Source organism: Hymenobacter profundi (assembly GCF_019334315.1).
GTDB lineage: Bacteria > Bacteroidota > Bacteroidia > Cytophagales > Hymenobacteraceae > Hymenobacter > Hymenobacter profundi.
On sequence record NZ_JAHWGL010000036.1, the window covers coordinates 1 to 42,662 of the forward strand.

General features: G+C 54.0%; 38 protein-coding genes. 16 read left to right on the plus strand and 22 right to left on the minus strand.

Annotation, left to right across the window (positions count from 1 at the left end):
* Nucleotides 1-218: 218 nt before the first annotated feature.
* Nucleotides 219-566 (minus strand): aspartate 1-decarboxylase, encoded by a 348-nt coding sequence (gene panD, locus KYK14_RS10330; RefSeq protein ID WP_219158777.1) that lies wholly within the window; start codon nucleotides 564-566, stop codon nucleotides 219-221.
* A 238-nt stretch (nucleotides 567-804) separates the two neighbouring features.
* Nucleotides 805-1,656, minus strand: a complete 852-nt coding sequence (panC, locus tag KYK14_RS10335; protein ID WP_219158778.1) for a pantoate--beta-alanine ligase — start codon at nucleotides 1,654-1,656, stop codon at nucleotides 805-807.
* 118 nt (nucleotides 1,657-1,774) lie between these two features.
* Between panC and KYK14_RS10340 the strand changes: the two genes are divergently transcribed.
* The 9 genes from KYK14_RS10340 (at nucleotide 1,775) to KYK14_RS10380 (ending at nucleotide 11,863) form a co-directional block, all read left to right on the plus strand.
* Nucleotides 1,775-2,587: a glycogen/starch synthase gene (locus tag KYK14_RS10340; RefSeq protein ID WP_185281882.1), complete on the plus strand. Its 813-nt coding sequence runs from the start codon at nucleotides 1,775-1,777 to the stop codon at nucleotides 2,585-2,587.
* Nucleotides 2,571-4,094: a DUF4270 family protein gene (locus KYK14_RS10345; RefSeq protein WP_219158779.1), complete on the plus strand. Its 1,524-nt coding sequence runs from the start codon at nucleotides 2,571-2,573 to the stop codon at nucleotides 4,092-4,094. The genes KYK14_RS10340 and KYK14_RS10345 overlap by 17 nt, the downstream gene beginning before the upstream one ends.
* An 84-nt stretch (nucleotides 4,095-4,178) precedes the next feature.
* The gene (gene glmS, locus KYK14_RS10350) at nucleotides 4,179-6,014 is read left to right on the plus strand and encodes a glutamine--fructose-6-phosphate transaminase (isomerizing) (RefSeq protein ID WP_185281880.1); all 1,836 of its coding nucleotides are present in this window, start codon (nucleotides 4,179-4,181) and stop codon (nucleotides 6,012-6,014) included.
* A gap of 101 nt (nucleotides 6,015-6,115) precedes the next feature.
* Complete coding sequence (locus tag KYK14_RS10355) at nucleotides 6,116-6,499, plus strand: RidA family protein (RefSeq protein ID WP_185281879.1); 384 nt, start codon at nucleotides 6,116-6,118, stop codon at nucleotides 6,497-6,499.
* 476 nt (nucleotides 6,500-6,975) lie between these two features.
* Nucleotides 6,976-8,538 (plus strand): hypothetical protein, encoded by a 1,563-nt coding sequence (locus KYK14_RS10360; RefSeq protein ID WP_219158780.1) that lies wholly within the window; start codon nucleotides 6,976-6,978, stop codon nucleotides 8,536-8,538.
* A 101-nt stretch (nucleotides 8,539-8,639) separates the two neighbouring features.
* On the plus strand, nucleotides 8,640-8,825 hold the full coding sequence (locus KYK14_RS10365) for a hypothetical protein (protein WP_185281877.1): 186 nt from the start codon (nucleotides 8,640-8,642) through the stop codon (nucleotides 8,823-8,825).
* A 160-nt stretch (nucleotides 8,826-8,985) separates the two neighbouring features.
* Entirely contained in the window at nucleotides 8,986-10,539 is a 1,554-nt protein-coding gene (gene gltX, locus KYK14_RS10370) for a glutamate--tRNA ligase (protein ID WP_219158781.1), read from the plus strand.
* Between the two features lie 106 nt (nucleotides 10,540-10,645).
* Nucleotides 10,646-11,023 (plus strand): hypothetical protein, encoded by a 378-nt coding sequence (locus tag KYK14_RS10375; protein WP_219158782.1) that lies wholly within the window; start codon nucleotides 10,646-10,648, stop codon nucleotides 11,021-11,023.
* A gap of 69 nt (nucleotides 11,024-11,092) precedes the next feature.
* The gene (locus KYK14_RS10380; RefSeq protein WP_219158783.1) at nucleotides 11,093-11,863 is read left to right on the plus strand and encodes a TIGR00266 family protein; all 771 of its coding nucleotides are present in this window, start codon (nucleotides 11,093-11,095) and stop codon (nucleotides 11,861-11,863) included.
* 371 nt (nucleotides 11,864-12,234) lie between these two features.
* Here KYK14_RS10380 and KYK14_RS10385 read toward each other — a convergent pair whose 3' ends face one another.
* The 4 genes from KYK14_RS10385 to KYK14_RS10400 are packed head-to-tail and all read right to left on the minus strand — an operon-like array spanning nucleotide 12,235 to nucleotide 16,960.
* The gene (locus KYK14_RS10385; RefSeq protein ID WP_219158784.1) at nucleotides 12,235-12,708 is read right to left on the minus strand and encodes a toxin-antitoxin system YwqK family antitoxin; all 474 of its coding nucleotides are present in this window, start codon (nucleotides 12,706-12,708) and stop codon (nucleotides 12,235-12,237) included.
* 59 nt (nucleotides 12,709-12,767) lie between these two features.
* Nucleotides 12,768-14,309 (minus strand): GH3 auxin-responsive promoter family protein, encoded by a 1,542-nt coding sequence (locus KYK14_RS10390; protein WP_246601781.1) that lies wholly within the window; start codon nucleotides 14,307-14,309, stop codon nucleotides 12,768-12,770.
* A gap of 54 nt (nucleotides 14,310-14,363) precedes the next feature.
* A complete protein-coding gene (gene lptB / locus KYK14_RS10395; RefSeq protein ID WP_185281871.1) occupies nucleotides 14,364-15,095 on the minus strand; it encodes an LPS export ABC transporter ATP-binding protein in 732 nt (243 codons plus the stop codon).
* A gap of 17 nt (nucleotides 15,096-15,112) precedes the next feature.
* Nucleotides 15,113-16,960: a M61 family metallopeptidase gene (locus KYK14_RS10400; protein ID WP_219158786.1), complete on the minus strand. Its 1,848-nt coding sequence runs from the start codon at nucleotides 16,958-16,960 to the stop codon at nucleotides 15,113-15,115.
* A gap of 38 nt (nucleotides 16,961-16,998) precedes the next feature.
* On the opposite strand from KYK14_RS10400, the gene KYK14_RS10405 reads away from it, so the two are divergent.
* The 3 genes from KYK14_RS10405 (at nucleotide 16,999) to KYK14_RS10415 (ending at nucleotide 18,527) form a co-directional block, all read left to right on the plus strand.
* Nucleotides 16,999-17,478 (plus strand): DoxX family protein, encoded by a 480-nt coding sequence (locus tag KYK14_RS10405; protein ID WP_343217083.1) that lies wholly within the window; start codon nucleotides 16,999-17,001, stop codon nucleotides 17,476-17,478.
* 33 nt (nucleotides 17,479-17,511) lie between these two features.
* Nucleotides 17,512-17,922 carry a DoxX family protein gene (locus tag KYK14_RS10410; protein ID WP_246601782.1) on the plus strand — a complete coding sequence of 137 codons (411 nt, stop codon included), beginning with the start codon at nucleotides 17,512-17,514 and terminating at the stop codon, nucleotides 17,920-17,922.
* Nucleotides 17,923-17,999: 77 nt separating this feature from the next.
* On the plus strand, nucleotides 18,000-18,527 hold the full coding sequence (locus KYK14_RS10415; protein ID WP_219158787.1) for a hypothetical protein: 528 nt from the start codon (nucleotides 18,000-18,002) through the stop codon (nucleotides 18,525-18,527).
* A gap of 8 nt (nucleotides 18,528-18,535) precedes the next feature.
* Here the strand turns inward: KYK14_RS10415 and recJ are convergent, their stop codons facing one another.
* The 12 genes from recJ to pdhA form a co-directional block, all read right to left on the minus strand.
* Nucleotides 18,536-20,254 carry a single-stranded-DNA-specific exonuclease RecJ gene (gene recJ / locus KYK14_RS10420; RefSeq protein WP_219158788.1) on the minus strand — a complete coding sequence of 573 codons (1,719 nt, stop codon included), beginning with the start codon at nucleotides 20,252-20,254 and terminating at the stop codon, nucleotides 18,536-18,538.
* Between the two features lie 263 nt (nucleotides 20,255-20,517).
* On the minus strand, nucleotides 20,518-22,335 hold the full coding sequence (locus KYK14_RS10425) for a tetratricopeptide repeat protein (RefSeq protein WP_246601783.1): 1,818 nt from the start codon (nucleotides 22,333-22,335) through the stop codon (nucleotides 20,518-20,520).
* 215 nt (nucleotides 22,336-22,550) lie between these two features.
* Nucleotides 22,551-24,680, minus strand: a complete 2,130-nt coding sequence (locus KYK14_RS10430; RefSeq protein WP_219158789.1) for a peptidylprolyl isomerase — start codon at nucleotides 24,678-24,680, stop codon at nucleotides 22,551-22,553.
* A gap of 161 nt (nucleotides 24,681-24,841) precedes the next feature.
* Entirely contained in the window at nucleotides 24,842-25,120 is a 279-nt protein-coding gene (locus tag KYK14_RS10435; protein WP_219158790.1) for a hypothetical protein, read from the minus strand.
* A gap of 3 nt (nucleotides 25,121-25,123) precedes the next feature.
* Entirely contained in the window at nucleotides 25,124-25,675 is a 552-nt protein-coding gene (lptC, locus tag KYK14_RS10440; protein WP_219158791.1) for an LPS export ABC transporter periplasmic protein LptC, read from the minus strand.
* 18 nt (nucleotides 25,676-25,693) lie between these two features.
* Nucleotides 25,694-27,037 carry a BamG family beta-barrel-assembly machinery protein gene (gene bamG / locus KYK14_RS10445; protein WP_219158792.1) on the minus strand — a complete coding sequence of 448 codons (1,344 nt, stop codon included), beginning with the start codon at nucleotides 27,035-27,037 and terminating at the stop codon, nucleotides 25,694-25,696.
* A complete protein-coding gene (locus KYK14_RS10450) occupies nucleotides 27,024-27,767 on the minus strand; it encodes a type III pantothenate kinase (RefSeq protein WP_219158793.1) in 744 nt (247 codons plus the stop codon). Before KYK14_RS10450 ends, bamG begins: the two co-directional genes overlap by 14 nt.
* 165 nt (nucleotides 27,768-27,932) lie before the next feature.
* Nucleotides 27,933-29,732: a pseudouridine synthase gene (locus KYK14_RS10455; RefSeq protein WP_219158794.1), complete on the minus strand. Its 1,800-nt coding sequence runs from the start codon at nucleotides 29,730-29,732 to the stop codon at nucleotides 27,933-27,935.
* Nucleotides 29,733-29,901: 169 nt separating this feature from the next.
* On the minus strand, nucleotides 29,902-30,285 hold the full coding sequence (locus KYK14_RS10460; protein WP_185281860.1) for a TraR/DksA family transcriptional regulator: 384 nt from the start codon (nucleotides 30,283-30,285) through the stop codon (nucleotides 29,902-29,904).
* A 241-nt stretch (nucleotides 30,286-30,526) separates the two neighbouring features.
* On the minus strand, nucleotides 30,527-31,003 hold the full coding sequence (gene ribH, locus KYK14_RS10465; RefSeq protein WP_185281859.1) for a 6,7-dimethyl-8-ribityllumazine synthase: 477 nt from the start codon (nucleotides 31,001-31,003) through the stop codon (nucleotides 30,527-30,529).
* Nucleotides 31,004-31,148: 145 nt separating this feature from the next.
* On the minus strand, nucleotides 31,149-31,928 hold the full coding sequence (locus KYK14_RS10470; protein ID WP_246601785.1) for a tetratricopeptide repeat protein: 780 nt from the start codon (nucleotides 31,926-31,928) through the stop codon (nucleotides 31,149-31,151).
* Between the two features lie 51 nt (nucleotides 31,929-31,979).
* A complete protein-coding gene (gene pdhA / locus KYK14_RS10475; protein ID WP_246601786.1) occupies nucleotides 31,980-33,185 on the minus strand; it encodes a pyruvate dehydrogenase (acetyl-transferring) E1 component subunit alpha in 1,206 nt (401 codons plus the stop codon).
* Nucleotides 33,186-33,250: 65 nt separating this feature from the next.
* Between pdhA and recF the strand changes: the two genes are divergently transcribed.
* Nucleotides 33,251-34,360 (plus strand): DNA replication/repair protein RecF, encoded by a 1,110-nt coding sequence (gene recF, locus KYK14_RS10480; protein WP_219158795.1) that lies wholly within the window; start codon nucleotides 33,251-33,253, stop codon nucleotides 34,358-34,360.
* A 69-nt stretch (nucleotides 34,361-34,429) separates the two neighbouring features.
* Complete coding sequence (locus KYK14_RS10485) at nucleotides 34,430-34,747, plus strand: DciA family protein (RefSeq protein ID WP_258048950.1); 318 nt, start codon at nucleotides 34,430-34,432, stop codon at nucleotides 34,745-34,747.
* 792 nt (nucleotides 34,748-35,539) lie between these two features.
* Here the strand turns inward: KYK14_RS10485 and KYK14_RS10490 are convergent.
* Nucleotides 35,540-35,983 (minus strand): helix-turn-helix domain-containing protein, encoded by a 444-nt coding sequence (locus KYK14_RS10490; protein WP_219158796.1) that lies wholly within the window; start codon nucleotides 35,981-35,983, stop codon nucleotides 35,540-35,542.
* 600 nt (nucleotides 35,984-36,583) lie between these two features.
* On the opposite strand from KYK14_RS10490, the gene KYK14_RS22340 reads away from it, so the two are divergent.
* A complete protein-coding gene (locus KYK14_RS22340; RefSeq protein WP_281421328.1) occupies nucleotides 36,584-36,706 on the plus strand; it encodes a hypothetical protein in 123 nt (40 codons plus the stop codon).
* 344 nt (nucleotides 36,707-37,050) lie between these two features.
* Nucleotides 37,051-37,674 (plus strand): hypothetical protein, encoded by a 624-nt coding sequence (locus KYK14_RS10495; RefSeq protein ID WP_208309036.1) that lies wholly within the window; start codon nucleotides 37,051-37,053, stop codon nucleotides 37,672-37,674.
* 142 nt (nucleotides 37,675-37,816) lie between these two features.
* Here the strand turns inward: KYK14_RS10495 and KYK14_RS10500 are convergent, their stop codons facing one another.
* The 3 genes from KYK14_RS10500 to rnr all read right to left on the minus strand — a co-directional run bounded on the left by KYK14_RS10500 (nucleotide 37,817) and on the right by rnr (nucleotide 42,255).
* Nucleotides 37,817-38,440, minus strand: coding sequence for a rhomboid family intramembrane serine protease (locus KYK14_RS10500; RefSeq protein ID WP_219158797.1), 624 nt, complete (start codon nucleotides 38,438-38,440; stop codon nucleotides 37,817-37,819).
* Nucleotides 38,441-38,472: 32 nt separating this feature from the next.
* Nucleotides 38,473-39,444, minus strand: a complete 972-nt coding sequence (locus KYK14_RS10505) for a polyprenyl synthetase family protein (RefSeq protein ID WP_343217084.1) — start codon at nucleotides 39,442-39,444, stop codon at nucleotides 38,473-38,475.
* A 186-nt stretch (nucleotides 39,445-39,630) separates the two neighbouring features.
* Nucleotides 39,631-42,255 carry a ribonuclease R gene (gene rnr / locus KYK14_RS10510; RefSeq protein WP_219158799.1) on the minus strand — a complete coding sequence of 875 codons (2,625 nt, stop codon included), beginning with the start codon at nucleotides 42,253-42,255 and terminating at the stop codon, nucleotides 39,631-39,633.
* Nucleotides 42,256-42,662: the final 407 nt, after the last annotated feature.

Consider the following 42,662-nt stretch of genomic DNA (forward strand, 5'->3'; position numbering starts at 1 on the left):
AGTTGGGTCCGTTTAGAAGTTGCGAGTTACTAATTATCAGAAAAAGAATGTCATCCTGAGCATGTGGCGCATCAAGCTCGTGTCGAAGGACCTTGCTAGACCAGAACGATTGCTATAGTATAGTAATGACTCGTTCTCACGTAGAAAGGTCCTTCGACACTGGCTTGATGTGCCACATGCTCAGGATGACAAGCGTATAGCATCGAGTTAGCAACCACTCAGCTCAACCGGTTGTGCTGGTCGGGGAAAATGAGGGTAGGCTTGTGAGCGCGTGCCTCTGCAAAATCGATGAGAGCGTAAGAGAAGATAATCACGATGTCGCCCACGGCTACGCGGCGGGCGGCCGGACCATTCAGGCATATCATGCCCGAGCCCCGCTCTCCACGAATTGTATAGGTTTCAAACCGCTCCCCGTTGTTCACGTTCACGATAGTCACCTTCTCGTTTTCTACCATATTAGCCGCGTCCAGCAGGTCCTCGTCAATAGTGATGCTACCTACATAATGTAGCTCCGCCTGCGTGACTTTGGCGCGGTGAATTTTCGACTTTAGAACCTCGATATGCATGGGTGAAAAAGCGGGTGGAATATATCTTGCAAAGATACAGAAGGGAAAAATGGTAGGTAGCGGTGAGAGGTTGTGAGATAGGGAATAGCAATCGTCTGTCATCCTGAGTGCAGCGAAGGATTTTCTCACGTGTGAGCAAGTCGTTGTTACGTCAATCGTTCAACTGGTATAAGGTCATTCGCAAGCGGACGCCAGATAAAGGATGACAGGCGCTTTCTACCCATCATCACATCAACAATCAGCTCATCACCATTACATTATCAATCAGGCGCACGCTACCGAGGTGCGCTGCTAGGCACAGAGCCACGGCGGCCTGTTGTTGCCAGGGCCCTGGTAAGGGTTGCAGGGTTTGCGCGTCTGCTACCTCCATATACTCTAAGGTAATAGCAGGGGTAGCCGCCAGATACTCAGCTACCGCGGTTTGCACGGCAGTAGGTTCAGCACCGGCCTGCACCAGATCGGCAGCTTGGCGCAACGCTTCGTACAAGCGCGGCGCTACGGCCCGCTCGTCCGGCGTGAGCCGCCGGTTGCGCGATGACATCGCCAGCCCATCCGCTTCTCGCACGGTAGGGAATACCACCAATTCCAACGCAAACGACAAGTCGGCCACCAGCTGCTGGATGATGGCTACCTGCTGCAAGTCCTTCTGCCCGAAGTAGGCGCGGTGCGGCTGGCACAAGTGAAACAGCTTGCTTACCACCGTGGCTACCCCATTGAAGTGGCCCGGCCGGTGGGCACCTTCCATCACCCGCTCCAGAGCACCAAAATCAAACCGCAATACGGCGGGCGTTGGGTACATCTCCTCCACGGAGGGTAAGAACAACGCCGTGCAGCCCGCTGGGCTCAATAGCGCAGCGTCGGCCTCGGGCAGACGGGGGTAGAGCCGGAAGTCGTCGGGGTTGTTGAACTGGGTGGGGTTGACGAAGATGCTAACCACTACCACATCGTTGGCCGCCGCCGCGGCGCGCACCAGTTGCAGGTGACCTTCGTGCAGGGCACCCATGGTAGGCACCAGCCCAATGCGCTTGCCCGCCTGCCGCCACTGCTCCACTTGGGTGAGTAGGGAGGCAGCCGTGTAAAGTATGTTCATGAAACAAAAAGCCCGCTATTTACGATGCCCAGGCCGGATTAGTTGAAATTTTGCTTAAAAATGTTTAATTTTGTGCATCCCAAAGTGTTGCCCTTTCCCAATCACCAACATAACCACTATGTCTAAGTTGAGAATACTCTATGCTGCCACGGAAATCAACCCGTTTCTGCAAACGACCAAGGTAGCGGAGTTTCTGCGCATGTTGCCGCAGGGAATGCAAGAGATGGGGATGGAAATCCGCATTTTCGTACCCCGATTTGGTATTATTAACGAGCGTAAAAACCGCTTGCATGAGGTGGTTCGGTTGTCCGGCATCAACATCGCCGTGGGTGAAGAGGAAAAGCCGCTGGTAATTAAGGTAGCGTCGATTCCGAACGCGAAGTTGCAGGTATATTTCATCGATAACGAGGATTATTTTCACCGCAAATCGGTACTAGTCGATAAGAACGATAAGTTTCACGCCGACAATGACGAGCGGGCTATCTTCTTCTGCAAAGGCGTGCTGGAAACGGTAAAAAAATTAGGCTGGGCACCAGACATCGTGCACTGCAACGACTGGATGACGGGCCTGATTCCGATGTACTTGAAAACGACTTACAAGAAGGACCCGATTTTCAAGGATGCCAAATCGGTTTTCACCATCTACAACAATGAGTTCAAGCACAAGTTTGGGCAGGACATCATTGAGAAGGCCAAGATGCTGGACATCGACGACGAAATGCTGGCCGCGCTGAAATCTGCTGATTTCGGAGGTTTTATCAAGGTAGGCATGGAGTACGCCGATTCGGTCGTGAAGTCGGACGAGGATTTCAGCGACAATCTAAACGCGCTGTTCACCGAGTACTCGCAGAAATGCCGTATTGGCCAAATGGGTGCCGATCAGGATTTGCTGACTTCTTACTACGATTTATATAATGAACTGGCCAACTAAGGCCCTGCGCCGCTGGTCGGCATGCCTGCTTTCCGCACCGGCTCTGTTGATGGCAACTGGCTGCGAAGATCCCAACAACATCAGCGTAGAGCTGCCCGGCAGCGCTAGCACTACTACCGAGTACCGCGACCTGCCCGTGATGGCGTACACCGTACGCCGGGACTCCCTGCCTACCCTCAACGCAAGCCAAATGCTGTTGGGCAGGGTGCGCGACAATAATACCGGCATCGTAACAGCGGCGCGGGTGTATACCAACCTGCAAGTCAGTCCCGATCCGCTGCCTGCCACGTTTGCGGGGGCACAGCTCGACTCGGTTACGCTTATCATGGCGTATACCCGCGCCTATGGTACCACTACTCAGCCTGGCCAATTCAATGTGTTCGGTTTGCAGCAGAAGCTGGATGAGCGAGTGGCCTATAACTCCAGCACCAGCGCGAGTGTGGGCACACCCCTACTGAGCAACGTGACTATTCCCTACAGCCCGGAGCGGCGGGAACGCCAGCCATCGTCTCCGGCCAGCACCACCGACACCGTTACGACGGTGGCCAACGTTCCGCAGGCGCTGAACTTCCGAATTGCTAAGTCTTCTTCTTTCAGCACGGGCTTGTTTGCCCTGCTGCAAAAAACGGATTTCACGCAGGCTCAACTCGACGCGTATGTAGCCGGCTTGGCCGTGGCGCCAGCAGATGACTATGTAGGTGCCGTTGCCAGTATTGATCCTTCGTATACAAGACTGGTAGTCTATTACCACGACCCGGCTCGTCCTTCTATCCGGCGTGTGTACCGTATGGCCAGCAACGTGAACAACGACTCTCGCTACTTCACGCAAATCACACCCGATTTCAGCGCGGCTGGCCCCCTGGCAGCGGTAGCAGACAAAAAGCAATCGGTACCTGCTGCCGTTACCAATGAGGTAACCTATATCCAGGATGGTGTTGGACTGGCTACGAAGCTGGTTATTCCTGGTTTGGAGGAACTGCGCAAGCAGTCTGGTATAGCAATCAACCGCGCCGAGCTATTAGTGCCTGTTAAGCCGTTCAGCAACAGTGTATTTCCCTACCCTGGTTACCAGTCATTGAACGACCCAACAAAGAATGCGGCTGTCACTAAAACGTATCTCTACGAGGCTAACAGCGAAAACAACCGGATACTGCAGCGCACGGTTTTGTCGAATCCCATCAATCGTTTGGTACAGGCAGATCAGGCCAATCAACAGAGCCAGTCGTACCAGGCAGCTTCTAATGCCTCTCCAGCAGCAGGCTCACAGGCGGAAGGTACACTATACAGTGTAGATGCCTCTACGCTTTATTATAGCATCCTGATGACCAGCTACACGCAAGCTTATCTCCTGAATCAGTTGGGTGGAGAGTTACCTTCCGCTTTCCTGTTTTCACCTACCTTGGCCTTGCCGAAAGCCTATCAGCCCACCGTCAACGTATCGCTAAACCGGGCAGTGCTGAATGCTAATAATATAAAGCTCCGGGTTTACTTCTCCAACCGGCAATAGGCGGGCTCCGCGCCCACTATCGGTTTCGGCACGCGCTTTGCCAACCGACTCTCCTTTCCATTTATTGGCTTTTTCCTGAACGCTATGTGCGGAATCGTTGCGTATATCGGGCACCGTGAGGCTTGCCCCATTATTCTAAAAGGGTTGCACCGCCTCGAATACCGGGGATATGATTCGGCAGGCGTAGCCTTGCTCAACGGAACGTTGAGCGTGTACAAGAAGAAAGGTAAGGTAAACGACCTCGAAAACTTTATTGCTGGCAAAGATCTGCACGCACAAGTGGGCATGGGCCACACCCGCTGGGCTACTCATGGTGAGCCTAATGATGTAAATGCCCACCCGCACTATTCTACCTCCGAGCGGATTGCTATCATCCACAATGGCATTATTGAAAACTACGCATCGCTGAAAACACACTTGCAGCAGCAAGGGCACGTGTTTCACTCCGATACCGACACGGAAGTTTTCGTTAACCTCATTGAAGAAATTCAGAGCAAAAACGACTGTACGCTGGAAGAAGCAGTGCGTTTGGCATTGCACGAGGTAGTAGGTGCCTACGCTATTGTAGTGCTAAGCAAGGATGCTCCTAACCAGCTGATTGCTGCTCGCAAAGGCTCGCCATTGGTTATCGGCGTAGGTCAAAACGAGTTCTTCCTAGCTTCGGATGCTACTCCAATTATCGAGTACACCAACGAAGTAGTGTACGTGAACGATTACGAAATCGTAGTTATTCGCGACGGTAAGATGGATATACAATCCAAAGAAGCCGTGCAGCAGACGCCCTATATTCAGAAGCTGGAACTGGCGCTGGATAGCATTGAAAAGGGTGGCTACGAGCACTTCATGCTAAAGGAAATCTTCGAGCAGCCTCGCTCTATTCTGGACTCTATGCGCGGGCGCCTAGAGTTAAAGTCGGGCCACCTGAACATGGCGGGCGCACGGGCGTACGAGCAGAAGTTTATCCACGCACAGCGTATCATTATCGTAGCCTGCGGTACCTCTTGGCACGCTGGCTTGGTAGCTGAGTATCTACTGGAAGACTTGGCGCGTATCCCCGTGGAGGTTGAGTACGCCTCGGAGTTCCGCTACCGTAACCCGGTACTCACGGAACGCGATATTGTAATTGCCATTTCGCAATCTGGCGAGACGGCTGACACGCTGGCAGCTATTGAGTTGGCCAAGTCAAAGGGCGCTACCATTTTCGGTATTTGCAATGTGGTAGGCAGCAGCATTGCTCGCGCCACAGATGCTGGCGCCTACACCCACGCCGGTCCTGAGATTGGCGTAGCTTCCACCAAGGCTTTCACCGCCCAGGTAACAGTACTCACGCTGCTAGCTATGATTGTGGGTAGCAAGCGCGGCACCCTCACCGACACCAAACTGCGCGAGTTGATGGTGGAGCTGGACACCATTCCGGCGAAGGTAGAGAAGGCGCTTCAGTTGGATACGGAAATCCAGCAGATTTCTGAAATCTTCAAAGATGCCAGCAATTTCCTTTATCTGGGCCGGGGCTACAACTTCCCGGTAGCGTTGGAAGGTGCTCTTAAGCTAAAGGAGATCAGCTACATTCATGCTGAGGGCTACCCCGCAGCGGAGATGAAACACGGCCCTATCGCCCTGATCGACGAGAACATGCCGGTGGTAGTTATTGCTACCAAAGACCAGTCGTATGAGAAGGTAGTTTCCAATATTCAGGAGGTGAAGGCGCGTAAAGGCCGCATCATTGCTGTGGTGACCGAAGGCGACGAGGTGATTCCGCAGATGGCGGAGTTCGTGATTGAAGTGCCCGCCACGTCCGATGTGTTGATGCCGTTGGTATCGGTAGTACCGCTTCAATTACTCTCGTATCATATTGCCGTTATGCGTGGCTGCAACGTGGATCAGCCCCGCAACCTGGCAAAATCTGTGACGGTAGAATAATTTTCCCTACTCTGCTAAGAAGCCGCTCCGGTACCCGGAGCGGCTTTTCTGTTTTACATTTAGGCTGTTGAAACTCATTTTTCTAAAAAATTCATTTCACTATGGCTCATTCCGTCATTTTTTCGCCCGATGCTCCCGCGCCCATTGGGCCTTATAGCCAGGCTGTACAGGCCGGCAATACGGTGTATGTTTCGGGACAAATTCCGCTGGATGCAACGGGGCAGATGGTAGGCGACGGTGACGTAGCAGCCGAAACACACCAAGTTATGCGCAACCTGCAAGCTGTATTAAGCGCTGCGGGTCTTACCCTGACCAACGTAGTGAAGTGCAGCATCTTCGTGAAGGACCTGCACAACTTTGGCCGCATCAATGATGTGTATGGTAGCTACTTCGAGGCAGGCTATGCTCCTGCCCGCGAAACGGTGGAGGTGTCGCGGCTGCCTAAAGATGTACAGGTAGAGATTTCCTGTATTGCCGTTCACTAAAAGAATCCGGCACTAGAAGTATTCAGCTACTACTTCGTTAACAGCCGGATTCATACTGAGCAAACAAGAGAGCCCCTGGTCTTACAAGACCAGGGGCTCTCTTGTTTTAATACTATAATTATTTCATTTCTACATAATGGCTTTTACACACTTTGTACAAATCTCACATCAATTAAGACAGTATTAATAAAGTACAATTATGGCATCAATATTGAAATAAAAAGTACAAATAACTGATATTAAGGTACTTTAATCTATAAGATATAACATAAACAATAAGCTTATTGAGAATCTTGATTATTGATACAATACAAAATATAGGCTATAAATCTAAGCAGTACTTAAATCGCCCTTCTCAATTCAGGACCATTTAATAGCATTGTATGAGATTTTTCTACTGCCTTTTGCTTTGCCTGGTGACTACTTTCATCACACGTGCGCAAACCGTACCTGCAGTTACGTATACAGAGCCAATCGTGATAACACGTGGCGGTACGTACACGGGCAATTACCGCAGTCTGGACTCCAAGGTGCCGTGCGTGATTGTATCTACCTCCGAGCCTGTAACGCTCATAGATTGCACGCTGGTAGGCGCCGGCGACCTGATCAAAACTGGGGGCGGCGTGAATCTGACGGTACGCAACTGTCGTGGCTATGGCCTGACGCCTACCGTTGATAATCGCACGCGTGGACGGTTTCTGGATGCTTACCAAGCTAAACAGCTGATCGTTGAGCATAATTATATGGAGCATACGGCCGGCATGGTTGTGAATCGCTGGAGCGGCAATGGCTCGGCTCAACAGACCCTGACGGTGCGCTATAACCAAGGCCTGAACTGCGACGGGCGCTACCGCAACGGTGGTAAGGAAACCCGCAGCTTCGTGCAGCTCAATACCGTGCAACAGCTCGCAGGCATTGATATCAGCTACAACGAGTTCCGCAACGAACCCAACGAGAGTGCCGTGGAGGACAACATCAACTTCTACAACTCGTCGGGCACGGCACAAAGCCCTATCAAAGTGCACGACAATTACGTGGAGGGAGCTTACCCCTACCCTGCTACTGAGCCGTCCTTTCACGGTACAGGCCTCACCACCGATGGCGATGGCAGCACTCCCACCACCACGGCTGCTTACATAGAAGCCTATCAGAACCAATTTGTGAGTACTTGCAACGCGGCTATGAATATTGCCGCCGGTCACCACATTCGTTTCTACAACAATCGTATGGTGACGGACGGCTTGCTCCCGGACGGCACGAAACTGAAGGCGACGTATGCTGCCACCGCCGTTTTCAATTATTATAAAAAAGACGCCGCGACGTTCAATAATAATACTATCAGCAATAACACCATTGGGTACGTAAAATGGGGCTACAATAGCCCATACAAAGACCGGCAGGATCTAAGCACCGGCTCTTGCGCTACCTGTACCGGAACTACGCACCTGCCCAACCCCGTTACGCCAGCTATGGAGCAGGATGAATGGTCGCTGTGGCAGCAGAAGTTGCTACAGCAGCAGGTGTCCGTAGGCGTGCTGCGTGCTACTGGTAGTGGTGGGGGCACAGTACTTCCTGTTACGCTGGCCCGGTTTGAATCGAAGTATATAGGTGCCCGGCTGCTGGCTACCTGGACTACTGCTCAGGAACTCAATAGCAGCTATTTTGAGGTGCAGCAAAGCACTACAGGCCTAGAGTTTTCCTCGGTGGGCCATGTGCAGGCAGCCGGCAATAGCACCAGCGCACGCACGTACTCGCTGGCACTACCCCCCTCGGTAGAACGGGTGTATTTGCGGCTGAAAATGGTAGACACCGATAGTAGCGTTCGATACAGCGAAGTAATTAGCTGCCAGTCTTTTGCCGGAGCCACAGCAGTTCGGGCCTCCGAGCACACGTTGTACAGCTTGGCGGGCGAACAATTGTGGCACCGACCAGCATCGGAGGACGGCCCCGACTTACACAACTTGCGCCCTGGCATCTACGTGCTTCGAACTCGCCAAACCGATGGTAGTCAGGTAAGTGAAAAAATACTTATTCAATAGGACAACCAATTTGTCAATGCGTGTTGAGAATCATAATAAAGTCGTATAATTATCTATTAATAAGATACATATATCCTTTTACTCCTTTCTCTTTTACAGTTATGAAAGAACTTGGTCTGGGCTTGTTTCTGATTGGACTGGTATCGTTAGTGCTGCCATTGCTGGGTTTGAAATTCATTTTCCTAACCTGGATTGAGCAATGGGGACCTACCGTATCCTGGCTTATTCGGGGCGGTGTTACGCTGCTGGGGCTCATCCTCTACCTCAGCACCCGCAATCGGGATTAGGCGGTGAAATGGTGAGATGGTGAAATAGTGAGTTTGAAGTTCTTCTTGCGCAAACCGCGTAGATCAAACGTCAAACTCACTATTTCACCATCTCACCATTTCACCGTTCGTATCTTTGCGTAGTGCTGCTGTCTGGCGGCACTACGAACTGTTGTTTCTTATGGAAAGAGAAGTACGGGTACGCTTTGCCCCTAGTCCTACTGGTCCGCTACACATTGGCGGCGTGCGCACTGCGCTTTATAATTATTTGCTGGCCCGCAAGCTAGGCGGCAAGATGTTGCTCCGCATCGAGGATACGGACCAAAACCGCTTCGTGCCCGGTGCCGAGCAGTATATTCAGGATTCGCTGGCGTGGTGTGGTATCGAGCTAGATGAAAGCCCTTGGAAAGGTGGCCCACACGCGCCCTACCGCCAGAGCGAGCGGAAGCCCATGTACATGCAATACGCCTTGCAACTCATCGACTCGGGCCACGCCTATTACGCTTTTGATACGCCCGAGGAACTGGATGCCATGCGCGCCCGCCTAACGGCCGCTAAGGTGCCCAATCCGCAGTACAATGCCATCACGCGCAGTCAAATGCGCAACTCCACTACTCTACCCGAGGATGAGGTGAAGCAGTTGTTGGACGCGGGTACTCCCTACGTGATTCGCCTGAAGGTACCGCGCAAGGAGGAAATTCGCTTTAACGACCTGATTAGGGGTTGGGTAGTGGTACACTCTTCGGCGGTGGATGATAAAGTACTGATGAAGTCGGATGGGATGCCTACCTACCATCTGGCCAATATCGTAGACGACCACTTGATGGAAATCACGCACGTGATTCGGGGGGAAGAGTGGCTGCCTTCGGCGCCGCTGCACGTACTCTTGTATCGCTACCTGGGCTGGGAAAGCACCATGCCGCAGTTTGCCCACTTGCCGCTACTGCTCAAGCCCGACGGCACCGGCAAGCTCAGCAAGCGCGACGGCGACCGGCTGGGTTTCCCAGTGTTTCCATTGGAGTGGCATGGCACGGACGCCGAAACCGGCGCGCCTACCGTGAGCAGCGGCTACCGCGAAAGTGGCTACCTGCCCGATGCGTTCATCAACTTCCTAGCCTTCCTGGGTTGGAACCCCGGCACGCAGCAGGAGCTGTTTTCGATGGATGAGCTGATTGAGGCATTTTCTATTGACCGCGTGAGCAAGTCGCCGGCCCGTTTCGACCAGCACAAGGTGCGCTGGTACAACGAGCAGTACCTGCGCGCGAAGCCCAACGCTGAGCTGGCGCAGTATCTCCTCGATGCTCTGCACGAGCACGGCGTGGATTGCACTCGTGAAAAGGCCGAGCAGATTGCTGGCGTGATGAAGGAGCGCGTGACGTTCCCACAGGATTTCTGGCAGGAAGCACAATACTTCTTCCAGGCCCCAGAAAGCTACGACGAGCAGGTGATCAGCAAGAAGTGGAATGCTGCTACTGCCAATGCGCTGGCCGCTTTTGCGCGCGAGCTACCCACCGCTGCCCCCTCTACCCCCGATGCCATCAAAGCCCTACTCACGCAGGTGCTGGAGCGCGAGGGTGTGAAGCTGGGCCAAGTGATGCAGGCGTTGCGCGTGGCCGTTACGGGCGCCGCCGCCGGCCCCGACCTGATGGAAACCATGCATATTTTGGGCAATGAGGAAATCAGCCAACGCATTCTGACGGCCGTAGAGCGCCTGAGCACTCGCGCTACTGCGTAGTCTTGCCGCTGTAGGGCATCCTGAACAAGGGCCGCTTCGTACTAGCTACGGGCGGCCTTTTGCATTGATGTAGCTTGCCCCGACCTCTTTACGAAGCAATACGACGATGGCCAAGAAACCTGTCAATAAGAAAAAAGCAGATCCCGATAAGAAAGCACGGGTGCACAAAGAGCTGGAAGGCTTTGAAATCAAGGTGAACCCACTGGGCGAAATCACTTCCAATTATTCCATCGAGGACATCAACAAGTTCCTGAACCGCCACGTGCGCGACAAGAAGCTGGTGAATCGCGACGGCCAGTTTGGCGGCAACGACGAGGATGACCTCTACCCGGTGGAAGAAGGTAGCCCCGAGGTAGAAGAATCGGAGGAAGATTTTATGGCGCGCACTAGCAAGCCTACGCCCAAGAAGCCTACCCGCAAGGGCAAGCCTGCCGCCGAGGAGGACGAGGAGGAGTTCGAAACCGGACGCGAGGACGACGAATAGCAGCAACGAAACCGGTTGATTTAACCGGTCGATGTACTATACTTGCGCTCGTTCCTTGCCCCTACCACTATGCACTCACACGACGTCGACTACCGCATTCTTGGCCATGATATTCAGGTTCTAGAAATAGAACTGGACCCGAACGAAACCGTTATTGCCGAGGCGGGCGCCATGGTGTACATGGAGGAAAGCATTGCTTTCGAAACCAAAATGGGCGACGGCTCGGCCCCCGACCAGAGCGTGCTGGGCAAGCTGTTTTCGGCAGGCACGCGCTTGCTCACGGGCGAGTCGTTGTTCATGACGCACTTCACCCACCGGGGAGGCTACGGCAAAAGCAAAGTAGCCTTTTCGGCACCCTACCCTGGCACCATTATTCCCGTTGATCTTGGCACCCTGCCGCAGGGATTGATTGTACAGAAAGACGGCTTTCTAGCAGCAGCGCGGGGCACCAAGATTAGCATTCATTTCAATCAGAAACTGGGGACCGGTTTCTTTGGCGGGGAGGGCTTTATTCTGCAAAAGCTAACCGGCGACGGCAAAGCCTTTGTGCACGCCGGTGGCACTATCATTGAAAAGCACCTCACCAATGAACTGCTACGCGTAGATACAGGCTGTGTGGTAGCTTTTGAGCCAGGTATTGATTTCAGTATTACGCGGGCCGGCGGCCTGCGCTCCATGATCTTTGGAGGCGAAGGACTGTTGCTGGCCACACTACGTGGCACAGGCCGCGTGTGGTTGCAATCGATGCCCGTGAAGAAGCTGATTCAGGCGTTGGCGCCGGCTGGCAGCAATACTACAAAGGAAAGCGGTGGCCTGTTTGGCAGCTTGCTGGATGAGTAATACTACTTTGGCCGCCTACCCCAGCAAGTTAACCACAATAATCACCACACTCACGACAAACGCCGCTCCTAGGGCACCTAGTACCCCTACTACCGCTTTGTTGCCCAGTCGTGGCAGAAAAGAGAAAGCTCGACGGCGTTTGCGGCGGGTATACACCCCCCGTTGACGGGAGCGGGACGATGAGGACGCAGAATCAGCGGAACTGAGGGTAGCGGACATGGGCGGGGGAGGTTAGCGCGTGGTATTCCTAATGTAGGTTTTGTTCTAAAAAGTTTCTTCGTAAAATCGACTAACATACGCTCCTTACCGACGAGTTGGATTGCGTACACGATATTCACTGTTAAGTAATTATGCAAAAGCGGGGCCATACCCTATTTTCCCGCTACAGAGTCGCTACTAATTCGAGTACCGCCTTCATACGTTTCTATTTTTACCATTTTGCCTTGCGCATCAAAATAGCGCCACGGACCAAACCAATAGAAATGCGGCCCGTCGGGCTCGTTGACGTAACGGGCCTGTCCCTGCCGTTGGATCTTGCCCGTTAAATCGTAGTGGCGGATAGAAATTAAGCCGCCGGGCTGTCGGTGATACAGTTCCCATTTTTCCCGCTGCCCGTTGAAGCTATAGTAGCGCCAGCGCCCCCGCTCGTAGTTGCGCCGAAAGCGCCCTTTGGCAGCTAGATGCCGCTCGGTTTCATCGTAGTAGATGCGCCACGGCCCTTGTCGCTCCAGTTTCGCGTTGTAACGATTGCGCGACCAAAATCCAACAGGTTTGTGCACAGCCGTGCAAGCCGATAAGCTTAGGCCTACTAACAGAGGTAGGCCGAAAGAAGAAGTATAACGCATAGTATGTAAGTAATAGAGTGACTGGTAATGACTCCGTTAACTTACAACTAAATTATTAGTTATACTATCTCCTCTGGTAGCAGTCGTAGTATTTCTTCCAACAGTTCGCGGGAGTTGCTGAGGCGCGGTACTTTGTGCTGGCCACCTAGTTTACCCTTACTAGCCAGCCACTGCTCGAACGTGCCGAGTGGTGCTACTGTTAGCATGGGGCGCTCCAATGCCAAGTTGCGGTGGCGCTTGGCGTCATAATCAGAGTTGAGCTGACGGAGTGTATCATCCAGTACGGCCACAAACTGTTCTAGACTTGTGGGCTGTACGTTGAACTCCACTAGCCACTGATGACCGCCCCGCGAGGTATCGGTGTTACTGAAATAAATGGGCGCAGCCGTGAAATCGCGCACCGTAGCGCCAGTGACTTGGCAGGCGGCTGCAATGGCCGCGTCGGCGTTTTCTATTACTACCTCTTCGCCAAAGGCATTGAGGAAGTGCTTGGTGCGGCCCGTAATGCGAATACGGTAGGGCGCCAAGCTGGTAAAGCGCACCGTATCGCCGATGTTGTAGCGCCACAAGCCCGCATTGGTACTGATAATGAGAGCGTAGCGCGGTCCTATTTCCACCTTCTCCAATGTGCAGGCCTGCGGATGCTCCTGCCCTAGCTGATCGAGGGGTAGGAACTCATAATAGATGCCGTGGTCGAGCAGGAGCAGTAGGTCTTCTGAGTTGGGCTCGTCCTGCAACGCCAAGTAGCCTTCGGAGGCATTGTAGATTTCGAGGTAGTGCATTTGCTCCCGCGGAATCAACTGTCGAAACAGCTCACGGTAGGGTCCAAAGGCCACCGCGCCATGCAGAAATAAGCTCAGGTTGGGCCATACTTCCGTGATGTTGGCGACACCCGCCAGTTCTACTACCCGGCGCAGCAGCACAATCATCCAGGTAGGCACGCCGGCCAGTACGGTTACATCCTGAGTGAGCACATGGCGGGCAATACGCTCTATTTTTTCCTCCCACTCGTCTAACAGGGCCAGCTCCAGCGGTGGCGTGCGGATGTATTCGGCCCAGGCGGGTAAGTTCTGCATAATCACCGCCGACACGTCGCCAACACGCGAGTCGGGCTCAGCGGAGCGAAACGGATTGGGTGCATGCGTCCCCCCCAACGACAGCGTTTTGCCGCCTAGCACCTTGCACTCAGGGTAGTGGTAGGTAGCTAATGCGGTCATGTCGCGGCCGGCGCGGTAGTGGCCCTCCTGCAACGACTCGCGGGTGACAGGAATGTACTTGCTGCGGGCGTTGGTGGTGCCACTGCTCTTGGCAAACCACTGCACCCGGCCGGGCCACAGCACATCGGCCTCGCCGCGTAGCACGCGCTCCAGCTCCGGATAAAGCTCCTCGTAGGTATTGATAGGTACTCGTTGGGCAAAGTCAGCGGCGGTTATCGCGTCACCGAAACCATATTTCCTACCCCATTCTGTATCGCGGGCCGTGCGCAAGAGCGTGCGATACACTTGCGCCTGCGCCTCGTGCGGGTGGTCCCGAAACTGCACGATATCGCCCAAACGCCGCTGTACAGCCCAAGAGAGGATAGAATTTAACACGGCGGGCAAATTAATAAACGTGCGTTAACCTGAGGCCTACCTCACCCACTACGGTAAACCTACTTATATCTTTCTTTTCAACTCGAAATGCTTGCCCAGGTACACCCGGCGCACCATTTCGTCAGCGGCTAGCTCCTCGGCGGTGCCGGCTTTTAAGAGCTTGCCCTCGAAGAGTAGGTAGGCGCGGTCTACAATGCTGAGCGTCTCGTTTACGTTGTGGTCGGTGATGAGGATGCCGATGTTCTTATGCTTGAGCTTGGCCACAATGCCTTGGATTTCCTCTACGGCAATGGGGTCGACACCGGCAAAGGGCTCATCCAGCAACACAAATTTAGGGTCGACGGCCAGGGCGCGGGCAATTTCGGTGCGACGCCGCTCGCCGCCGCTAAGCACGCGGCCCAGGTTTTTGCGCACATGTGTGAGGCTGAACTCATTCAGCAACTCTTCCACCTTGTCGCGCTGGGCTTGTTTGGGCTGACCAGTCATTTCCAGCACCGACAGGATGTTTTCCTCTACCGTTAAGTCCCGGAACACGGAGGCTTCCTGCGCCAAATAGCCAATACCCCGGCGGGCGCGCTGGTAGATGGGCAGCTTCGTGATTTCCTCATCATCCAGAAACACCTTGCCGGCGTTGGGCTTCACCATGCCTACCGTCATGTAGAACGAGGTGGTTTTGCCGGCGCCGTTTGGTCCCAGCAAGCCCACAATCTCGCCCTGCTCCACGTGCAACGACATGTCGTTGACCACGGTGCGGGCTTTGTATTTCTTGAATAAGTGCTCGGCGCGAAGAATCATACGGCAAAAATGGTGATTTACTGGCTCAATGGCTTCAGCACTTGCGTGCGCAACGCCACTTGGGCGGGTGTGGCAGCGGGGTCTACCCGCAGCACGTTGTGCAGCTTTACGTCGAAGGTGCGAGGCGTGGCCGTCCGCTCCTTGAGTTTGGCAGCGGCCGATGCTTGAAAACGAACGGTAACGGGCTCATCGGAGGTAGGCTCTACCAACGGCCGGAGCAGCTGCTCGGCGTTGGCCATCGTCACCGGTTGGTTGTTTACGGCCACAATGATGTCGCCTCCCTCCAAGCCAAAAGCGTTTTCGGCGGCTTTGGTTTGAGCGGCTTTGAACTGCTCGCGGGCGCTGTCGTAGCTGAAGCCGATATTGCCGAAGGCAAGCGTTTTGCCTTCCTCTGTGGCGGCATAGTGCCAGCCTATCTTCTGGAAATACTCGGCATAGGGTAGCGGCTCGTTACCGATAACGTAACGGTCAAAGAAATCCTGCATCTGCGGATTAGTAAGAGCCACGAACTCCGGAATCAGGTCTTTGTCCTCGAAGGAACGGGTAGGGCCGTATTTCTGGCGCAGCGTCAGGAGCACGTCGCGCAAGCTCTGACGGCCCTGGCTCAGCTCCTGCAACCGAATATCGAGCAGGAAGCCGATGAGCGCGCCCTTTTCGTACACGTTCTGGTACATGTCTTTGTAGGGCGCGTCCAGAATCTGCCGGCTCATAGTAGTAAACGACACGTTGGGGTACTTCTCCGCGTTGTCGATTTTCTGCTTGATGTGCTGACGAAACTCGTCGGGCGTATTCAGACCGCCGCGCACCTGCACTAGTTGGGCAATGTACTCGGTCACGCCCTCGTAGAGCCACAAGTGCTGCGACATCTGGGGGTCACGGAAATCAAACTCTCCTATTTCGCGGCTGTGAATGTTCAGCGGAGCCAGCATGTGCAGAAACTCGTGCGAGGCCACCTCCTGCACCATGCTTTTTACGCGGTCTGGGTCAGGAATTTCGGGTAGAAAATAGACCGAGGAGTAGGAATGCTCCATGGCGCCGTAGCCACCGTTTTTGCTGTTCAAAGGCGAATTCAACCCAGGGAAATACAGCAGAAACTCGTAGTGCTCTACCGGCATCTCCCCGCCAAAATACTGCGCCAATGCTTCGGCCATCGGCCGCATTATTTCCTGGATTTGCGCGGCTTTCACCACCCCGCTCTCCGATACTACCGACACGCCTATGCGCGCGCCGCCTGCCGCAAAGCTGGCCGTATCGGGCCGGCTGTAGAGGATGGGACCATCGGAAAGCGTGACGTAGCTGGGAGCCGTGTACACATCCTCGGTGGCCGAGGGGCTTTGCTTGGGTAGGGCGGTGGCGCCGTAGAGGTCGGCGGGTTTGCGAACGGTGAGCTGGTAGGGCATCATCTTTTGCCCATCGAAGTAGCCGTAAAGGCCATAGTGATTGAGCACGAAGTCGCGGCCGGCCTCGAAGTTGGTCCCGCCGGGCTGGAAGATAAAGTTGTCGTCCTGGCGGGCGTCCCAGGTATCGTCTACGTAGTATTCGAGGCGGGCCAGCGTGCGAGCGTTGTCGATGACGAACAGGTTGGGCGAAGGATGCTTCACTTTCAGCTTACGCCCCTTGGCATCCAGCGCCGTGAAGCCGGACACGAAGCGGCCGTAGTCCTTGCGCGAGTACGACCCTGGTATCACAGAGGGCATGATGTACGTGGCCTGGTTCTCGGTGAGGGTAGGCGGCTGCACCACCACTTTTATCCGGTCGTTGGCAACCTGTTGCAAATCGAGCGTGATCTGGTAACCGGCAGGCTGTTGGGCAAAAGCAACACCCGTGGTCAGCCCCATCAACAGAGCCAGGGAAGCAAATTTCATAAAGGAGGAGGAAGATAGAACACCCGCACAGGCAACGAATGAGCCAAGGTACACATTGCCCTACCCAAAACCTGGCTGGGGCGGCCTGCGTTCCTACCCTACCCTCCTACCTGTTTTGTATGTCGCGCCGTAGCCGTACTCTTAGCCTTTCCCTGATGGCCCTGCTCTACGCGGGGGCCGGCATTATGCACTTCGTGAAGCCGAAGGTCTACGCGAAGATTGTTCCGCCTTATCTACCTGTGCCCCTCACGCTGGTGTACGTGAGTGGCGTGGCCGAGCTGGCGGGCGGCCTGGGCCTGCTGCTATCAGCCACGCGTCGCCCAGCCGCCTGGGGACTGATTCTGCTACTGCTAGCTGTATTTCCGGCCAACGTGTATATGGCCCGCCACAACGACGAGCTGTTTCGGCTGCCTGCCTGGATGGTATGGGCACGCCTACCCTTGCAACTGGTGCTCATTGGGTGGGCGTGGCAGTTTGCGAGTCCGCAGCCGCGCCTTACTGGCAACGTTGCGCGCTAACGTGCGTTACTTCTTTCATTCACTCCTTTTCATATGGCAACTACTACTCCTACTTACTCCGTTACATGGATGCCCCGTTTGCTGAGCATTCTGCGCATCGTAGCGGGCTTTATGTTCATGCTGCACGGTACGCAGAAGCTGTTCAACTTTCCGGCCGGTGAGCACGGCGCGGCTGAAATTTTCTCGCTTATGGGCTTAGCTGGTGTGCTAGAGGCGCTGGGCGGCCTGCTGCTTATTCTAGGTTTGTTCACACGACCCGTGGCATTCATTTCGTCGGGCCTGATGGCTGTAGCCTATTTCATGGCTCACGCGCCGCAAGCGCCCCTACCCATCCAAAACCAGGGCGAGTTGGCGGTATTGTATTGCTTCGTATTTCTATTCTTGGCGTTTGCCGGTGCTGGCGAGTGGAGCCTTGATGCTTGGCGGCAACGAGTGACCCGATAACCACCGCAAAACTGCCGTAGGATAAATGAAAAGGTGCCCTTACTTTCGGGCACCTTTTCATTTATAGCCTGTATTCTATGCCTTTTACCCGTTATTGCCTTGGGGCCGCAGTTGGTTTATTCTTTTCGGCTGGTACTGCCCAAGCGCAACTAATCACCGATTCTATCCAAGCCACCGCCGCCCGCGACACGCTATTTCAACAGGCTACCCAACTGCAACAGCAGGCAACCCTCAATTCAGCCACCTTTAAACCTACTATCAAACGAGCTGGGCGGCGTCATGTACTGAAAGGCGCAAGCCCAAAGGTTAAACGTGCCATGTCGAGTGATATTTCGGAAGCAGAGAGCCTTTGGAGCTGGAGACATACCACAATTCGTCGGCGCACAGGCGTTGTAGAAGAACGTTATCAAGTTCGACAAGCAAATCAAATACTGCTCAACGAGCGTCGCCTTAATGGCACTGTTACGTGGTTAAAGGTTTCTATTCCGAAGAGCCCTACTACGAAAACCAATATTTACAAACCCAGACACAAGGGCTTGTATATGCGCGAGGGATACCTTGTTTTCGACGGAAAAAATTACGTATTACCCGCTGCGACAAACTAGCTACCCTCTTATTCCCACCGAATATCCTTCAGGCGCAATTGCAGTGTGCGGGTGCCCCGGTACTCGTTCATTTCCACGTTATAGCACACACTGAACGGTTCACCTTGACGCATTTGCTCGTAGTATTCGCCTAGGCCAAAACCGATGGCGTCTACTACGTGGTAGCCATCCTGGGTGAGGGCTACCTTAAGGTGAGAATTGCCAACAATACGGGCAGAGTCTGGGGCGGCATACACGCCCCGCGACTCGAATACGGGGTTGGGATTGCCGGGACCAAACGGCTCCATCTGGCTCAGCAACCGGTAGAAGCCGTTGGTAATATCCGTCAGTTGCAGCTCGCTGTCGATTTCAACGGGCGGAATCAGCTGCTCCGGCAGGATGCGGCGGGCTACTACCTGCTCAAACCGCTCCTGAAATTCAGGTACTTTGTCGACGGCCAGCGTGAGGCCGGCGGCGTACATGTGGCCGCCAAACTGCTCCAGCAAATCGGCACATTCCTCAATGGCCTGGTGCACATCAAACCCCGCTACGGAGCGGGCCGAACCGGTGGCCTTGCCGTTGCTTTGGGTGAGAATAATGGTAGGGCGGTAGTACTTATCGAGGCAGCGCGAGGCCACAATCCCTACTACCCCTTTATGCCAATCTTCTTTGTACAGCACCGTAGAGCGGGCGTTCAGCAGGCGGCTATCGTTCTCAATCATCTCCAGCGCCTCTTTCGTGATGCTGGTATCGAAGCCACGGCGCTCTTGATTTGTTTTGTCGACCACGCCGGCGCGGGCAATGGCATCTTCCTTGGTTTCGGCTAGCAGCATGGCCACCGAGCGCTTGGCATCGCCCATACGACCGGCCGCATTGATGCGCGGCGCAAAGCCAAACACTAGACTACTGATATTCAACCCAAAGCGTAGGCCCGCCAGCTCCCGCAGGGCATCGAGGCCGGGGCGCTGGGGCCGCTCGGGGTCGTTGAGCAGGCGCAGGCCGTGGTAGGCCAACATCCGGTTTTCACCATAAATGGGCACAATGTCGGCCGCAATACTCACGGCCACCAAGTCCAGCAGCTCGTGCAAGGGCGCCTCATCCAGCCCCTGGTCTTGAGCAAAGGCCTGCATCAACTTGAACCCTACCCCACAGCCCGACAACTCCTTGAAAGGGTAGGGACAATCGGCGCGCTTGGGGTCCAGCACGGCCACAGCCTGCGGCAGCGACTCGCCAGGCAAGTGGTGGTCACAAATAATAAAATCGACGCCCTTAGCCGTTGCGTCACCTACCTTCTCTACGGCCTTTACCCCACAGTCGAGGGCAATGATGAGGGCATAGCCGTGTTCGGCAGCATAGTCAATACCCGCATCGGATACGCCGTAGCCTTCCTTATAGCGGTCGGGGATATAGTAGTCGATGCGCTCGGGGCCGAAGAACTGCCGCAGGTAGGAATATACCACGGCCACGGAAGTGGTGCCGTCTACGTCGTAATCGCCAAACACCAATACTTTCTCCCCCGCGTGCAGTGCTTGCGTGAGACGCCGCACAGCGCGGTCCATATCGCGCATGAGCAGCGGATCAGGCAGATCGGCGAGTGAAGGGCGAAAGTATGCTTTGGCTTCCTCAAACGTGCACACGCCCCGCTGGCACAGCAGGCTGATAATGGCTTCGTTAACGCGCAAAGCATCCGCCAACTGCCGAACGTTGGCGGGGTCTGGCGAAGACTTACGAATCCATCTTTTTTCCATACGGGGCGGGGTTGACAGCAGGGGGCAGTATCTTCAAAAGTAAGAAGAAAACCGCTGTGGAAATGTTGAATGTTGCGTTTTGGAGGATGAATAGTTCCGCTAACCTTCCATCTTTCCTACCCTACCGCACTATTCTTATTTCTTTTAACTCCTTTTTCAACGCCTCTAACTCCGTGCAGAAAAACCACTTGGCACCAACGACGACTTCACACAGAGTTAGATGAGTTGAAAAGGAGTTAAGCGAGAGCTGATCTTGTAATTTCCTAAACGCCATCGCCACGCAACGCTCGAAAACGCTTGCGGGCCTCCGCCACGTAAATACTACCCGGATATTTCACCAGCAACTGATTATACAGTTCTTTGGCTTTGTCTTGTTCTTTGAGGTTTTCCTCATAGATACTAGCCATCAGAAACATAGCGTCATCACTCAGCACATCATATTTGGGATTCGATGTAATTTTGGCGAGCGTAGCCACGGCAGCCGGGTAGTCGCCCATGCGGCGCTGAAGCTGACCTTGCAGGTACCACGCCTCATCTGTGAGGGCGTGACCAGGGTACTTGGACACCAGCACCGAAAGGCCGCGGCTGGCCTCTGCCAACTTATTCTGAAACACCAGTAACTCAATGGCCGCATAGTCGCGCAGGGCTATGCCGGCGGTATCCATGGCGGTATTATCAGAGATGAGCAGGCTGAGCTGCATGGCATCGTTGGCTATTTCGCGGCTGGTGGCCTGCTTGAGAATATCTAAGTGACTCTGGGCTAACTTGAAGTCGGCGGCGTAGTAACTAAGACGGGCGTTGCGGAGCTTGGCCTCGTAGCCGATGGGCGAGTCCTTGTGGTCCTTCTCTACCTGGGAGTAGAGCAAGGTGGCCTCCCACGGCTCGCCGCGCAGCAAGTAGATATCAGCCAGATTAATCTTGGCATCGGCCACTGTGGTCGGGTTGGCGCGGGGCATGGCAATTACTTCCTGCAACAGCTGGATGGCTCGTGGCTTATCATCAAGCTGAAAAGCATACAGCTCGGCCATATTCGTTAGAATGGAAGCCGTTTCGGGTGTGCGGCCCAGCTCTTGTAACACCTGCTCGTACTCGCCTATTAGCCCCTGAATCTTGGCTGGTTCCACGGGGTAGGTGGTGCGCACCTGCTCCTCCCGGGCTTCTACCAGCCGCTGTCGCGAAATAGCGTAGAGCGGGCCACCTTTGTACTCACGCAGCACGTACTGGTAGCCGGCAATGGCACTTTCGTAATCGTGGTTGTGCTGGGCAATAGCAGCCACCTCCAGCACACGGCTGCCGTTGGTCCGCTCCCGACGGTCGAGGGCCTTGGCCTGTACCAGCGCCCCCACAAAATCGTGGCGCTGTACCTGTAGCCACAGCAGCAGCTCACTGTATACGGGCTGGTCTGGGTACTTCTGCACGTTACTGAGTAGCTGCTTTTCGAGGGCCTCGAAGTCTTTTTCTTCCCGTAGCGAATTTTGCAGCATGTTGCGCACAAAGGGCAACTGGCGTCCGTCCTGTTGCACCAAGCGCAACGTTTCGGCCATTAGCTGCTCTGTTTGCCCACCTTGGGTGTAAAGCTGAATAAGCTGGGGCGCAAATTCCGCGTCGTTCTTTGTTAGTTCTCTGCCTCGCAGGTAGGTCTTCTCGGCCCATTCTGGCTGTTGACGGCGCATAAACTCCGTTGCAACCGGTATGATTTGCTCGCTGGTTAGGCGCGTCAGGGTCTGTTCGTATTGTTTGGTGGCGGCGGTTTGGTCGCCTGCGGCAGTGTATACTTCTCCCAGCAGCACTGTGTATACCGGTTCGGCGGCATGCTGTTTGGCGGCTTTGCGGGCTACTTTCTCTGCCTCTTTGTAATTGTGCAGCGCCTGGAGTGTATTTAAGTAATCGGGCAGCACATCGGGGCGCTGCTGCTCGGCCGTGGGTAGGCGACCAAATAGAAAAGCGGCCTTCTCGTTTTCGCCTTTGCGTGCGTATTCCTTCGCCAGTGCTACGTCGCCCCCTAACATGGTTTGGGCCGTTAGCGGAGCCACGGGCAGCAACGAAATCAGAACGGGCAGCAAACGACGAGAGAAGCGCATACGGTCGTAATTAGTAGGTGCGAGTTGCGAGTTGCTGGTTATCAGTATAAATGCTAATAGTCCCCTACCCACCACTCAACTTTCTGAACGGCTCATCGCCCAGAATCATTTCAAGATAGCCACAAAAACCCGTTGGCTGCCACCTGCCTACAAATGAAAAGGCCACTCTTGCGGAGTGGCCTTTTCTAAGATAGATGCCTGTACGGAGGTAGGGCTTACAGGCTCGGGAATTTCACCCGATCATCTTTCACGTTGGCGTTGGCTTTCACAGCCTCGTAAAGCAAGCCGTCGGCGCGGGCGGTACGCTGCTCGGTGATCTGCTTGCGGGTAGCGGCTACATCGCCGGCAGCGGCAGGCGCGTTGATGGCAGTAGGCTCCACGATGAGCACACCCTGCTCGCCTTGGATGGGCGCCGATTTCTGACCAGTTTTCAGGCCGAAAATCTTGCCAACAGCAGCTGGCTCGGCACCCAGGCCGGGCAGCACACCCGAACCTAATACCACGTTATCGGCGGTTTTCACCTGGGCCGAAGGACCATAGGCAGCCGCCAGTTGCTCTAGCGTGCCGGTTTTGCCTTTCAGCTTGTTGATGATCTGCTCCGCTTTCATATCGTTGCGTACCTGCGCCGTCAGCTCGGGGCGGATGCTGGCAATATCGGCGGTGCCTTTGCTACGGGTGCCGGTGAGCACAGCAATAACGTACTGGTCACCTATGTCGAACACTTCCGATACGTCGCCTACCTTGGTTTCTTTACCGTTGTTGCCATAGTAAGCCCAACGCACCAGCTCGCGGGCGTTTTGCAAGTTGTTCACGCTGCGGTCGGCAGTGCCCAAGCCTTGCGCCTCTTGCTTCTGCAACGACTTATCGGCGGCCACGGCCTTGCGGAACGACTCTACATCCGTAATCTGACCTTTCAGGTCCTGGGCGCGCTGGTAGGCAGCGTCGCGGGTAGCATCGGTGGGCACAATGGCTTTTTGCACCGCCGCCACCTGGTAGGTCTGATAGGTTTTGGGCTGAGTGATTTTGATGATGTGGTAGCCAAACGACGTTTCTACCGGAGCCGGCAGCAACCCTTTCGAGGTAGTACCAAACACAGCTTTCTCGAACTCGGGTACCATACGGCCCTGCGAGAACCAGCCTAGGTCGCCGCCAGTGGCCGTGGTACCATCGGTGCCGTATTGGCGGGCCATAGCGGCGAAATCAGCACCGCCTTTGATTTTGTTCAGGATGTCCTGCGCCTTGGCTTTCGCGGCGGCTTTTGCTTCTGGGGTAGTGCCTTCGGGCTTGATGAGGATGTGGCTGGCGCGGGCCGCAGCCTGCTCGCCTTTTTTCTCACCGGTTACTTTAAACAGCGAATACACGCCATTCTCAGCGTAGGGGCCATATACTTGACCCACGGTCAGGGGTAGGTTTTCGCGCAGTTTCTCGGGCAGATCGGCTGGCGAGAGGTAGGCCCCGTTGTAGGGCTGATCGGAATTTAGCTTTACGAACAGCGAGTCGTTGGGCGCACTCTGGAACTGGGTAGCCAACTGGTCGATAGTGCTGCGCACGGCGCTGCTGTCCTCTACCGAAGCCGCCACCGGAATGGTCACGTACTCGATGCTACGGCCTTGCTCCACTTTGTAGCGGCTCTTGTGCTTGTCGAGGTAGGCCTGCAACTCAGCATCCGTCACCTTCACCGACGAATCCGATACTGTGTAGTACGGCACTAGCAGGTAGCGGGCGTTGGCAGTAGTGCCTTGGTTAGTGAGGTAGTTCTTGGCTTCCGCGCTGGTCACGTAAGTCGAGAGCTTCATCAGGTTGTTGTACTTGTTGGCCATGCGCTCAATGGGCAGGTTGGCTTCGAAATTTTCGAAGGCAGCACGGGCCTGTGGGGGCAGCTTGTCGAGGTTGCGCAGGTAGTCGAGCAGCTTGGCTCGGTCGAACTGGCCGGTTTGCGGATTGGTGAAGGCTTGGCGGATGCTGGGGCTGATGTTTTTGCCCTGCACCATATCTACCACCTCATCATCAGACACTTTCAGGCCCAGCTTTTCAAACTCCTTTTGGAAAGCAATGCGGTAGATGGTCAGGTTCCAGGCCTGGTCGCGCAGGTAGCCCATCACTTGCTCGTCGGGCTGACGACCTTGCTGGGCGGCAAAGGCTTCTTTCTGCTGCTCTAGGGTATTCTGAAAATCGGCCAATTCTACTTTCTCGCCGGCTACCTCGCCCACGGTCGTATTGTTGCCACCGAACAAACGGTTGTTTCCACCTACCAGGTCACCGCCCACGATGAAGAGCAGCATACCGATGGCTACCGTGCCAACGGCCCAGCCGGATTTTTCCCGAATCGTGTTAATTAAAGCCATTTACTTGAAAAAAAGCACCGTATAAAAAGGAGAAAGAGGCGCAAAATAACCAGAATCCGCCCGACATTCAAAGCTACCTGCCAGTGGTGGGGTAGGAAAGGCGCATTTCTGTGACATTCAGCACCATAAATGCCACATTTGCTAACAGAAAAGAAGCTACCCTATTTGCGTCGTTTGCCTTTCGGCCGGTTTGCGGCTGGTTTCGCACCGGCTTTAGTCGCAGTACCAGAACGGGGCACCGGCGTATCCTTGGCAGCTGTTTTAGTATCCAGCCCCAGGTAGCGAAACCACATCACGCACACAAACGACACCATATACAGGGTGTAGTTTTTTCCAATGCTGTTTTGCAGAATAGTTTGGTAGACTGCAATGATGAACGATACCACGGCCACCGAAAACAACACCGTCCGCCCCAGCGACTTATCAAATCGAAAAGCCATAAATTAGGGGGTAGTCGTTTCGGTGACGTTGCTGAATTTTCCTGTTACTTTCTTCAACTTGTAAGTTGTGAAATTCTGGTCGGCCTCTAAGCCGTAGCCGTCTACTGTATCCGTGGGGGTTTCGATGTGCACGTACATCTCGGGCTTCGTGTAGATCAGCAACCGTTGCTGGTCGTAGAACAGTTCCTCGGTTTGCAGGGTCTGCTGCTTGGGTTCGTTTTTCACCCGTACATGGCCGCGCAAAGAGTATAGGCCCTTGCTCTTTTCCTGCTTGCCGTAATCGCCGGTGATAGTATTAACCACCGTTTGGCCATTCTTGCTGTAGAACAGCAGTTTCACGCTTTTGGGGTACACCACATCGCCCGACTCAAACTGCTGCTGTAGTGGCGCAGTCAGCTTCACTTGGAGCTTGGCCGAGTCGCTAACGAAGGTCAGCACGTTGGTGGTTTCCATCATTGGGCCTTCGTACATGACTTTCTTTGTTGGGTCAGCCTCTTGCTTCTGACAGCCAATTAAAGCTAGACCCAACCCTATCCAGATACGGAATTCTCGCATGATCTTACTCTCTCTGCACTACTCAATGCGCCGCTTGATAAACCAGCGGTTATTGAGCGAAACCCCTACCTGCATCCGGATATAGTTTTCCTTTACGTTGCCGCTGGGGCTGTCGATGGTTACGTTGTTGTTGCCGCGCTGTCCGTAGGTGAAGGCCAGGCTAAAGGTAGTAGCATCTAGTGGCGTAGCACCGGGTATCGGGAAGCCAAAGCCCCAACTCACGGCTCGGTCGTATAGACGCTGCCCACTAGGACGGTAAGGAACCTCGGCTAGGCTGATGCCTGCCCGGTACACCACGCGCTTGAAGTAATTATCGACACTGGTTGGGTCTGGGGCCCATTCGCCGCCTAGTCCTACCCGGTAGGTATCGCTCAGGGGCACGTTGGCGGCGCTGGTTACGCCGGCTAGCACCGGCACCTGAAAGCGCGACCATTGCTGCCGGGCCAGGTCCAGGCTGGTGCTCCAGTTGCGGTTGTTATCAAGGCTAATGCCGAACTGCGCCAGGGTAGGCACGCGGGCCTCGCCTTTCTGGCCGCTCACCAGCACAATGCTGGTATTGGCGATGGGCGCGCCCGCCAGCGTGCGCTGCTCCTGCGTCACGTCGTACGTGCCGTTCAGGTTGGACTGAAAGCCGTATACGGCCGCCAGATTGTAGTTTAATTTATCCGTTAGCTTGCCACGGTAGTGCGCGCCTGCCCGGAAAATAAAGTCTGAATAACGCACGTGCTCCAGGCGCACGGTGCTCTGTACATTCGAGTTGTCGCCGGAGGTTACAACCGTGGTACCAGAGGTAGCATCGATGGTACCGAACACGTAAGAAGCTGTACCTCCTACGGTTAGGCCTTTCGCTATGCGAAAGGCGTGTACCATATAGGCCTCTGATAACCCACCATCGCCCGTAAATCGGTTGATGGATTGCGCATTAGGGTCGCCCGTTACGCTGCTGCTCGTTGTGCTTTCGTAGTCGACGGCCGTGTAGGGCCGCAAGCCAGCCGCGGCCGCCCACCGTTTGGAGATGGGGAAAGCCAAGGCCAAGTAGCCCAACGTACCGCTACCATCGCGCTGCGAGTTGGTGCGGTTACTGATGGTTTTGAACTGCCCGGTTATGGCTACCTCGTAGGTGGTACGAGAGGTGTAGTACACCAGCGCCGGGTTCAACTCATTTACGTTGGTACCGTTGGGTGCGGCTAGTCCTACCCCACCCATTGCCATTTGCCGGACACCACCCGTATTAATATAGGCGTCGCCCAGGCCCAGGCGCGAATAAGGCGAGTTTCCCAGACCTTGTGCCTGCGTTTGTGCAGCGTTCAGCCACCCGAGCAGCGACAACCCGGCCAGGCCGGCAAATTTAGTTTTCAACATTATGCACTAATATTCGATGGAGCCCAAGTAGCACAAGCTCCGGAATGGCAAAGATATAGCCTTTCAGCCGTGGTTGAAAAAAACCGGCGTCGCCGCCCGTCAACAGCACCGCCAACCCAGGGTACTGTGCCCGGTAGGTGTCAATCAGACCGTTTACTTCAGCGGCCGCTCCGTTCAGCACGCCACTCCGAATAGCCGATTGCGTATCATCCCCTATCAGGGGTACGGCCACTGAAGGAGCATTGGGCACTTCCAGTAACGGCAAGCGGCCCGTAAACGTATGCAGCGCCTGAAACCGCAGCCGCAGCCCCGGCCCGATGCTACCTCCCCGAAAGGTGTGACCACCTTCCACGAAGTCGCACTTAATAGCCGTGCCGGCGTCAATCACCAATATATCTTGGTTGGGATGCAGCCACGCCGCGCCTACTGCTGCCGCCAGCCGGTCGGCGCCTAGCGTGTGGGGGGTAGCATAGCCGTTGCGCAGTGGAAGCGGTGTGGTAGCGGGTGCCAGTTCCAGCAATTGCCCCGGCACAAGCGGCCGTAGCGCAGCGGCCCAATCTGTGGTAGGCTCCGCTACCGACGCTACAATGGCGTGGGTAGGCTGATGCAGTTGCACCAGCGCCAGCACCTCTGCCAGCGTTTGCCCCGTTGCCCGATACCGCAACTCACTACCCTCGAAGTATCCATACTTCACGGCCGTGTTGCCAATATCAAGAGTAGCGGTACGCATGAAGGTGAAATAGTGAATGGTGAAATGGTGAGTGGTGAAATAGTAAGCTTGATGCTTCTATATAAGCTGGATTCGCGTAAGCGGTACCGGCAGAACATCAAACTTACTGTTTCACCATCTCACTACTCACCACTAGGAGCCCCGCTGTTGCCAGGGGGTTGCGTGCTACATAAAGTATTTCAGACGGATTACCTCTTTTTCCGTCAGGAAGCGCCACTTGCTACGGGGTAGGTCCTTTTTGGTGAGGCCAGCGTATTGCACGCGGTCCAGCGTTACTACTTCGTAGCCCAGGTGCTCAAAGATGCGGCGCACAATGCGGTTACGTCCCGTGTGCAGCTCAATGCCCACAAAGTGCGCGTTGCCGGCTACCACCGCCACGTCGTCTACCTCTGCTTTGCCATCTTCCAGTTCCAGGCCTTCCGAAATGCTGCGCAGGTCAGCTTCTGTTAGTGGCTTGTCTAGCTCTACTTGGTAGATCTTTTTGTTTTTGTTGGAAGGGTGCGAAAGCTTCTGCGCTACTTCACCGTCATTGGTGAATAGCAGCAGCCCTGTAGTGTTGCGGTCAAGACGCCCTACCGGGAAAATGCGCTCCTTGGAAGCACCCGACACCAAGTCCATCACGGTCTTGCGGCCTTCCGGATCGTCGGTGGTGGTGATGAAATCCTTGGGCTTGTTCAGCAGCACGTACACCAGCTTCTCGCGGTTGAGGTTGGTTTTGCCATACTGCACCGTATCCGATGGCTGTACCTGGTAGCCCATTTCGGTCACTACCTCGCCGTTCACCCGAATTTCGCCGGCGGCAATCAGCGCATCGGCTTCCCGACGCGAGCAAACGCCCGCGTTGGCGATGTAGCGATTCAGACGGATTACTTCCGCTCCCAATTCTTCCTCCTTGCGACGGCGCTTATTGCCACGGTTCGGATCCTGCTCGTAGTGCTTGAGGTTTTTGTAGTCTGGGGCCTGGCCAGCCACCTCGCCGCGCTTCAGCTTACCAGCACGATGGTCGTTGGCATCGGGCGTAAATTTCTTGTCCGTAGTAGTATCGCTACGACGCTCGCGCGTTTCGTACGCGCGACCTGCCCGCATCTCGCTGAAGCTACGGCTACCGCCCCCAAAGTTGCGCTCCTGTCGGTCGCCATACGACGGACGGCCTTCGCGCTGTCCGCCGAAGTCGCGCTTACCAAAATTACCCGCTGGTTTCCGGTCGCCGTAGCCACCCCGGTTATCGCGGCGGTCTTCGTTACCGCGCTCAAACGTACGGGCTTGCCGCTCGCTGCGCGTGTCGCCTTCCTCAGGCTTACCGCGATAGTCGAATGGGCGCGCTGCCCGAATGGGTCGGTCATTTCCGGTTGCCTCGTTGCGCTCGGGGCGGGTAGGTGCTTCTGGTTGCGGCCGGAAAGCAGGAGCTTCCGCATTCGGGTTCGCCTTCTGAAACTTGCGGTTTCGCTCACCCGGCGCACCGCGTGGCACGGTTGGCTTACCATCCTGGCGATAGGGCTGACCATTCCAGGTTTCTCTCGATTCGTAGGCCCGCACCGGCCGGTTGTTGGGCTGCTCCCGCTGCCCGTAGCCGTCGTTGCGGCTGCCGCCTGCACGACGGTCAGAGCCACCGAAGTCCCGGCCTCCACCAGCACGACGGTCGTTGCCGCCAAAATCCCTACCCCCGCTTGGGCGCCGGTCGTTGCTGCCAAAGCTGCGGCCACCACTGTTGCGGTCTTCCCCGAAGCCGCGGTTGCCAAAATCCCGGTTGCCACCGGGGCGGCTACCCTGCCCCTGCGGCCGGCCGAACGATGGGCGCGAGGTAAAGCCTTCACCCCGGCGGTCATTGTCTCGGCCGAAGTTATTACCGGCAGGGCGGTCGTTGCGGCGCGGTTTGGCATCGCGACCACCCTCTTTGTTTTTGTCGTTAAAAGAAGTGCGGCCACGGCGGCCGGACGGTTCATCGGAGAAGTGTTTCTTGCCCATAGTTGCAAGGGTTAGCGCCGTATCGCTACGGTGCAAAATGAAAAATCAATGGTGAATTGTAAACTGAAGCTCCCAACACCCAGCCTCAGAAAACAGTGCCCGGACCGGCGGTTAGATACTTTGCAGCCTCCAACCAACCCGTCCGGGCACGTAAAATAGTAGTGTACCGCTAGTCGCGGCGGGCCATTTTCGCTTCAATCGAGTGCTGCGTATGCGGCACGGCGCGCAGGCGCTCTTTCGGAATCAGCTTACCTGTACCGATGCACACGCCATAGGTACCATTCTTAATGCGAATCAGCGCGTTTTCCAACTGCTGAATGAACTTCATCTGGCGCGAGGCCAGTTGATTCAGGCTTTCTTTTTCGGCTGTATCGGCACCGTCTTCCAGGACTTTCGACGATGACGCCGTGTTATCGGTACCCGAATCGTTGCGCCGGCTCAGGGTTTCCTTGATAAAGCTTACTTCTTTCCGGGCAGCGGTTAGCTTGTCCTGAATAATCTGCTCGAACTCAGCTAGCTCTTCCCTGGAATAGCGTAGGTTGTCGTCACTCATGTTGGGCAGGGAAAATATGATAAAGGGGTGATTGATTGCCTACCAGCATAGCCGTATCGGTCATTTGCCGGAATAGCCGCTCAACAGTAGCTTCTATAAATAAGTTTATAAGGCACTGTTCAGCGTTGTATCCAGCCAATCAGCCGACGCTGCGCAAGGCTTTTCGGCCGCAAAGCTACGTCTTTGTCAATTAATTAGCTAACGGCGCTTTTTCATTCCTACCCCTCCGCATACGCCCTTCTCAGAAGCCCAGCATGTGGATGGCGGCCACTGCTCCCTCCACTCCTTTGTTGCCATGCTTGCCACCCGCCCGATCCCACGCCTGCTCCAGTGTGTTAGTGGTAACCAAGCCAAAAATGACGGGCTTATTGAACTTCAATCCGACGTTGGTAATACCTTGGGCTACGGCGTGGCAGATATAATCATCGTGCTTCGTCTCGCCTTGAATAACTACCCCTAAGCAGATAACAGCATCTATCTCCTCGTGCTGGGCCAGTAATTGGGCCCCCAAGGTCAACTCGAAGCTACCCGGCACGGTGTTGCGGTAGATGTTCTCTTCTTTCGCGCCATGCTTGAGCAGCGTCTCGTACGCGCCTTGTGCCAGCGTATCCGTAATTTCGCGGTTCCATTCGGCCACTACCAAGCCAAAGCGCTTGTCACTGATATCAATAAAGTGGTCAGAAGTATAGTCGCTGAGGTTTTTGAGAGTAGTTGCCATGTAGCGTAGGGTTTGCAGATGTGGAAGATTTCACGGACGCAGTAAGTAGATGCTACTAGTCGCTACCCGCGTTTATAAAAAAAGGACGGTACTGGACCGTCCTTTTTAATAGTAGTTGCTAGAACAGCAAAACTGCCATTGGGTTTTACTTGCCAGCTAGTGCTTCGGCGCGGGCTTTCATCTGGCGCGCTTCGTTTACCTGTTGAGCGCTTTGGTAGTCGTTGATGATTTTATCGTACGTTTCCACCGCTCCGCTATAGTCCTTCGCCATTTCCTGCGCCGTTGCTTTCTTCATCAGGTACTCTGGCGAGAAGTATTCGTTGGCTTTGTAGTTCGCTGCTTTATCGTAGAAATCGGTGGCTTCCTTGTACTTGTTTAGCTCCATGTTGGCATCGCCTATCAAAGAATAGGCCCGGGCCTGCACCAGCAAATCATCGGAGCTAAAGTCTTCCAAATAGTCGATAGCAGCCTGGAACTTGCCTTGCTTTAGCGCAGCTACACCAGCGTAGAAGCTAGCTAGGTTGCCAGCCTTCGTATTGCCATACTCCGAGGCAATCGTAGTCAGGCCATCGTACTGCCCATCGCCTTGCATGGCCTTGTTCAGCGAATCGGCTTCCCAATAGTTAACGGCCTGGAACATGGCAGTCTGCGCTTTCTCATCCTGCGAGGAGCGCCACATATAGTAGCCGATACCGCCTACCACAGCCAACACGACCACGGCCAGCAAACCCAGCAACAGGTTTTTGTTACGGCGCACAAAGTCTTCTGATTCGGCCAAACGGATGGCCAGAGCATCCGGATCTTCTAACAACGGATGTTCTGCATTGCCAAATTCGCCCTCATGCGTTGCGGGCTGCAATGGGTCAGTAGACACGCGTTGCGGGCGGTTCTGCGGGCTGTTACGCGTATAAGGAATCTTGGACATACTACGAATGGCTCAGGGGAGCCGCAAAGATGCTTGTCAGAAAAAGCGATGCTATTCGCGGATGAAAGGATAATCTTCCTCTACATACACATCGCGGTAGAGTTCTTCCGGATCGGGGAAAGCAGAGTTTTCAGCGAAGTCAACCGACTCTTGTACCTGACCTTTGATTCTTTCGTCGATGGCGTTCAAATCTTCTTCCGATGCCATATTGTGCGTCAGAATGGTGTGGCGCACGGCTTCGATGGTATCACGCGAGCGGAAGTCTTCCAACTCTTCTTTGGTGCGGTACTTGGCCGGGTCGCTCATCGAGTGGCCTTTGTAGCGGTAGGTTTTGAATTCCAGCAAGGTAGGGCCTTCACCAGCGCGGGCGCGCTCGGCAGCGCGGGCTACGGCTTCGTGCACATCCTCTACGTTCATGGCGTTTACCGGCTCCGAAGGCATGTCGTACGATAGCCCTAGCTTATACAACTCGGTTACGTTGGACGTGCGCTGCACCGAAGTACCCATGGCGTAGCCGTTATTTTCGATAACGAAAATAACTGGCAGTTTCCACAGCATGGCCATGTTGAAAGCTTCGTGCAATGCACCCTGACGTACGGCACCGTCGCCCATGTAGCAAATGCACAGGTTGCCGGTCTTGTTGTACTTCTCGGCAAAGGCAATACCAGCTCCCATGGGAACCTGGGCACCTACGATACCGTGGCCACCCATGAAGTTCACCTCTTTGTCGAACATGTGCATCGAACCACCTTTGCCTTTCGAGCAACCGGTTTCCTTTGCAAATAGCTCAGCCATGATAGCATTGGGCGATGTGCCCAGGGCCAGTGGGTGCGCGTGGTCACGGTAGGCCGTAATCCATTTGTCATCCTTGGTCAGGGCCGACACGGCGCCAGCTACACAAGCCTCCTGCCCTATATAGAGATGGCAGAATCCTTTGATTTTTTGCTGACCATACAGCTGGCCGGCTTTTTCTTCAAACTTGCGCATGAGCTGCATTTGCTCATACCAAGAGAGGTATTGCTCTTTCGAAAACTCTGGAGTATCCGGAGTCGTAGCCTTAGGGGCGCCCGTAGCTTCTTTTGCTTCGGGGTTGGATGCCGGTGCACCCGAATCGGGTTGCTGAACCGTTTCCATCAACTCCGTTGCTTCTACCGCAGCTTCGGAAGGTGTGGCCTTACCGCTGGGGGCATTTTTCGTTTTAGCTGGCTTGCTCTCCTTGGAAGCTTTGGGGGCAGCCTTTACTTTCGTCTCCGCCATCGTGCTCTTGGTTGTTCGCGTTTGGGATGCGAAAGTACGTAAAAGGATTGCAATTCCGAACCCGAATGAATCTTGAAACTCTGCATCTTCTCTTCTTCAAGAACTACGAAGAAGTCAATCTACACCTCTCGCCGCATATTAATTGCTTCATTGGCGACAATGGTAGTGGCAAGACTAATCTCTTAGATGCCATTCATTATCTATCGCTCACCAAGAGCGCTTTTAATGCTGCTGATACGCAGACAATTAAACATGGAGAAGAGTTCTTCGTGGTGCGCGGCCGGTTTCACTCCCCTACCCCCGAGCCCACAGAGGAGGTTATCCAGTGCAGTTTACGGGTAGGCCAGAAGAAAACCGTTACGCACGACAAGCAACCCTACGAGCGCATATCCGATCATATTGGTCGCTACCCCGTGGTGCTGATTTCGCCTTACGATACGGACCTCATCCGGCAGGGCAGCGAAGATCGGCGCCGATATTTCGACAGCCTGATGTCGCAGCTTGATCATACGTATTTGGAGCTGTTGATTTCCTATTCCCACCTGTTGCGCCAGCGCAATGCCTTGCTTAAGGCGTCCAATGGCCAAGCGTATGATCGGGACTATCTTTTGGTATTGGATGAGCAGTTAGCGCCCCTTGGTGAGCAGCTGGTTCAATTACGCCAGCAATTCTTAGATGAGTTTACGCCTATCTTCCAGCGGCATTACCAGCAGCTTTCCGATGATCGGGAGGAAGTAACCCTTACTTATAAAAGTCAAGTACCTCCTACTGACTTCCTGAAGGTTCTTCGCCTCAACGAGCGCAAAGACTTGCTGCTTCAGCGCACCCACGCCGGCCCCCACCGCGACGACTTCGTATTCCTCATGAATGACCTACCCGTTAAAAACTACGGCTCGCAGGGTCAGCAAAAATCATATGCTATTGCCCTGAAGCTTGCGCAGTTTGAGATTCTGTCTATCCGCAAACAGCAAAAGCCCATTCTGCTGCTGGATGATATTTTTGACCGTTTAGATGAGAAGCGTATCACGCAGCTTATGCGCCTAGTAGCTGACCATACCTTTGGGCAGGTTTTTCTTACAGATACACACCTCGATCGGACTGATCAGGTACTATCAACTCTATCGGAACAAATAAGTCGTTTCCGGGTCGAGAACGGTTCGGTTGCGCCGCTATAGGTAACTCGTTGTGTACCTTTGCAACCCCCTCTAGATAGGGTGCTACTTTCGCTTCCTTACGCATTTTCAGTGAAAAAACATAAACCTTCAGACAATTACCGTCAGGCTGATATTATGCCGCTGAAGGACGGTATTAAAGCTTTGCTGAAGGCCTACCGTATTCAGGGCAAGCTGAACGAGGTAGTAGTAGTTGCCAGCTGGGAACGGGTGATGGGCAAGGCTGTCGCGCTCAAAACTCAGGAGGTTTTTGTGAGCAAGGGCAAATTGTTCGTACGTCTCACCTCGGCACCTCTCAAACATGAACTCGTGATGGCTAAGACACGGGTGCTAGAGATTATCAATGCGGAGGTTGGCGAGGAGGTTATCAAAGAGGTGGTCTTCTTATAAGACGAGAAGAGTATGCCCAAACAAGCATACTTTCTTCTCAATATATAATACCAAACGAAACTCAGGCTGATGCTTACCGCTTTCGTAAGCCTCTATCAGCGCATGGCTATTCTAGCTTGTGTAGAGAAATTCAATCAACTCAGTTAAACCGAACGCAATGGCTTTTGGAAGGCTTCTCTCTCAGCACCTCCTGCTACCCTCTATATAGACTTAGGTAGACGACCAGTAGCTATACAATGGTTGGTTGGTTGGTTGGGAGTGAATGAATGGGTTCTGAAAGTATTAGTAAGCGCATCCGCAATAAGAAGGGATATGCTACCTATTCAATAGCCGTCCCAATCCTCTAGATCAATCGCCTTCTACGTGTTTCCTATAGTAGTTCATCTACCAATTCTATAGAGGCACTTACCCCATAGACATTTTTATAAGTAGGCAACATTTTCTACCACGAGGCAGCACGTATAGTATATCTTATTATCCTCCGAATAAAGTTCTTGCCTAACTTAATTAAAAGCACCATTGCGACTACCGGTTGCGTTTCGCTTGCTTCACAGAACAGGGCTAAGCAGTGACTTACACTGACTGACTTATTACACTACTTTCAACTTCGAATCTATAAGCGGTGACTTTCTGAACTATCTCAACAAGTAGAGTTTTGTGAGCCTTAAAACAGCTCCACATTGCTCTTGCTGACCCACTAAACGGTATGCTTTCTTCCAACTTCTGATCTTTATTTAGCTTTCATCTGTAGTTGGACTATTTGACAAATATGTTTCACGTGGAACATATTTGTCATTTAGGACCATACACTTTAATCAACAGTTCATTATAAGCCTCTAGTAAGGCAATGTACTTCGTTTGCAAAGCTAAAAGCTGTTCTGTTTGGTCCTGGGAGGGTGTTACAGCAGAGGTGTTACGTTGTAAAGCAGGAGGATTGGACACTTTTGTAGGGGTATTCGTTACAAATGACAAAACAGATTGTGGGCTTTTTGTAAAGTCCTGGGAAAAATCATGTCCGATAATGTCACCTATTTTTTTTACAAATTCGTAATCAAGTGTATCATCCTTGAATTTACGATAGATTGTAGGTCGTGTAATACCTAGTTCGTCTACAATGCGCGTGATAGAAATACCACTGTTTTTGATAGCGTTTTGCAGTATTTCTCCTTGATGCGGCATATCGAGAGCATTGTAACTACTGTTTGTAAAGTTGTAAATATTGATGCGATAAAACAAATAGTGTTACAAATATCAATGTTTAACTGTATGCGTAATATATGTTACAAAACACGCGTAACAAGTAGACATATTACAGTTACATGCTATATATTACAGTAACACATAACGTGTTACATACTGCAAATGATAGCGACATAGTAATCTATAATAAATAAGAAACGACTGAAAAAGCGGTTTTCAGCTCTATTTAAGCTGTTTCACAAAAAAATAAGTGTAAAATAACATTGATACATGCTGTACTGTATCGCTGTGAGTCTCAAGTAAGATTGATCAGTATTACATTGAAACGATAGTGAAAGCGCATTACTATTATACCTAATAGCAGCGTAGGCCTTCTGATGTACATTAGACTCTATCACTCTAAGTCTTAATACACCCTTAAGTCTGAAACGGATTTAAAAACAGTTTTTGAAATCAGACGGAGTAGAAGCTATCATAAAAAGTTTGTGTAATTGGAGTTGGCCCCTGATGGTTGGCTAGGTAGGTTTCAACAGACAATGCAGATCACACTACCTATATCTGAGGTGAGAAAAAGGAGTGTCAGGATAGTGTATCTCATACTTGTTGGAGGAGATACCAGAATCTCTTGACCTTTTATTGAGGACCCCTACCCTACCCTACCCTACCCTACCCTACCCTACCCTACCCTACCCTACCCTACCCTACCCTACCCTACCCTACCTTCTTGTTGCAATGTCTAGTATGTCACCAGATAGATAATAAGTCTGGGAGCCCAGCAGCTACGAACTGGTGCGTAGACTATTTTGGTTAGGCATTTGTAGAAGCGCTTGCATCCACGAACTGTAAGATGCTTGGCCATTGCTGGTATTCCGCTTCACTTGTAGATGATGCTCTAAAGCAATTTGTAAGTCAACGCACGTAGACCAACGCATTAGTTGATATCTGAGCGTTGCGTAGTTTAAAATGCAAGTTGAAAGAGCTGTCGTAAGGATGAAAGTGACGGCACGTCGCGAATACCTGTACACAAACCTAAAAGCCACGGCATTTATAGACTTGCTTTCTTATCAACAGACATTTCAATTTACTCTATATAATACATCAACATGAAAAAAACACTTCTACTCGGCGTGCTGCTTCTACTGCTAGCCGGAGGCTATTGGTACTACCGCAGTATGTCGTCGGGTCCACAGTATTCTCTCTTGAAAGCAGCCGCCGCAGCGCAGGCACACGACGTAGCGGCATTCGAGCAGTATGTGGATATAGAAAGCGTGGCGAGTGGCATTGTAGACCAAGTAACTACTCAGAGCACTACGCTGAAGTTATTGAATCCTGGTGGCGCGGCCTTCATGGGAAGCCTGCGTCTGCTAAAGCCGCAGTTGGCCGCAGCAGCGCGCAAGGAAGTGCAGCGCTACGTAGAAACAGGCTCCGTGGAAGCAGCCGTAGCAGCACAACCAAAGCGCGCTGTTAATGTATCGATACTGGGACTGGCAGGGAAAGTGGTAAGTCCCGACAGCAAGTTCAAGGACGTGAAATATGTGAAGGAAGAAGACAATGGGCAGGCCTTGGTAGGCTTGGAGTTCACGCAGCCAAAGTACGATACCACACTGGTCTTAGAACTGAAAATGCTCAAGCGCGATGACCATTGGCAGGTGAAGCAAGTGACAAATACTGGTGAACTGATACGCCATGTAGCACGGCTAGAAAAACAGCGAATGCTAGGCAAATAGCCCTAGCTGTCGACGTCAATAGAAGCAGAAAGGCCCGGTTGCATGTGCAACCGGGCCTTTCTGCTTCTATTGACCTTGGAATTACTTCATATCAAGGGTAAGCCTGAACAATATCTAATTTAAATATCTGAATGTCAATAACTTAAAATAAATACTGTTGGATTTGCTGTATAAAGTAGGGGCCAATTTGCGGGATGAAGAATAATGTGAGCATTACCCCATACAAAGCACCGTAGAAATGAGCATCATGGTTGATATTATCGCCCGACCGACGGCCCATGTAGTAAGAATAACCGAGGTAGAGAAAGCCGAAAATGAAACCGGGAATGCTGAATGGAATCGGAAAAATGTGGATGCCGCCAATTGGCTGAAACAGAATACCGGAGAAGATAACGGACGCTACCCCACCCGATGCGCCCAAGCTGCGGTAGTCAGGGTCGCGGCGGTGGCGGAAGTAGGTAGGGATATCGGAAACGATGATGCCACCTAAGTACAGCAGCAGATAGCGCCACAGACTACCTTCAAAGCCAAAAATCTGTTCGAAGCTGCCTTGCACTAATTGACCAAAGGAAAAGAAGGCAAACATGTTAAAGAGCAGGTGCATCCAGTCGGCATGCAGGAAGCCGGAGGTGAGGAAGCGGTAGTAATCCTGGCGCTTGGCAACCAGAAAGGGGCTCAGAATCCATTTATCTAGGAAAGTCGGGTTCGACCAGGCATAAACGGAAATGATGGCCGTGAGCACGACCAGAATCAGGGTGATATCCATAGAAAGGGTGAAATCAGGGGGTAGGAAGACGGCTAGCTTTCACGCTCCATCAGTTGGAGCGCCAGCTGCCGGAGTGGCTCTTTGCGCGATGCAGCTACTTCTACCTGCTCTAGGTGCGCCAACGCCGCCTCGAAGTATTCATTGATGAGCGCCTCGGTTTGGGAGCGAATGTGTAGCTCGTCGTATACGGCTGTCACGGCTTGCACCTTGCCCTCAGCATCGACAACGGGCTGCCCAATATACTGCTGCAATACGGCCTGCTGCGCAGCAGTAGCTTGCGCTTGAGCTGTGAGTAGCAAGAAGGTTTTCTTGTCGGATACGATGTCGCCCCCTACCCGCTTGCCGAAGGTAGCGGCATCGCCGTACACGTCCAGCAGGTCGTCGCGGAGTTGAAAGGCAATGCCAATGGCCGTTCCGAACTGCCGCAATTGGTCGGCTTCGGTGGCGGATGCGCCGCCGAGTAGGGCACCTAGTTCCAGCGCAAAGCCAAGCAGGACGGCCGTTTTCAGCCGGATCATATCGAGGTACTGCGCAATGCTTACTTCAGAATCGGTTTCAAAGTTCATATCCCATTGCTGCCCCTCGCACACCTCGGCGGCAGTTTGGCTGAAGCGGCGCAGCACAGTAGGAAGCAGCGCACCTGGCACGTCGAAAAACAACTCATAGGCCCGCACCAGCATCACGTCGCCACTCAGAATGGCCACGTTGGGGTTCCACTTTTCGTGCACCGTGGCCTGGCCCCGGCGCAGGGGCGCCTGGTCCATCAGATCGTCGTGCAGAAGTGTGAAGTTGTGGAAGACTTCGGTGGCCAGGGCAGGCTTCAGAACGGGCGCTAGGTCGTCGGTGAAAAGCTGGGCACCGAGCAGCGTGAGCAGCGGCCGGATACGCTTGCCACCCAGGGCCATTATATAGCGAATTGGCTCGTACAGCGACGCGGGTTGGTCGCCGTAGGACAAGAGGGCCAGTTGGTCGTTGATCGTGCGTGTAAGAGCAGAAATATCCACAGAAGGTAGAGGATGGAATGAGGTAGGCAAGGTACAACGGAAAGATGGGTAGGGCGGCAGCATGGGTAGAACGAAAGAACGTCATGCTGAGCGGAGCCGAAGAATCTCTACCGTGAGTAAATCAATTACTACCAGTAGAGATGCTTCGGCTCCGCTCAGCATGACGTTCTCTAAGATGATACAGTCCTACCGGCGGCGCTTGCCACCGCCTTTGCCAGAGTTTTCCTTGCCGCCGCCGTGGCGGCTGCCCCCGCGGTTGCCACGCTTCTCGTCTTTCTCGCGACGCTTCACGGCATCGGGCCGGCCGTCTACCAACTCGAAGTCGATGGTCCGGTCGAGCAGGTTGGCGGCTTTCACTACCACTTGCAGCGGGTCGCCGAACTGAATGACGCGCTTGGTTTTCTTTCCTACTAAGCGGTAGTTGTCTTTGTCCAGCTCGAAGTAGTCGCCGGGAATGTCGCTGACGCGAACCATACCCTCGCACTTGTTTTCCTGGATTTCGACGTACACGCCCCACTCCGTTAGGCCCGATACCACACCGGTGAACTCGGCCCCAATTTCGTCGGCCATGTACTCTACCTGCTTGTACTTGATGCTGGCGCGCTCGGCCGTGGCGGCACGCTTCTCGCGCTCCGAGGAGTGTTTGCACTCCTCTTCCACCGGCTCCGCGGGCACGTTCTTACCACCTTCGAGGTAGTGCTCCAGCAAGCGGTGCACCATCATATCGGGGTAGCGACGGATGGGCGAGGTGAAGTGCGTGTAGTGCTCAAAGGCCAGGCCGAAGTGCCCGATAGGCTCGGTGCTGTAAATAGCCTTCGACATGGTGCGAATGGCCAACGTCTGGATGACGTTTTGCTCGGGCTTGCCCACTACCTCCTCCGACAAATCGTTCAGCTCGGTGCTGAGCTTTTTGGGGTTGGTGAGGTCCAGCGTGTGGCCAAACTTCTGGGCAAACAGCGCGAAGTTTTGCAGACGGTCAGGGTCGGGCGCTTCGTGAATGCGGTACACCATCGTCATGCGCGGCTTGCGGGCTTTGATCTTGAACACGAACTCGGCCACCTTACGGTTAGCGAGCAGCATGAACTCCTCAATCATTTTGTGGGCATCCTTGCGCTCTTTCACGTACACGCCCACCGGCTTGCCGTTCTCATCCAGCCGGAACTTCACCTCTTGCGTCTCGAAGCTAATAGCACCTTTCTTGAAGCGCTGTTCGTTGAGCTTTTTGGCGATGTCGTTGAGCAGATTCACCTCAGTGGCGTAATCACCTTCCTTTGTCTCGATGCGCTCCTGGGCCTCTTCATAAGCGAAGCGACGGTCAGAGTGAATGATGGTTTTGCCGTACCACGCGTCGTAGAGCTTGCCCTTTTCGTCCAGCTCAAACACGGCCGAGAAGGTCAGCTTGTCTTCATTAGGACGTAGCGAACAAAGGCCATTCGAGAGACGCTCGGGCAGCATCGGAATCACGCGGTCGACTAGGTACACGGAGGTAGCCCGGAATTCGGCTTCCTTTTCCAGAGCCGTATCGGGGCGCACGTAGTGGGTCACGTCGGCAATGTGCACGCCTACTTCCCAATGTCCGTTTTCCAGTTGACGCAGAGATAGAGCATCGTCGAAGTCCTTGGCATCGGCGGGGTCGATGGTGAAGGTAGTCACGTCGCGGAAGTCGCGGCGGCGCTTAATTTCCTTGGCTGAAATCACGTCTGGAATAGCTTCCGACTCAGCTTCCACCTCGGCAGGAAATTCAAACGGCAACCCGAACTCCGCCATGATGGCGTTGATCTCGGCTTCGTTCTCGCCAGCCTGGCCGAAGCTTCGCACCACCTCGCCTACGGGCTGGCGGCCGGGGTCCTCGGGCCACTCGGTAATCTTCACGAGCACCTTCTCGCCGTCGCGGGCTTCGTGCAACCCATCGGTCGGCACAAACACGTCGAAGTAGAGCTTGCGGTAGTCAGGCTTCACAAAACCGAAGCCGGCGTTCTGCGTCATCAGGCGACCTACTACGGTGTCCTTCTCACGCTTCAATATTTCTACTACGTCGCCTACCGGGCGGCCGTCGCGCTGACCGCGTAGACGCACACGCACCGTGTCGCCATCCATCGCAAACATAAGGCGGTCGGTGAACACGCGCACGTCCTCTTCCGACTCCTCACTCACCACGAAGGCAAATTTTTGGGTAGCCAGGTCTACACGGCCGGTGATGTACTCGCCGGGACGCTCGGTTTCGGCGGCGCGCTCGGGGCGGCGCTTCTTCTGGTGGCGCACGTCGCCAGCGTGGTCAAAACCGGCCTCGCGGCGGCGATGAATCACGGGGTCTTTGCCGAACTCGGCTTCTACTGGTCGGCCTTTAGAAACTGAATCGTTGTCATCCTCCTCGGGCCTCGATTGCTCGGAGGTAGGTTTAGACTCCTCGTCCTGGCGTTGCTTGGTAGCAGCGTACTTCGATTTCTTATTGCCTTTGGCAGCCTCGGGGGTAGGCTCGGTGGAAGCCTCTACTTCGGGTGCAGTAGCGGGTACCGGCTCGGCCGACTCGGCGCCGTATAAGCGGTACTCATCATTGCCGACGAGCTCCAGCTGCCCCGTTTCGCGCAGGGTGCGCAGGTGACCGAAGAGCACCTCGCGCTGTTCCTTGGTAGTCACGCCGAGGCGGCGCGCCAGCTGGCGGTAGGGAATGAGGGTTTCGTTGGAAGTGAAAAATTCGCGGGCTACCTGGTTGATGGTAACTGATGCGGTAGGGGCACTCGTTTCTTGCGGAGTGCGGGCAGCTTTCGCGCGTGGGGCGCGGGGAGCGGCGGAATCGTCTTTTCTTTTCATTAGAAAATAGGAGCCGCCAGTGGTTGTCTTTTTCGCAGGCGGCGGTGTAAAATGGGACCGGGCGCAGGGGCGCCGCAGTCAGAGTAAAAAGTAAATTGGGTGGCGCTACGAGAAGCAACCATGCTACAGCTGATCAGCCAGGGTAGGAATAATACGGAATATATCGGCAAACAACTATGTGGGGTTGTCAGAACCACGGATTCGCTCGGATTCGACGGATTAATCGGATTTCGTAGACGGACTACCTCTGTATCATTCCGAACGTAGTGAGGGATCTGAGTGAGCCGACCAGGTAGGTCGGCTTGTTCACAAAATCCGCGTAATCCGATAAATCCGAGCGAATCCGTGGTTCTGACAACTATACCTCGCGGCGGGCCACGGCGGCCTGGATGTCGGCGGGCTCGTCT

What these genes read in the sequence shown, in the direction of transcription:
- panD (WP_219158777.1), bottom strand. Translation starts at nt 566, where the DNA reads ATGCATATCGAGGTTCTAAAGTCGAAAATTCACCGCGCCAAAGTCACG.
- panC (WP_219158778.1), bottom strand. Translation starts at nt 1,656, where the DNA reads ATGAACATACTTTACACGGCTGCCTCCCTACTCACCCAAGTGGAGCAG.
- KYK14_RS10340 (WP_185281882.1), top strand. Translation starts at nt 1,775, where the DNA reads ATGTCTAAGTTGAGAATACTCTATGCTGCCACGGAAATCAACCCGTTT.
- KYK14_RS10345 (WP_219158779.1), top strand. Translation starts at nt 2,571, where the DNA reads ATGAACTGGCCAACTAAGGCCCTGCGCCGCTGGTCGGCATGCCTGCTT.
- glmS (WP_185281880.1), top strand. Translation starts at nt 4,179, where the DNA reads ATGTGCGGAATCGTTGCGTATATCGGGCACCGTGAGGCTTGCCCCATT.
- KYK14_RS10355 (WP_185281879.1), top strand. Translation starts at nt 6,116, where the DNA reads ATGGCTCATTCCGTCATTTTTTCGCCCGATGCTCCCGCGCCCATTGGG.
- KYK14_RS10365 (WP_185281877.1), top strand. Translation starts at nt 8,640, where the DNA reads ATGAAAGAACTTGGTCTGGGCTTGTTTCTGATTGGACTGGTATCGTTA.
- gltX (WP_219158781.1), top strand. Translation starts at nt 8,986, where the DNA reads ATGGAAAGAGAAGTACGGGTACGCTTTGCCCCTAGTCCTACTGGTCCG.
- KYK14_RS10375 (WP_219158782.1), top strand. Translation starts at nt 10,646, where the DNA reads ATGGCCAAGAAACCTGTCAATAAGAAAAAAGCAGATCCCGATAAGAAA.
- KYK14_RS10380 (WP_219158783.1), top strand. Translation starts at nt 11,093, where the DNA reads ATGCACTCACACGACGTCGACTACCGCATTCTTGGCCATGATATTCAG.
- KYK14_RS10385 (WP_219158784.1), bottom strand. Translation starts at nt 12,708, where the DNA reads ATGCGTTATACTTCTTCTTTCGGCCTACCTCTGTTAGTAGGCCTAAGC.
- lptB (WP_185281871.1), bottom strand. Translation starts at nt 15,095, where the DNA reads ATGATTCTTCGCGCCGAGCACTTATTCAAGAAATACAAAGCCCGCACC.
- KYK14_RS10400 (WP_219158786.1), bottom strand. Translation starts at nt 16,960, where the DNA reads ATGAAATTTGCTTCCCTGGCTCTGTTGATGGGGCTGACCACGGGTGTT.
- KYK14_RS10405 (WP_343217083.1), top strand. Translation starts at nt 16,999, where the DNA reads ATGAGCCAAGGTACACATTGCCCTACCCAAAACCTGGCTGGGGCGGCC.
- KYK14_RS10410 (WP_246601782.1), top strand. Translation starts at nt 17,512, where the DNA reads ATGGCAACTACTACTCCTACTTACTCCGTTACATGGATGCCCCGTTTG.
- KYK14_RS10415 (WP_219158787.1), top strand. Translation starts at nt 18,000, where the DNA reads ATGCCTTTTACCCGTTATTGCCTTGGGGCCGCAGTTGGTTTATTCTTT.
- recJ (WP_219158788.1), bottom strand. Translation starts at nt 20,254, where the DNA reads ATGGAAAAAAGATGGATTCGTAAGTCTTCGCCAGACCCCGCCAACGTT.
- KYK14_RS10425 (WP_246601783.1), bottom strand. Translation starts at nt 22,335, where the DNA reads ATGCGCTTCTCTCGTCGTTTGCTGCCCGTTCTGATTTCGTTGCTGCCC.
- KYK14_RS10430 (WP_219158789.1), bottom strand. Translation starts at nt 24,680, where the DNA reads ATGGCTTTAATTAACACGATTCGGGAAAAATCCGGCTGGGCCGTTGGC.
- KYK14_RS10435 (WP_219158790.1), bottom strand. Translation starts at nt 25,120, where the DNA reads ATGGCTTTTCGATTTGATAAGTCGCTGGGGCGGACGGTGTTGTTTTCG.
- lptC (WP_219158791.1), bottom strand. Translation starts at nt 25,675, where the DNA reads ATGCGAGAATTCCGTATCTGGATAGGGTTGGGTCTAGCTTTAATTGGC.
- bamG (WP_219158792.1), bottom strand. Translation starts at nt 27,037, where the DNA reads ATGTTGAAAACTAAATTTGCCGGCCTGGCCGGGTTGTCGCTGCTCGGG.
- KYK14_RS10450 (WP_219158793.1), bottom strand. Translation starts at nt 27,767, where the DNA reads ATGCGTACCGCTACTCTTGATATTGGCAACACGGCCGTGAAGTATGGA.
- KYK14_RS10455 (WP_219158794.1), bottom strand. Translation starts at nt 29,732, where the DNA reads ATGGGCAAGAAACACTTCTCCGATGAACCGTCCGGCCGCCGTGGCCGC.
- KYK14_RS10460 (WP_185281860.1), bottom strand. Translation starts at nt 30,285, where the DNA reads ATGAGTGACGACAACCTACGCTATTCCAGGGAAGAGCTAGCTGAGTTC.
- ribH (WP_185281859.1), bottom strand. Translation starts at nt 31,003, where the DNA reads ATGGCAACTACTCTCAAAAACCTCAGCGACTATACTTCTGACCACTTT.
- KYK14_RS10470 (WP_246601785.1), bottom strand. Translation starts at nt 31,928, where the DNA reads ATGTCCAAGATTCCTTATACGCGTAACAGCCCGCAGAACCGCCCGCAA.
- pdhA (WP_246601786.1), bottom strand. Translation starts at nt 33,185, where the DNA reads ATGGCGGAGACGAAAGTAAAGGCTGCCCCCAAAGCTTCCAAGGAGAGC.
- recF (WP_219158795.1), top strand. Translation starts at nt 33,251, where the DNA reads ATGAATCTTGAAACTCTGCATCTTCTCTTCTTCAAGAACTACGAAGAA.
- KYK14_RS10495 (WP_208309036.1), top strand. Translation starts at nt 37,051, where the DNA reads ATGAAAAAAACACTTCTACTCGGCGTGCTGCTTCTACTGCTAGCCGGA.
- KYK14_RS10500 (WP_219158797.1), bottom strand. Translation starts at nt 38,440, where the DNA reads ATGGATATCACCCTGATTCTGGTCGTGCTCACGGCCATCATTTCCGTT.
- rnr (WP_219158799.1), bottom strand. Translation starts at nt 42,255, where the DNA reads ATGAAAAGAAAAGACGATTCCGCCGCTCCCCGCGCCCCACGCGCGAAA.